Source organism: Paraburkholderia sp. TE9906 (assembly GCF_056279605.1).
Map to the genome: position 1 here is coordinate 627,070 of NZ_JBWCCT010000003.1, position 57,671 is coordinate 684,740.

The following is a 57,671-nucleotide window of genomic DNA, read 5'->3' on the forward strand; positions in this document are numbered from 1 at the left end:
AGCCGCACACCGTGTTCAAGCCCTGGCTCACGAACTGCCAGCTGCCGTAGAACCCGCGCGTTTTGTCGCTGCCGTATTCGAGCAGCAGCGAGGTCGACGCGCCGATCTCGCCGCCCAGCGCGAAACCCTGAATCAGCCGCGCGAGAATCACCAGCAGCGGCGCGGCGAGACCGATCGCCGCATAGGTCGGCGCAAACGCGATCAGCGCGGAGCCGAGCGTCATCAGCCACAGCGTCAGACTCATTGCCGCCTTGCGGCCCGCGCGATCGGCATAGCCGCCGAGCACCACGCCGCCCACCGGCCGCATGATGAAACCGACGCCGAACGTGCCGACCGCCAGCATCAGTTGCGCGAGCTGCCCTTCCACCGGGAAATACAGCTTGCCGATGATCGTCGCGAAGAAGCTGTAGATCGTGAAGTCGAAAAATTCGAGACCGTTACCGAGCGTGATCGCGGCAATCGCTTTCGCGTGATGCATGCGCTCGGCCGGCGCTATGGTCTTTCCTGCGGCCGACGCGTTCTGTCTGCCGGGCGCATCGGCGCCTGCGGGTTGCGGTGTGGCGGAATAGTCCATCTGTCTCTCCGTGATGTGCTTGCTGCTGACGCAGCGCATCGCGCTAGCGTCCGCATGGCCTGCTATGGCATACCGTGCCCGCGTCAAACCAGAAACGTCTGCGCGAGTCGCACCCAGTAGGCCGCCCCGGTGGCGAGGCAAGCGTCGTTGAAGTCGTAGCCCGGGTTGTGGACCATGCAGCCGCCCTCGCCATCGCCATTGCCGATGATCAGGTAGCTGCCCGCACAGCGTTCGAGCAGGAATGCGAAATCCTCGCTGCCGGTGAGCGGCTGCATATCGGCGATCAAGCCGTCTTCGCCGAGCCAGTCGAGCGCGACCTGGCGCGCGAGGCCGGTCATCTGCACGTCGTTGACGAGCACCGGATAGCGGCGCTGATAATCCACCTCGGCACGCGCGCCGAACACGGCGGCCTGCGCGGTGGCCACCGCCGTGATGCGCTCCTGCAGGTAGTCGCGCACCTCGGGTTTGAGCGCGCGCACCGACAGGCGCATCTCGGCGGTCTCCGGGATCACGTTGGGCGCTTCGCCCGCGTGAATCGCACCGACGGTGATGATCGCCATGTCGAGCGGCGCGATGTTGCGCGAGACGATCGACTGCAAGGCGAGCACGATCTGCGCGCACACCACGACCGGATCGACGGCCTTGTGCGGCACCGCGCCGTGGCCGCCGCGCCCCGTCACCGTGATGATCACCGTGTCCGAGGAGGCCATGAACGAGCCCGGCAGGAAGCCGAATTTGCCGGTGGGAAAGCCCGGCATGTTGTGCATCGCGAACACCGCGTCGCAGGGAAACTGCTCGAACAGGCCGTCTTCGAGCATCTTTTTCGCGCCGGCCAGGCCTTCTTCGGCGGGCTGGAAAATCAGGTTCAACGTGCCGTCGAAGCCCTTTTCCTGCGCGAGATGTTTGGCGGCGGCCAGCAGCATCGCGGTGTGTCCGTCGTGGCCGCACGCGTGCATCTTGCCGGGCACCGTGCTCGCGTACGGCAAGCCGGTGGTTTCGTGAATCGGCAGCGCATCCATGTCGGCGCGCAGACCCAGCCTGCGCGTGCCGTTGCCGACCTTCAACTGCCCGACCACGCCCGTCTGACCCAATCCGCGATGCACCGTGTAGCCCCACTCCCGCAGGCGTTCGGCCACGAGGTCGCCGGTGGCGAATTCCTCGTAAGCCAGCTCCGGCTGAGCGTGAATGCGGCGGCGCAGCGCGATCATTTCGTCTTCGAGTTCGGCGATGCCCGCCGGGATGGCCATGGTGTTCACGTGTCGTCTCCGTTGATGAAAGCGTGAACCCAGCATAGCGACGCCGATTTTCCGGCGGCAGGCGTAGAATCGTTGCGGCAGCAACTCCTGGTTGCCACCCTCATCGCACCTTCTTTAGATGAAACTGCATCAACTCAGTACCTTGGCGGCCATTGCGGATACCGGAAGTATCCGGGCGGCGGCACGCGCGCTGGGCCTTTCGCCGGCCGCCGTGACCAAGGCGATGCGCGAACTGGAAGCCGATCTGCACGCCCCGCTGCTCGTGCGCAGCGCGAGCGGCGTCGCCTTCACCGAGTTCGGCCGCGCGCTGGTCGTGCATGCGCGCCTCGTGCTCGGGCAATTGCAGCGCGCGCAGGCGGAGATCGAAGCGCTGCGCGGCGCGGCCGCCGGCAAGCTGTCGATCGGCGTCACGCCATGGGTTGCGCTGACCTTTCTGCCGCCCGCCGTGCAGCGGTTCCGGCAACGCATGCCGGAAGTTCAGCTGGAGTTTTTCGAAGGCCTGCTCGCGGTGGTGCAGCCGCGCCTGCGCGACGGCAGCCTCGATTTTTCGATCGGCCGGCCGCCGCCCGCGTCGCCGCAATCGGAGTTTCACAACGTGCCGCTCTTCTCGACGCATTCGGCGGTGGTCGCGCGGCGTGATCATCCGCTGGCCGGTTGCCGCACGCTGCTCGAACTCGAAGACGCGGAGTGGGTGCTGAACTGGGATCCCGCAAGCCGCGAGTCGATCGCGGACAACCTGTTCCGCCAGCGCGGCATGCGCGTGCCGCACACCATTCATCTCGCGCATTCACTGTCGATCGTGCTGGGGCTGCTCGCGCACACGGACATGCTCAGCATCTTTCCGTGGCCGCTCGTCGAAGTGACGCTCGCGAAAGAGAACCTGTGGGCGCTGCCCTTGCGCGAGACGGTCGATGAAACCATCGTCAGCATCACCTCACGGCGCGGCGCGCCGACCAGTCCGGCGGCTCAGTGCTTTCTCGACTGCCTGCGCGAAGTGATCGACGCAGGGGCGAGCTCGCAGGACCCGGAGCAGCGCCGGCTGTTTCATTCGATCGAGTTGCTGCTTTGAGGGTGGCGGGCGCGGTTCGGCGCGACGCGCCCGGTCGGTCAATCGAGAAACTCCGCCGCCCGCTTGCGCAACACCACGCCGAAGTCGTCGAGCCAGCCGATCGACAGGCGCCAGCTCTGCCAGTACAGATCGACGTCGATGTGCTTGCCCGGCGCCATCTCCATCAGTTCGCCGCTCGCCAGATGCGCGGCGATCATCCGCTCCGGACACATGCCCCAGCCGAGGCCCGTCACGCAGGCCCGCAAAAAGCCGGCGACGTGGGGAATCCAGTGCAACGGCGGATCGAGCTCCGCGCGCGTGATGCGGCGCATGAAGCGCTTTTGCAACTGATCCTTCGGATTGAAATCGACGCACGGCGTGCCGCGCAAACTGTCACGCGTGACGCCGTCGGCGAAATAGCGCGCGAAAAACGCCGGCGAACAGACCGCCATATAACGCATCCGTCCGAGCCGCGTGGAGCGGCAGCCTTGCACCGGTTCGGCCTGGGTCGTGACCGCGCCTTGCACGCTGCCGTCGCGAATCCGCTCCGCCGTGTGATCCTGATCGTCGATCACCAGATCGAGCAGCATCTCGCGCTCCGAGCAGAACGGCGCCACCGCGTCGATGAACCAGGTGCCGACGCTGTCGTCGTTGACCGCCACGCGCAACGCCGGCCACGGCTCGACCAGCGCGCCGGGCAGCGCCGGCAGGCGGCCGGTCAACTCCGCTTCGAGCAATTGCACGCGTTCGGTGTGCCGGCACAACAGCGCGCCGGAGGTGGTCGCGACGCACGGCTGGCCGCGCTTGACCAGCACGCTGCCCACCCGCTCCTCCAGCAGCTTGACCCGCTGCGACACCGCCGACGGCGTGACATTCAGTTCGCTGGCCGCGCGATCGAACGAACCGTGGCGCACCACGGCGGCCAGCGCGTCGAGCAACGCATAGTCGAGCATTAGCGTTCCTTAATCGGCATTAAGTAAATTAGCTTCTCTTATGAGATGCAAAACCGCAGACTAGCCCCGTTGGCTTCTTCCGTCTACTGGATTCGTTTTTATGAACTGGCTATCCTTTTCTCACGGCGCCGCCCTGTGCGCATCGCTGATCGTGACCATCGGCGCGCAAAATGCGTTCGTGCTGCGTCAAGGCATCCTGCGCTCGCATGTCGGCAAGATCGTCGTGCTGTGCGCGCTGTCGGACTTCATTCTGATCGGCGCGGGCGTGGGCGGCGCCTCGGTGCTGGTGGAACGCTACCCGGTGTTCGTCCATGCGATGCTGTACGTCGGGCTCGCCTATCTCGCGTGGTTCGGCATCAACGCGCTGCGCCGCGCCGTGCGCCCCGGGCATGCGGTGCTCGACGCCCAGGCGAACGGCGCGCCGCCCGCGCAACGCGCCATGCCGATCATCCTGATGACGCTCGCGCTCACCTGGCTCAATCCGCACGTGTATCTCGACACCTTCCTGCTGATCGGCACGGCCGGCGCGCGCGAGCCGCAAGACGCTCGGCTCGCGTTTGCGCTCGGCGCGATGGCGGTGAGCGGGATCTGGTTCGTCGGTCTCGGCTACGGAGCGCGCGCACTGGCGCCGCTGTTTCGCCGGGCGACCGCATGGCGCGTGCTGGACGGTGCGATCGGCAGCATGGTGTTGCTGCTTGCGGTGACCCAGTTGCGGTAATCGCGATCCGTTGCGGCGAAGGCGTGGTTCAGCGCGCCGCCTTGCGCCGCATGCGCAAACGCCCACGAAGCGCCGTTATTCCACCGCCACTTTCTGCGCCGGGTCATGCCCGGCGAGCGCGTCTGCTTCCTCGGCCGGCACGAGCTTCATGAGCCGCGCGAGCACCGGCCACCGCATCAAAGACTGCTGAAACGCCTCCTTCGCCTGCCCGTCGAAGTAACGGGCCGGATCGACTTCGGGCAAGCGGCGCGCGAGGCCGGTGATATCGTCCACCGGCCAGCCGCCGCCATTTTCAGCGGCATGCCCGACGGCTTTCCCTGCGGTCTTCACCGCCGCCGTCGAAGCCGTCTTGCCGTCATCCTTCGTAGTCGCCGCCGTCATTTGCCATCCACCCATACGCCGTCCGGCGTCTTCACGACATAGCCCGATGCCGTCTTCATCGTCACCGTCCCTTCGTTTTCGCCGACCATCTGCGTTTGCGGCAGATTCATCGCGTACTGCGACAAGGTCACGCCCGGCTTGAACGGGCTGTTCGACACGAGATTCGACAGCAGTTGCGCGAGCGCGAGAAAACTCGACGGATTGTCGATCACCGTCGTCGGTCCATGGTTGCCCTGGAAGCCGACCAGCCGCACACCCGCCGGACCATGGATGACGCGCGGCGTCGGAATTTCGCGCAGGCCGGCCACCTGGTTCGCGTCGCCGCGCAAGGCCGCGCCGTGTTCAGGCACGAACACGATCACCGCGCGCCGGCCCGATGCCGCGATCAGATCCGCGAACCGGTCGAAGTCGCTCATCAGCTTGTTCACGCGCTGCGGGTACGAATCGAGGCTCGACAGACTGCTGTTCGGCAGACGGTTGCCGTCGTGCAGACTGATCGTGTTGTAGTACAGCGCGACCGGTCCCGGTGTGCTGGCGCGCTGCGCGTACCAGTTGGCGAGCGTCGCGTAATCGTCGCGAATCGCGGACCCGTCGAACGCGTGCATCGCGACGGGCACGCTGGTGTTCGAAATCATCGGCACGTTCGGCACGCCGGCGTTGTCGTGCACCAGTTGCAGGAAGTTGTCGAAGTGGCCGTCGTGGTTCAGCATCGTCTGCGGCGTGTAACCCGCCTGGGCGAGATCGGCCAGCAGGTGGCACTGTTGCGGCGCGTCCTTGTAAAGGTCCGCGTGCGCCTCCTGCCCGCAGCTCGCCCGCAGCACGCGAATCGCGGCCGGTCCGCTATAGCTCGCCGCCGTGCTGAAGTTCGTGAACAGATAGTCGAAATGGCTCAGCATCGGGTGATTGCGCGCCTTCACGGCATCGAGGTCGTCCCACGACAGCGAGCAGATGTGCAGCACGATCACGTCGAACTGCGTGTTCGGATCGGCGCCGAGATGGCCGAAAGTGACCTGCCGCTGCGACTCCTGCGTACGGAATGCGGCGAGCGCCGCGTTATGGTCGAGCGGCTGCGCGGCGAGCGCATTGCCCGATGCTGCCGCCACGGGCGCGCTGCGCCATTGCGCCAGCACCGTGCTGCCCTCCTGCCACATCGGAATCGCGACCAGCGCGATCAGCACGAAGGTCGCGACGCGCAGCCAGCGGTTCACGATCAGATAGGCGACCAGACCACCGAGCGCGCCGAGCAGCAGCATCGGCGGCAGGAAACGCTGCGCGAGCTCCACCCAGTAGCCGAAGCTGAAGGTGGTGAGGTTGCCGAATTCTTCGGTCAGACGCGCGAACGGCGGCACGTTCGCTTCGTGGTACATCAGCGGTATGCCGATCGCGAGGCCGAGCAGGTTGCGCAACACGCGCAGGCCGCGATGCCTGAGCGTCGCGCTCGCGGCCAGCAGCAACGCGAAGCCGAGGTTGACGAGCCACAGCGGTTGCAGATGGCCGCCCGCGAACAGGTACAGCTTGACGATGAAGTACAGGTTCCACAAAGTCATGAACAGAGTTCTCACATTGGCCGGGCGCGCACGCCAGCGGCATTAATAGCGTGTGCGGTCCAGCGCGAGCAGCGACTGGCACACGCGCAGCACGCCGGTCAGCAGCCTCGAATAGCCCTCGATGCCCATCGTCAGCACGTCCTTCAGGCCGCGCAGCGGGGTGTCCTCGACGGTTTGCTCGTCCCAGTCGAGCCATGCGTCGGCGCGGCCGAACGTGCATTGCACCATCTGCCGTTCCTGTTCGAGCGTCAGGCCGTCGAAGCGCACGCCCAGATGCTTGCCGACGAAACGGCTCACGTAGACGGGAAAATGAAATTGCCGGTCGCCTCGGCTCAGGCAGACGCCGAGGCTGTCGCCGGGCGCGAGCCGCAATGCCGGATCGACTTCGAGACCGAGTCCGCCGGTCGAGTAATCGCTGGTGGTGCACGCGAGCGTCGTGCCGTCCGCGAGCAGCAGCGTGGCCGCCGCGCGCATCGCGATACGATGGGTCACGCGCACCTGCTTCGCCTCACGCGCCACGCTCGCCGCCGCGCCGAGCATCACGAGGTTGTAGAGCGTCCAGAACACGTTCATCAGGATCGTCGCGGTCTCGTCGCCCTGGCCGAACATCAGCCGGTACACGCCCGCCGCCAGCGCGCACACGTTCAGTCCGAGCAGCACCAGATACGGCTTCGACACGGCCCAGTCGAAATAACCTTCGTCGATGCGGCCGCCCTTGTCGGTCACGTTGAACTGGCCGTGCTTCGGACTGAAGAAGGCGATGGTGGTCGGCAGCGCGATATACCAGGCGAGCACCGATTCGTACACTTCGGCCCAGAACGAGTGGCGGAATTTACCCTGCATCCGCGAGTTCGCGATGTTGGCGAGCACGATGTACGGCAGCACGAATCCGGCGATGGTGGTCGCCGACGCGTTGATGAAATACATCTGGAAAAACAGATACGCCATCGGCATGGTCAGGAAGATGAGCCGCGGGATACCGTAGAAAAAATGCAGCATCGCGTTGCCGTAACAGAGCCGCTGGAAGAAGCTCAGGCCGCGGCCGAAAAACGGATTGTCGATGCGGAAAATCTGCGCCATGCCGCGCGCCCAGCGCGTGCGCTGCTTGATGTGGCTCGCGAGACTTTCGGTGGCGAGACCGGCGGCCTGCACGGTCGGCAGATAAGCGGTCGTATAGCCGCGCCGATGCAGTTTGAGCGCGGTATGCGCGTCTTCCGTGACCGTCTCCACCGCGACGCCGCCCACTTCTTCGAGCGCCGTGCGCTTGATCACCGCGCACGAGCCGCAGAAGAACGACGCGTTCCACAGATCGTTGCCGGATTGCACGAGCCCGTAAAACAGGTTGCCTTCGTTGGGCACGCGGCGGAACGTGCCGAGGTTGCGCTCGAACGGGTCGGGCGAGAAGAAGTGATGCGGCGTCTGCACCATCGCGCAACGGGCGTCGCGCAGGAACGTGCCCATCGTGGTTTGCAGGAACGAGCGCGTCGGCACGTGATCGCAATCGAAGATCGCGATGTACTCGCCGTGGGTCTTCTCCAGGGCGCGGTTGATGTTGCCGGCCTTCGCGTGCCGGTTGTCGTCGCGGGTCAGGTAGCCGATGCCGCTGTCGTGCGCGAACTGTCTGAATTCTTCGCGGTGGCCGTCGTCGAGCAGATACACGCGCAGCCGGTCCGCCGGCCAGTCGATGCCCTGGGCGGCGAACACGGTCGGCCGCACCACCGACAGCGGCTCGTTATAGGTCGGAATATAAATGTCGACGCTCGGCCAGTTCGCGGTATCGGCGGGCAGTTCGGCGACCGCGCGGTTCAGCGGCCACGCGGTCTGCACGAAGCCGAGCAGCAGAATGACCCACGTATACGCTTCGGCGCCGAACAGCAGATAGCCGAGAATCGCCTCGCCCGGTGTCTGGAACGACAGCGTCTGCGTGATGCGCCACCAGACATAGCGCGCCATCGCGAGCAACGCGAGTGTCGTCAGGATCAGCACCGGCATGCGGCCAGGGAAGCGGCGCAAGATCAGTGCGACGGCCACCAGCACTGCGAAGAATTCGAACTGACCATCCGAGGACAACGGCGAGGTGCCGATCATCGTCCACAGGACTGCGCCCGCCAGCACGATGAGCGGCAGCAGCCAGCGAATGTGGCCGACGCGCTGCGTGCCGCTTTCGAGTTGCGCGCCCCAGCGCTGCCACGGCAGGCGCGGCAGCATCGCTTCGATACGGCGGCGCAGGCGGCGCCAGCGCAATAGCACCGGCACCAGCCAGCGGTCGATCCACGCGAGCACGGCGCGCACCTGCGCGGCGGCGCTTCGCTCGGACAGGCGCGGCGCGCGGATGAAAGCGCGCCACAGCCAGGCGCGCGGGCGGTGGGGTTCGAGCACACCCCATTGCAGCGCGAGATGCAGCACGACGGCTCTGATCCAACGGCGCGGGTAGTCGGGCTTGCCCGGTGAAGGCGGCTGGAACATCAGGCGGACGAACCAGTCGAGCGGTGTGCGGTTGACGGGGACGCCGAGGTTGCGGGCGAGCCAGTCGACGGTGCGCTGACGTCGGGTGCGGGCGGTGGCGCCGGTGGGGGTTGGGGTGGCGTGGGGCGCCAGGCCGGACTCCTCGCCCCGCTCGCCCGTGTCGCCGTTCATCGGCCGGTTCATGCCGCCTCGCCTGCGCGGCGCGCGAGCGTCGCCGATGTCCCGCCGACCCACGCGTCGAGCCAGTTGGCAAGGCCATGCAGATCGTGCGATGCCTGCGAATGCGGCGCATCGTCGAAGAGCCACGTACCGCGCGCGAACGACTCCGGCATCGCCACATCGAGATGCACGCGCTGCGCGAGCGGCAGACCATCGCCGAGCGCCGCCGCGAGCATCGCGAGCACGTCGCGCTGCATGTCGCGCGCCGGGTTCAGGCGGTTCACGATGATCCTCAGAGTCGCGCCGTCGCGCCGCAAGTCATCGAGCCGCGCGACGAGCGTCGCGCAGGCGGCCGGTTCGGGCGGCGTCACGCACAGCACCAGGTCGGCGCAGCGCAGCGCCTGCGCGGCCTGCTGCGAGGGATATCGGGCGGTGTCGATCAGCACGACGCCATCGCGCGGCAAATCGAGTTGCGCGAGCGCGCTCGCGAGCCATCGCGGCTCGGCGGCAAGCCGCGCATCGCAGCGCGCGCTGTGTGCGAGCGAGACCTCGCCGTACGGCACGAACAGCACGCCCTCGGCATTGCGCCACGTATGCGCGTGCCACGCATGGGTCTCGTCGAGCAGCGCTTGCGCGAGCCCGGCGGGCGCGAGGCCGTCGATCCCGAGATGCACGCCGAGCATGTTCTGCGGATCGAAGTCGAGTGCGACCACCTGAGCGCCGCGCCGCGCGAGCAATACCGCGAGCGCGGCGCTCAGCGTCGTGCGGCCCGTGCCGCCGGCGGTGGAAACGACGGCGATCGTTTTCATCGTGTGGCCTCGTCGACGCGCTGCGCGTCGGGCAGCAGCCGGGCGCGCAGCGCGACCGGTTCGATATCGCAGCGCACCGCGTCGCGCGGATCGAAGCCGCGCATCGCCGCGAGCCCGCGACGCGCGCCGCCGCGCTGCCAGACGATCCATACCGGCACCGCGATGACCACGCCCGCGGCGAAACAGGTCAGTAGAAATTCCATCACTCGTGCTCCTTGTTTCGCAGCGGCATCGCGTAAGGTTCGGCGTGGCGGCGCGGTGGTGTCGCGCGGGGCGTGGTTGGGCGCGATGCGCTCGAGGCCTGGCTTTTCTGTGGCAACGCGCCTGGGAGCGCTGCGTTGCGTTGCGTCGCTTCGGCGGTCTGCGCGCGCTCGGCGATCGCGGCGTTCGCGGCGTTCGCAGTCTTCGCCGCGCCGTTGTCCGCAAACGCAGCCGCACCCTCCGCCGCCTCATCACGTGCCCACGTCAGCGCCTTTTCCACCGTCGCGAGTTGCTCCGCTGCCGCCAGCTCGGCCGCGCCCAACGCCCTCTGTTCGACCCGCAAACTCTGCCTCAGTCCCTCGGCGCCGCTCGCGCGCACCGGTGCCGCGAACAGATCGCTGTAGTCAGCAATCCGCGCGCGCCGGTTCGCCGCGTCCAGCGCAGCCAGCTCATCGCCGATGCTCTGCTCCGCCAGATGCACGAGCGCATCCGCAATCCGCTCGACCGGCACATCGAAGATGCGCGCCAGCGCGGCATCCGCATCGGCCAGCCGGCACGCGAACAGGAACACGTACAGATGCGACGCGTCGGCGGTAAACACATCGCCCTCGCGGCGCGGCACGCAATGCCGCAACGCGTCGACATGCGCGCACTGCGGCAGCAGCGTCAACTTGACGAGCACATGCGGCAACTGCAGCACCGCGCTGCGTTCGAGCACGGTGCGCACGCGCTCGCAGAACGCGCCGGCGGGCAAATAGCCGAGCACGGCGTCGCTCAACGCGGCGCTGAGCGCGGCGCGATAGTCGGCGGCGACCGGCCGCGCATGAAGCTGCCCTTGCAGCGATTGCAGCAGCGACTGCATGCGCGAGAACGGCAGATCGCGCCCCAGCACGAGGTTGGCGCCGAGCGTCAGCACCAGCAGCTCGTATTGATGACGCAGCACCTCCCCGCGTTCGACAATCACGATCTTCAGCGCGCGCCCCGCCTGCCGGCGCAGCGCATGGACCGCCGCGCACAGCGCGTCGAGCTGCGCGCCGCCCGCGTAGTCGAGCACCACGGTCGCCGCCTGGGCATCGGCGCAGGCGGCCAGCACCGCCGCCTGATCGGCCAGCACTTCCCAGTGCGGCGGCACCCACGCCTCATGGCCGCGCACGACCGCGCGGCTCACCACGACCCGCTGTTCGTCGCGCGCAAGCAACCCGTCGCCGAGTGCGATCACGCCGCCCGGCGCATCGGCCGCCACGCCCAGGCGGCCGCTCTCGGCGAACCGCAGCGCACGGACCTCGCCGGTCACGAGCGTGCGATCGGAGCGCCAGAAGTCGACCTGCCACAACAACTCGCCGTGCGTGTGCTCCATGTGCGCGACCCCGGCGCACGCGGCGTGAAATTCGTTGCGGTCATACTGCGCGGCCGCGTTGTCCGCCGCTGTGCGCGTCGCGAGCCAATCGGTGTCGTCGAGGTCGGCCTCGCCCGACGGCGCGCCGAGCAGCAGCACGAGCGTGATGTTGCGCGCCGCGCACCAGTTGGCCAGCATGCGGCCCTCGCGGGCGAGCGCGCGGGCGTCGTCCCAGCTGAACCAGCGCTCGGCACCTTCGATGAAATACAGCGAGCGCGAGCGGAATCCGAAGCGCTTGAGCGCGCGCAGACCGCCGAACACCCTGGCGAGTTCGACGGGTGCGGCGCGCGGCGCGCTCGCTTGGGTGGCATCGACCGCATCGACCGCCTCGACCGCCTCGCCGACGGCCTGCGGCATCGCCAGCACGCTCAGATGACGCGGCCAGCCCGAAGCCGGTGCGTTCGCGCTAAAGCCGAGTTCGCGCAGACGCTGCGCTACGTCGGCGCGCTCGCGTGCGAGCACGACCGTGACATCGCGCGTTTGCGCAGCGCGTGCGCTCTGCCAGATCAGCGCATCGGCGCCGGGCGTACGCGGCGCCGCATAGAGCGCGTAGAGCTTGCCCGCTTCGAGCGAGGCCCATTCGTCGGGCAACGCGTCGAGCGCGAGGCGTCCGAGCTTGCGCGCAGCCGCTCGCGAGCCCGCGCGGCCGAAGGCTTGCAGCCAGCCGCGCACGAAGGCGCCGGGCGCCGCAGGCTTGAGTGGATTCGAAACGGTGCTCACGCGTGGATTCCCTGATCTGGTTGCATCGCCGGTCAATAGCTGGAGTAAAGACGCGCGGGGCGCGGCGACAGACTGTTGTCCTGCTTGCGCGCGTCGAACGTATAGCGCAGATAGACCAGCGCGGAACTCGGTGCGTAGTCGTGCGAACGATCGATGCTCAGTTGCGCGCCCGCCAGCAGATGCTGATTGAAGCGGTATTGCACGATGCCCGCGAGCCCATACGAAAACGCGACGCCGCGCGTCGAGCTCGCGGCATTCACCAGCGTGCCGAGGCCGGGCGCCGCACCGAGCCCGGCCGGCAAACCGTTCGGGTAGTACGGCGAATTTTTCTCGTACGAGTTGGACACGCCGAGCGTCGCGGTCAGATCCCAGTTCAGCGCGTCATGCCGGCCGGCCCATTCGATCGGCACGCCGAGCGACAGATAGCGCTGCGGACTGTAGTAGCCGCCCTGGCCGAACGAATAGAAGCGCAGGTTGTTCGTGTAGTGCCACACGTTGCCGATCAGACCGGTGCTCACGAGCGTGTCGATGCGCCGATAGACCGGCACCGTGAATCCCGTGCGCAACGTGACCTCCTGATTGCTCGCGACGTTGCGGCCGGTCAGCATGCCCAGGCCGAGATCGGCGAACAGACTCGTCACGCCGACATCGACGGACGAATGCAGATCGATGCCGTCTCGGCGCACACCACCCCATACCGTGCCGGTCACCGGGTCGTGCATGCCGGCGTACGAAAGCTGGCTGCCTGTTTCGGGACGCCGCGAGCCGCTGACCGAGAAGCTCGCCGGTCCGGCATCGAACGCATAGCGCGCGCCGCCGACCAGGTAATGCACCGGGAACCCGAGCGGCGTCGTGCCGATGTCGAAGCGCCAGGCATCGGACGTATAGCCCGCGCCGAGCGCCACGCCGGTCACCGATTGATGCAGATACGGCGAGCTCGCGAGCAGCGCGGCGCGGGTCTGCGCCGCAATGCCGAGCGAGGCCGCGAGGTTGTCGGCCGCGCCGATGGTGCCGAACGTGTCGCGCGTGAATGCGTTGCCTTCGCTCACGTCGAGCGTGCCGGCATCCAGGTGCACGGTGTCGATATGCGCGAAAAAATGGCCGTCGTAGCGATACGGAATCTGCAGGTACAGCGGCGCCTGCCAGGCGCGCAGCTGCGAAATGCCGGCATCGCCCGATTTATACGCGGGCAGCCAGCCGGTCTCGATCTCCGGATTGCGGCGCTGTTCGAGATCGGCGAGCGCCGCTTGCGCGGGGGTGCCGTCGGGACCGGCGCTCACGCCCGCCGCGCGCTCCTGCGCGAACGACAGGCGGTACAGCGAAGCGGCCTCCTCGTATTGCCCGAGGTCCTGCGCGACGCGGCCGCTTTGCACCGTCACGTCCGGGCGAGCCGGATACGCGACGCGCAACGCCGACGTCACCCGCTGCGCCTCCTGCGGCTCACGCAGCGCGGCGAGCCGGCGCGCCGCCGAGAGCCGCGTGTCGACATCGTCGGGCGCGGCATCGTCGAGCACGCTGCGCACCAGATCGAGCGCGCTGCGGCGCTCGCCGCTCTGCTCCAGCACGCGGGCAAGCGCCAGCTGCACATCCGGGTCGTTGGGCGTGGCGGCCAGCACCGGACCCAGCGCGGCGCGCGCGGCCGCGTAGTGCCCTTGCAGGCGTTCGAGATCCGCGACTTCGAGTGCGTAGCGTTTGTCGCGCCGGCCCGCCGGGCTCACCTGGGCGAGCAACTGCCGCGCGCGTTGGTAGTCCTGACGATCGAGCGCCTCGTCGGTTTCGCGCAGCACAAGACGCAGCGCCTGGTCTTCGAGACGCGTGCTTTGCGCAGCGCTCAGCTTGACTTGCGGATCGTCGCGCAAGCGGGTCAGCCACGCGTCGAGTTCGGCGTTGCCGATCTTCGCGCTGGCGCTGCCGAGCAGATCGCCATAGCGCAGGCGCACGTCGGCATCGGTCTGCTGCGGGTGAGTGTCCATCCAGTTTTGCAGCAGCGCGAGGCCGCGCTGCGCTTCGCCCTGCTCGATCCACATCGCGCCGACCGCCGCGAGCAGATTCGGGTCGGCGGCGGCCAGGGCGCGGGCTTCGTCGAGCGCCTGGGTGGCGCCCGCGCGATCGTCGAGCGCAAACGCGGCGCGCGCCTTGACGAGCCACTGCTGCGCCTGCAGATTGCGCGCGAGCGCGCGCATGCCGTCGGTACGGTCGCGCTCGGCGATCGGCGCGAGCACGGCCTGCGCGCCGCCGATGTCGTCGAGCGAGTTGCGGTACAGCGCGCTCGCGTAGCGCATTTCGGGCGAGGCGGAGATCGCGAGGCCGTCGTCCATCACGACGCGGCCGAGTTGCGGCAAGCCCAGATCGCGATACAGACGCGCAAGCGCAAAGCGCGTCCATGGCGCGTCAGGCGCGGCGCGCAAGGACGCTTCGTAGCGCGCCGCTGCGGGCCCCCGCTGACCCGCGGCCAGCAGCGTGTCGGCCTGGTTCGCGAGCAGATCGGCGCGCAGTTGCGCGAGGCTCTGGCGATCGTCGGCGGCGGTGAAGCGGCTTTGCAAGGCGTCCAGCAAGGGCTCGACCTGCGCCGCGCGGCCGGTGTTCTCGAACAGCGTCTGCGTGCTGCGCAGCGCCGCGATGCTCGGCTCGCGCGCGGCCAGCAGGTCGCGCAGCAGGGGTTCGGCCGCGCCCCAGTCGTGCTGTGCGAGCAGCGCATCGGCCAGCATCAGCTTCGCGTCCGGGCTGCCGGGCTCCATCGCGAGCGCGGCGCGCGCGAACCGCTCGGCGTCTTGCGGCTGGCCGGCCGCCGCCGCGTCGCGGCTGTGCGCGAGCGTCCCCCAGAACTGCGCGGCGCGCGCGAGGCTCTCCCACTTCGCGCGATTGTCCGGCGCGAGCGCGGCTGCACGCAGAAACAGCGCGTGCGCTTCATCGCGCCGCCCGGCCCGCATGCGTACGAGACCCAGTCCGCCGAGCGCTTCGGCATCGTCCGGACGCGCCTGCGCGGCGCGCGCGAGCAGCGCTTCCGCGCTCGTCAGATCGTCGCGCGCGAGCGCCTGCAGGCCGCGTTGCTGCGCGATGTAATCGGGATTGCGTTCGAGTTGCCGCTGCGCGTCGAGTTGCGCTTCGATCGCGGCGACCCGCTCCTTGAATTCGGTGTCGTCTGGAACGAGTTGCAGATAGGCGCGCAGCGCGTCGACGTACGCCGGGTCCGCGCCCGCCGATTGCAGCACGTGTCGCCACGCGTCGAGCGAGGCCGAGCGATCCGAGTCAGGCCGCGTCGCCAGATTCCATGCGATGCGGTTGGCCTCGGCACGCGTCTCGCCGCGCGCGTTGAGCAGGTTCGCGAGCACCAGCGCCGAATCGACGTCGGACGGATCGGCGGCGACCCGCTGCCGCAACGCGCCGATGGCCTGCGTGCGGCCCTCGGGCGTGCCGGCGATGATCTGGTAGTACTCGGCGCCGAGCGAGCCGGACGGTGCGCCGTGCGGAAACAGCGCGAGCAGGCGGCGCGTCGCCTCGGCGGACTGGCCGCTGCGCGCGAGCAGACGCACGGTCGCGAGTTCCTGGCGGCCGTTGGTGGCGACGCGGAACTCGTCTTCGATCTGCTGCGTCGCGGCTGTACCCGGTGCGGTGGAGCGCAGCCGCGTGAGCGTGGCCTGCGCGGCTTGCGCCTCGCCGAGGCGCAACTGGATGCGCACCTGCTCGGCGAGCAACGACGGATCGTCGGGGGCGATCAGCAGCGCTTTCTGGATCGCCTGCGACGCGAGGTCGTCGCGATGTTTCGTCGACCACATGCGGGCGGTGGCGAAGAGGCGTTGGGTGGCGGCGTACTGCGGGGCCGACGCGCCGGGCTTCGCATCGATCATCGCGGCGGAAGCCGCGTGCGGTGCCACGGCACGCGCCATCGCCGCTTGCGCGACATGCGCCCACACGCTGCCCGCCATACCCATCCACGCGAGCACGGCCAGCCGCGTCGTGCGCTTCACTGAGCCGAGGCGCGACATGGCGAACTCCATCGTGGATCGAGGGTGCCGTCGGCGGCGAAACGGTAATGGCCGTCGCGCCAGCCCAGCGCGAACAGGCTCAGCACGCTGCTGTAATAACCAGCGGGCGTCTCACGGTCGAGTTGCGCCGCGCGCGCGATCTGCGCATCGGCGAGCGCGTGCTCGCCGCGCGCGTCGAGAAATGGCGCGGCGGCCGCCGAGAAGCCTGCGTTGCCCATGTTCGCGCCGACGGCGCCGGTCGTCGTATCGACTCTTTCCGGCGGCGCGCCATGCGCGGCGATGAAGTCCGCGAACGGCGCGAAGCGGGCGAGCAAAGCCGGCGCGAGCGGATCGCGCGGGTCGAGCATGCCGGCCCACAGATACACGCGGATCGCGTTATACGCGCTCTCGGCCTGGGTCTGCGGGTCCGGTGCGAAACCCTGCTTCGCGCGATACAGCGCCCAGTCGGGCGCGAAGCCGCGCGGCGCGGTGTCGGTCAACACACGGCGGCTGCTCGCGAGAAGACGCGTCCAGCGCGCGTCGTCCGGCAGCCGCGTGGCGATGCCGCGAAGCACCTGGGGCGGCGAATAGCTCGGATTGACGCGCCATACGTCAGCCGCCGGATGAAAGCCGACCGGCCCCGGCAGCAGCGTCAGGCCGAGTCCCGCGATGCTGGCGGCTTCCTCGTCGAGCACGCGCTTCGCGAGCACCGCGCCGCGCGCCGTGTAGCTGCGCTCGTGCCACGCGTGACCGGCTTCGAGCAGCGCATACGCGATCCACAGGTCCGCATCCGACGATGCGTTCGCGTCGAGCACCTTCCACTGCCCATCGTCCGCGCGGCCCCACAGCCAGGCCGGCAGATGCGCGGTCAGGTCGCCTTGCGCGAGATGCTGTTCGGTCCATTGCAGGATCGTGTCGAAGGCCGCGCGATCGTTCTCGACCAGCGCAAGGAAAAGCGCGTACGACTGGCCTTCGGAGACGGTGCGCGAATCGTTCGAGCCGACGTCGATCACGCGGCCGTCGGCGGAGATGAAATCGCGCTTGAATTGTTGCCAGCGTGGCCAGGGGGAGCGTGGGCAGTTTGCGGGGGGCGTGGCAGTCGCGTTTGACGGGCTGGTTGTGCTGGTTGTGCTGGTTGTGCTGGTTGTGCTGGTTGTGCTGGTTGCGTCGGTTGTGCCAGTCGCCAGAACGGCGTGAGCGGCGTGAGCACTCGATGCAATAGCCGCATTCGCCCCCTCGCCCCATTGCGTGATCTCGCCCGCAACCGCCTGCTGCGCGCCCATCCCCATCACGATCGACGCACCCGCCAGGGCCATCGCCACGCCAACGGCCCGCACGACAACCACAGCGACCTTCAGGCCCAAACCCCGACCCGCATCCCCTCGTACATCGCCCCGCCCCCGTCCCGACGGCGCCTTGCCCCTCACCGGCGTCATCGTTCAGACTCCCCGGCGGCGCGCGGCCAGTTCCTGCAACGCGGTGAACGCGCCGATCGCCAGCAGCAGCCCGGCCAGCGCGCCGAGCACGCCGAGCAGGACCGGGTGCTCGATCGCACGGCTCCACAACTTCGCATACCACGGCACATAGCCGACCACATACGCGTCGCCGACGCGCATGCTGTCCACTTCGCCGCCGCGCAGCAACGCGACGTCGCCCTGCAACTGCGCGACGCGGTCGGGCTTCTCGAGCATGTCGAGCAACTGCGACAACTGCTGCTGATCGGTGGCCGTCAACGCGACCACGCTGCGTCCCTTGCTGCCCGGCAGCTCGAAACCCATCAGCGCGGCGAGCGCGCCGTCGCGGTCGATACGCGCGCTGCCATCCGGCAGATGCGCGCCGTTGCGCCACTGCTCCTTCACCGAAAACGATGCGCGCGTAATCGGACCGTCGGAAGCGCCGTCGTTCGATGCCGCGCCGATGCTCAGCGGCAACGCGTCGCGCCAACGTGCAAGCAGCGGCGCCGAGCCGTTGCCGCCGATCACGAGCAGATCCTTGCCGCTCAGGAGCGCAAGCTCGCGAGGCCGCGCGATCTGCACGCGCAGCGCCGGATAGCCGGTCCACTGCCCCATGTGGCCGAGCATCGTCAGCATGCCTTCGATTTCCTGCGGCGCAGGATGCTCGGGAATCACCACGGCTGTCTGCGAGAGATCGGCGTAGCGCGTGAACGGGAAGCCGCTGTTCGCGAAGTACGCGAGGTTCGGCATCTGCGCGTAGTGGACGAAGCCCGAGAAGTCGATCGTCGAATCGGGGTCGACCGCGGCCTGCACCGGATTCGAGGCCACCGACTGGCACAGCCCGGTCTTCTGCGAATCCAGATTGAAGCGCAACTGCAACTGGTTCGAGCTGCCGACGCGGAATGCGGGAATGTCGAGCGCGCTGCTCGAGCGGTTGCCGCCGTTCGACAGCACCGGCAGTTGCAGACGGCCTTGCGCGTCGTCGGCGCTGGCCGGCGCGAGCCGGTACGACTTGACGAGCTGGTCGTTGATCTGCACCGCGAGCGCCGAGTTGTTCTGCACCGTCGGCGCGGTGTAGCGGTATTTCAGGTTCAGCGGCACGCCCGCGCCGTTCCACGAGAACAGATCGGCGGGCACGCGCAGATTCAGGCGGATTGCGTCCGGCGCGCTGCCCTGCACCTGCAGCTGGTTCGGCGTGTCGATCAGTTCCTTGAACGCGACCGGGCGATCCACCGGTACCCAGCGCGGCGCATCGTACGGTTTGCGCGGCGCGCCGATGTCGATCTGCCCGATGCGCACGGCGGGCCCCGCCATCGCCGTCTTGCCGAGCACGAGCGCGGCGCTGGCCTGGTCGACTTCCTGCGCCGTGCGGCCCGTCACGATCAGCAGCTTCTTGCCCGGCGCGGCGGGATTGTCGGCGACGATGAGCATCGGGCCGCTCACCGTCGGCAACTTCAGACCGGCGGGCAACTGCGCGCTGCGCGCGACCACCACCGCGTGCGCATCGGACGGCAACGCGGACACAGCCGGAAAGCGCGCCTGCCGGTAATCGGCCTGAGCGCCGAACCACGAGGCGAGCACGCCTGCGCTGCGCAGCGTCGCGTTGTCGGCGCCGGCCGGCAGCACGAACGGCAGCATCAGCCGGCTCACGTCGCGCCGGTCGAAAAACGGCGCGGGCAATAGCGCCAGATCGTCGGGCAAGCGGATCGGCGCGCTGTCGAGAATCAGCTCGCTCGTCGGACTGACGTCGGCCCATAGCGCCGAGTTGTCCGGGTCCTCGCAATGGTCGAGCGTGTAATGCGCGATCAGCCGCAGATCGAGCTGGTTGTAATCGGTAAGAAAGCGCGGGTCGAGCGCGATCTCCTGCGTGACGATCTGCCCGGCGTGTTCGCGATCGAACGGCACGGTCGCGACCACTTCGTTGTTGATCGACACCTTCAGATGCGAGAGCGGAAAGACCAGCGCCGGCGAATACGTATAGCGCAGGCGCAGCCGCGCCGCGGTGACCACGCGATCGAGCCGCACGCCGACGTTGACGGTGCGCGCGTCGTCGAGTCCGCGCAGGTTCAGCGGTTGATACGCGCCTAACGCGGCGAACGACAGGTGGGTGGTGGAGTTGGCCGCGTCGGCAGCAGCGCCGGCCTTGCCGGATGCAGTCGCCGCGTTAGTCGCAGGCGTTCCGTTCGCGGCGTTGGCAGCCAGGAGGCCGGCTATCGCCGCATTCGACGCCGGCGCGACAACCGCAACCGATGACGCCGGACGCGCAACCGATGCAATCGATCCAGCGGGCACGGACGGCGCAGCGGCCGATACGGCGGCATAGAGAGCGCCGAATGCGGCGGTCAGCGACAGGCACAACGATACGACAGGTTTCATGACAGATCAGCTTGTTGGACCTCGGCCGTCCGCCCTTGACTGCATTGGGCACTGTGCGAATTCGGTCTGCCGCACGCGCGCGCGGAAATGGAAACGGATTGCGACTCGACCGCGATGCGGTCCTCTACCCCTGTATTACGGAAGATCTGGCGAAACCTTGAATGACCGGCAGGACGACGGGCGTGGCCACACATTGGAGCGGGTGCGGCACGGCGTGCCGGAAGCTCGTTCTTGTATTCCGTCGTCAGTCGGCTGCGGCAGCCCCGCGCCGAAGGGCGGCGCAAAGATAGCACAAAGTTGTGACAATTTGTGACATTTAAGGCATGCTGCCGCCTTTGAACGCAGTGCCGATCATGAGCAATCCGACCGAATCCCCCGCGCCCTGTGCGCCCGCAAAACGTAGTGGTCCTCTGCGTGCGCTATTCGCGCTGCGGCACTCGTGCGATGGCATCGTCGCGGCATTGCGCGAGGAGAGCGCGTTTCGCCAGGAGGCCGCGCTCGCGGCGATTCTGGTGCCGGGGGCGTTGCTGATGCCGGTGAGCGCGATCGAGCGCGTGCTGCTGATCGTGTCGGTATTGCTGGTGCTGCTGGTGGAGTTGCTCAATTCGAGCATCGAGGCTGCGATCGACCGGATTTCGCTCGAACGCCACGAGTTATCGAAGCGCGCGAAAGATTGCGGCAGTGCGGCCGTGACGATCGCGCTGCTGATTTGCGCGGTGACGTGGGGCGTGTTGTGCGGGCCGATTGTCTATCACTGGATACGCGGATAGCGCGGCAAGGTTTTTACGCTGCGCGCTCCATTTCGCGCTTTGCGTGAACGATGCGCAGGCTCGCAAACGTTAGCGGATGAATCAATGGTGCCGCTTTGCCTTGGGTGGTTCGACTGCCGCGGATGGGTCGTTCGGGTCGAGCGCCGAATCGAGCGCAATCACCGCGGCCAGTTCGGCGATCTGCGATTGCGCGAAAACGCGAATGCCGTGCTGTCGCAACAGCGTCGCGGTGACGCCCGCGCCAGCGTGCGTGGCGCCGCTGAATTCGCCGTCGTGGATGAACGTGCTGCCGCACGAGGGACTGCCGTCGGCCAGCAACGCGTAGCGGCAGTTTTCCGCTTGCGCGCGCCGCAACGCATGCTCGGCACCGGCAATGAATAGCGCGGTGACGTCTGCGCCTGTGTTCTCGATGATCGACGCTGCGTGGTTCAGCACGTCGGCGCCGCTGCGGCGCAACTGGATTTCCGCAGGCGGCCGCGGAGTCGGCAATCCCGCGGCCACTTCCGGGCACAAGAGCACGAGACGGCCTTCGTCGCGCCAGCGCGCGAACCACGCATCGTGGGCAGTTTTGGCGGCACCGTCGTAGCGGACCGGGTGGCCGGCCAGACACGCGCTGACCAGAATCTTCAACATGACGATGAATGCGCCTTCGCGGGCGGCCGGCTTTGGGCAGAAGATTGTAATGGGAATGGCCCGTTGCGCCGCTATCCAGTACGACAAGACGCCAGGCGCTCATCGCCTCGCCGCCCTTTCATCGCGCAAAACCAACCCCGCTTCGATGATCCGCCACGCACCTCGCGCGCGTGCGCATCCGTGGGCACACCTATTGCTCCATTCCGCTCACCGGCAAATCACCCGTCGAAGCATGCCATGCCCGCGACGGGTCGCCGTTTGTTACTTCAATCCAGCAATCCATCGGTGGGAGGTCCCATGCTTCGATACGCTGTAATTTTCTTCATTATCGCCATCATCGCCGCTGTGTTCGGCTTTGGCGGCATCGCCGCAGGCGCGACGGAAATCGCCAAGGTCCTGTTCTTCATCTTCGTGGTGATCTTCCTCGTCACCCTGCTGATGGGCGTGATGCGACGCTGAGCGCCGCCTCGGCAGATAGCTGGAAACAGACCCTGCCCCGATGCGAGCAGCTGGGCGTCGATGCAATACTTGCCACACGGTATTGCAATAGTTGCTGCCCGCGTCGGGGCTTCATTCGTGCCATACGCGCCCTCGCGCGCGTGCTACTCACTTGTCATCGACACAATGCCCTGCAGCAGCGCTGCGCCAGCACGCATGCTTCGCGGCACCCATTCACGCCGCGCACGCAATCGGCTGCGCCACGCTCAGACGATGCGACCAGTTGGCGAGCGTGCGCGTCGCCACGGGTGGCTTGCTCAGAATCGCGCTGTCATAGCGTTTGCCTTCCACATGCATGAAGTCGACGATGCGAAACCCCTGGCCGCGATAGAACGCAATCTGCTGCGCAGCCGGTTGCGGCGTGTCGAGCGCAAGCTCCGCATAACCGCGCGTCGCAGCCCAATGCTCGGCAAACGCGATCAGCAGCGTGCCGATGCCGCGTCCCTGCCACTGAGGCTCCACGGCGAACTGCCGCAAGCTCGCGATATCGTCGTGCCGGTAGAGTTCGCACGACGAGCCGTGGTCCGGCGCGTACAGCGTCATCGTGCCGACCGTGCGTCCTTCGCAGACCGCCACGTAGCAATCGCCGCGCGTCGCGCGCGAGCGCGTGGTCTCGACGCTCTGATCCACACACGTGCAGTTCAGCCCCATTGCGCCGAGCGGCGCGAAGGCCCGATGCAGCATGGCCGTCAACGCGACGAATGAATCGCGCGCCGCGTCGAAGCGGCGCAATTCGACATGGCCGATGCCATGACACACGTAGTCGATACGAACGCTTTGTTTGGTCGTACGTCGCTTCACGTTGAGCACCTCGAACAATCAGGATGCTCGAAGTGTAGAGTTCGCCTGGGAGCGTCTCAAGAAAAAATGTCGTAAAAACTCACAGGGAAATCAGGCGATGTTTTCCGCTTCATAGAGACGCCGGCCCGCTGCATCCTTCGCGCCAAGGATGGGCTCGAAGTCGATCGGCCATTCGATGCCGATGTCGGGATCGCACCACAGGAGGCAGCGCTCGAGTTCCGGAAACCAGTACTCGGTGGTTTTCCAGATGCACTCGGCGACGTCGGACAGCACCACGAAGCCATGCGCGAAGCCCGGCGGAACCCAGATTTGCCGTTGATTGGCCGCGCTCAGATATTCGCCGCACCACTTGCCGAAGTTCGGCGAATTGAGCCGCACGTCCACGACGACGTCGAACACCTCGCCCTGCACGATCCGTATCAGCCGGCCCTGTGGACGTTGGACCTGATAGTGCAATCCGCGCAGCACGCCGCGCACCGCGCGCAAATGCCGGTCCTGCACGAAATCGAAACCTTTCGAGACGTCATCGGCAAACTCGTCCGCGCTAAAGCTCTCGAAGCAGAAGCCGAGGTCGTCCCAAAACACCTCAGGCTCGATGAGTTTCACATCCGGCAATGCCGTCGCCATTACCTTGTTGCCCATTGCCACTCTGCTCGTAAGAAGGCTGGCCGGCGAGAATACGGCCGCCGCTGTGGCCGCATTCAACAGTGATGAGGCGCACCCGTCGGCACGGGCGCCTTCCTGACATCCTACGCCTCGTTCGCCACCCTGCTGCGCGCGCGATATTCCGTGGGCGAAAGCGCCATGCGCTTGCGGAAGATCTTCGCGAGACGATCGCCGTTGCCGGTGCCGCTGCGCCGCGCGATCTTGTCGACCGGCAATTCGGTCTCGGTGAGGAAGTTGCACGCAATGCGCAGCCGCACCTGCAGCAGATAGTCCGATGGCGTGACCTGCATCTCGTGCTTGAAGCGGCGCAGGAAATTGCGCTCGCTCATTGCGGCCACCTGCGCCGCGTCGGCCACCGACACCGGACGATCGCAGTTCGCCTCCATCCAGCGCGCCGCGGCGCGGATTTTTTCAGCGACGCTCAGCGTGCCCCCTTCGGCGGGCAGCGGCACCCAGGTCGCCGCCATCCCGGGCATAACGCGATCGGCGACGCTGCGCGCGAGTTCGGCGCCCAGGTCGCGCTTGATGAACATCAGCGCGGCGCGCGCGCAATCGTGACGGTCGTTGGACGCGCTCAGCGCGGCCTCGCTCGATGCACCGCCGGGATAGCGATTCATCTGCAGGCCGTCATGGTCGGTGGGACCGGCGGCTTCCAGTACGAGCCGGCCCTCGCCGATCGTTTCGATCGCCCGCGTACGCGCCTGCACCGCACGCAGCCAGATGAGCAGCCGCTCGTCGCGTGCGGCCGCCAGCGCGCCGTGGCCGCCGGCGATGAACAGCACGTCGAAACCGCTGCCGAAGCGCGCATCGATGCGATCGGTCCAGATGCGCGCCGACGAGGAACTGGAGACGCTGCCGCCCTCCATCGACAGAAACTGCACTTCGTAGGGCGGCTCTTCGCCGGCTCGCGAACCCGACAGTTCATTGGCACTCTGGAACATCTCGACCACCGTACCAGGCCCCAGCAGCCAGAAACCGTCGAACAGCAATATTCCAATTCGCCGCGCTGCGGTACGGACGTTCAAAGTCGGCGTGTGAAGCCACGTAATTCTCGCGGTATCAAGATGCATTTGCGGCATGATCTTCCCCAAACGGTCATACGTTGTGGACCCCGATGCCCCGTTAGCCGTCCGAGACGGACGAATGAATTATTACGACTGGAATTGCCGACAAGGCCGCTTAACGGATTAAGCGTGATGTTAGCGGAATGAACCGCCCGAGTAAATTTGAAAAACAAATTGACATCAGAAAATAGAATGTATGAAGAAAACGATTATCCGCCGTTTCATATGACAACCCGGCAAACCACGCCGGCACGGCGCACAGCGGGGAGCCCTCAGCGTCAGCAGGCCGCCGGGCCATATCCGGCCTTACTTTCCGGCGAATCGCGGCCAGACTTTCCGATGCTGCGAAGAAACGATTTGCGAACCCGTCCGTCACCGCACGAGTTCAAAGTGTTTCAAACATGAACTCGCAATCGCCCGGATAATGGCGCTCAATACCTGATTTATTCGCAAATCGCAAATTTATCGACTTGAACTCCAGCCTGTTCGCCGATATCCTTAATTCAACGGAATTAATATCTAAAAGCACATTTCCGCGGGTGTCTGGAAATGTTTCTATATTGAAACATCGGGCGCCTTGCGCATGAGCGGATACGTCCCTTCAATGCGCAGATCGTTTATTACGTCAGATGAATAAACGCGTTGCAGCAATCGGGCACACATTTTCCTTAAACAAAGTTTCATCCGCGGATCGCGATCTTTAAGGAAAGGCCCGCTGAGGCCGCCCGATAATTTGCGCAATGTGATCGTCGTAAGGAGCTGAACCATGTCGCGCCCAATGAACATCGAGAGAGTCAACGAGTATGGACGCAACGCGGTCCGTATCGCCATCGACGGCAGCGCGGTGCTGCTCGAGGCGGCCGATCTGGACGCGCTGATCGAGCACCTCGCCGTGTTGCGCGCCACGATGCGCCCGGAAGTGCCCACGGCGCCGGTGCGCTCGCATCGGTATGTGATCGAGGTCGACCCTTGCTGGCACACGGAAAAGCCTGCGCTGAACGACGGCGCGGTCATGTTCCTGAGACATTCCGGTCTAGGCTGGGCGGGCTTCGCGCTGCCCGCCGAAAGTCTCGCCAAACTGCATCACGCGCTCACGCAGCATCTGGAAGCATCGTTCGAAATACACGGCATGCTCAACTGAAATGCCGCCGAACGGCGGCTGTTGCGTGTCGCGCGGCACGGCGCGGCACGGCGCTTCAGGTTGCGGGCGCAATGCGCGGCACAAGCCGCCTATCCTTCATTTGCCGCGTCACCGCGGCTAGTTTCATTCAAGCTTCTGTCCCCGGCGCGGCTTTGTCCGCGCTCTTTTTTGCCAATTACTTAGTTATCTTGATGATCTCATGAGAAGCCACGGTACGCGGCGCTTCCGCACAGTTCATGAACATTGCACAAAGTTAAAAAAGACTTAATCCACCTAGTGGCGCGGATTTATCCGCGCTCACGGAAGATGCGTCCATCGCCCTTCTCTACTGTTCCCCCATGAACCAGCTACAAGCGATGCGAGTCTTCACACGGGTAGTCGATCTCGCGAGCTTCAACCTCGCGGCGCGACAGTTAGGCATGTCCGCCGCCGCGGTGACGCGCAGCGTCGGCACCTTGGAGGCACATCTGAACATGCGCCTGCTCAATCGCACCACGCGCAGTCTTTCGCTAACCGACGTGGGCCGCGAGTATCTCGACGGTTGCCGCGCGATCATCGAAAAGCTCGACGAAATGGAATCCAGTCTGCTGGAAACCACGCGCGATCCGCAAGGCACGTTGCGTATCGCGACCCCGATGACGTTCGCCACCGCCGGCCTCGGCGCGTTGCTGGCCGCCTATCGAACGCGGCATCCCAGAGTGGACTTCGACGTCACCACGTTCGACACGCCCATCGACCTCGTGGAAGGCGGTTTCGACGTGTGCTTCTGCGACGACCGGCGCCTGTCCAACTCCTCGCTGGTCAGCCGCACGCTCACCAGCGTCGACGACATGACGGTGGCGTCGCCCGTTTATCTCGCCCGCAACGGCATGCCGCGCGACCCAGCCGCCTTGAACCGCCACGGCCTGCTGACGGTGTCCGACGGCACGTCGCGCGCGTGGGAATTCGCGGATGCCGACGGCGTCTACCGCGTCAACACCGGCAGCGCGCTCACCGCGAGCAGCAGCGCGATGGTGCGCGTGGCCGCCCTCAACCATATGGGCATCGCGCTGCTGCCGCAGCCGATCATCGCCGACGACCTCGCGCGCGGCGCCCTCGTGCCGGTGCTCGAACAGTTCGAGGTCAACGGCGGCCCGCGCCAGATATCGATCCTCTACTCCGGCCGCAACTATCTGTCGATGCGCGTGCGCAGCTTCATCGACTTCGCGGTCGGCCAGTACCGGGCGCCGGACCGGTCCGTTGCGCTGCGCGCGGTCGCCTGACACGGGCGCGCGCATCATGCCGAGAATCCTGACGATCGAAGACGACGAGCTGATCGCGCACGACATCGTGCGCACGCTCAGCGCCAGCGGCTTTTCCGTCGACGTGGCGCGCACCGGCCGCGAAGGGATGGCCAAAGCGATGGCCGGCGACTACGACGTCGTCACGCTCGACCGGATGCTGCCCGATCTCGACGGCCTGACGATCGTCGCGACGATGCGCGGCGTCGGCATGGAAACGCCCGTGCTGGTGATGAGCGCGATGTCCGACGTCGATCAGCGCATTCAGGGGCTGCGCGCCGGCGGCGACGACTATCTGACCAAACCGTTCTCGCCCGAAGAGATGTTCGCTCGCATCGAAGTGCTGCTGCGGCGCCGTCCGCGCCACACCAAGGCCGAAACGCTGCTGCGCAGCGGCGCGCTCGAACTCGATCTGGTGCGCCGCAAAGTCACCTACCGGCAGCGCGAACTCGATCTGCAACCCACCGAGTTTCGCGTGCTCGAATTCATGATGCGCCACAGCGGCCAGGTGCTCACGCGCACGATGATTTTCGAAGCCGTGTGGGGCTGCCGCTTCGACCCCGGCACCAATCTGATCGACGTGCATGTGGGACGTTTGCGCAAGAAAGTCGAGACGCCCGGCGAGCGCCCGTTGATTCGCACGATTCGCGGCGCGGGCTATCTGTTCGGCTGACACGCACACGCGCCTTGACGTCCCACACAAGACGAGCGCTGGCATTCATTGCATGAATCGCCAGAGTCCGTTTTTTTCCGCACATCCACGGCGCCTACTCGCGCACCACTCGCGCACCCCTCACGACACACCACGCATCCGGCGCACCGCTTCCTAAAACTTGTTTCATCTGTTGAGTCGGTGCGTGTTAGGACTCGCTCCCCAGAATGCCGTTACGGGAGCGCGCCGCGCGAATCCCGCTCACCACACGCCAGCGCAGATTCAATCGCGCCTCTGAACGGAGCAGCCTTCGATGTTGAAAATAGTCCGGTTAGCTTTGACCCGGCCCTACACGTTCATCGTGCTTGCGTTGCTGATCCTGCTGATCGGCCCGCTTGCCGCATTGCGCACGCCAACGGATATCTTTCCCGACATCCGCATTCCCGTCATCAGCGTGGTGTGGAACTACGCCGGCCTGCAACCGGACGATATGTCCGGGCGCATCGTCACCTACTATGAGCGCACGCTCGGCACGACCGTCAACGACGTCGCGCATATCGAGTCGCAATCGTTTCGCGGCTACGGCATCGTCAAGATCTTCTTTCAACCGAGCGTGGACATCCGCACCGCCACCGCGCAGGTGACCTCCGTTTCGCAGACGGTGCTCAAACAGATGCCACCCGGCACCACGCCGCCGCAGATCCTGAACTACAACGCGTCGACGGTGCCGGTGCTGCAACTCGCCCTGACAAGCAACACGCTCGACGAACAGAAGCTCGCCGACTACGCGACCAACTTCATTCGTCCGCAATTGCTGAGCGTGCCGGGCGTCGCGATTCCGACGCCGTACGGCGGCAAGACGCGCGAAGTGCAGATCGATCTCGACCCGCAAGCGTTGCAGGCCAAAAAGCTCTCCGCCAACGACGTCGCCACCGCGCTCGCGCAGCAGAACCAGATCATTCCGGCGGGCACCGAGAAGATCGGCCGCTTCGAATACAACATCAAACTGAACAACAGCCCGCTCGCGCTCGACGAACTGAACGCGCTGCCGATCAAGACCATCGACGGCGCGACCCTCTATATCCGCGACGTCGCGCACGTGCGCGACGGCTATCCGCCGCAAGGCAACGTGGTGCGCGTGGACGGTCATCGCGCGGTGCTGATGAGTATTCTGAAGAACGGTTCGGCCTCGACGCTCGACATCATCGCGGGCGTCAAGGCGCAACTGCCGCGTATCGAAGCGACGCTGCCGCCGGGGCTCAAGCTCGTCACGATGGGCGATCAATCGACCTTCGTGAAGGGCGCGGTCAGCGGTGTCGCGCGCGAGGGCATCATCGCCGCGGCGCTCACGTCGTTGATGATCCTGCTGTTTCTCGGCAGCTGGCGCTCCACGCTGATCATCGCGGCATCGATTCCGCTCGCCGTGCTCGCCGCGATCGCCGGCCTCGCGGCGATGGGCGAAACGCTCAACGTGATGACGCTCGGCGGCCTCGCACTGGCCGTCGGGATTCTGGTCGACGACGCCACCGTCACGATCGAAAACATCAACTGGCATCTGGAACAAGGCAAGGACGTGAAGCGCGCGATTCTCGACGGCGCCGCGCAGATCGTCGGGCCCGCCTTCGTGTCGCTGCTGTGTATCTGCATCGTGTTCGTGCCGATGCTGCTGCTCGACGGCATCGCACGCTTCCTGTTCGTGCCGATGGCCGAAGCGGTGATCTTCGCAATGATCGCGTCGTTCATCCTGTCGCGCACCTTCGTGCCGATGCTCGCGCAATACCTGTTGCGCCCGCACGCGTCCGGCGGCCATGCATCCGGCGAGCTGGCCGCGGTGATGGACCCGCATGGCGACCACGCGCACGCGGCGCCGTCGCGCAATCCGCTGGTGCGTTTCCAGCGCGCTTTCGAGCAGCGCTTCGAGCGCGTGCGCGGCGTGTACCGGATCGTGCTCGGCCTCGCGCTCACGCATCGCAAGCGCTTCGTGGCGGGTTTCCTGATCGTGGTCGGCGCGTCGTTCCTGCTCGCGCCGTGGCTCGGCCGCAATTTCTTTCCGGACATCGACTCCGGTGAAATCGCGCTTCACGTGCGTGCGCCGATCGGCACGCGCATCGAAGATACCGCCGCGCAATTCGATCTGATCGAGAACGCAGTGCGCCGTGCCATTCCGCCGGATCAGTTGCGCAGCATCGTCGACAACATCGGCCTGCCCAATAGCGGGATCAACCTGACGTACAACAACAGCGGCACGATCGGTCCGCAAGACGGCGATATCCTGATCTCGCTGAACGAAAAGCACCAGCCGACCGCGGACTTCGTGCGCACGTTGCGCGCAAGCCTGCCGCGCGAATTTCCCGGCACCACGTTCGCATTCCTGCCCGCCGATATCGTCAGCCAGATCCTCAATTTCGGCGCACCCGCGCCGATCGATCTGCAGGTGGCCGGCCCGAACCAGGCGGCCAATCATCGCTACGCGAACGAACTGATGCGACGCATGCGCATGATCCCCGGCATTGCCGACACGCGCATGCAGCAGGCCGCGACCTACCCGCAATTCACCGTGTCGGTGGACCGCTCGCGCGCCGATCAGCTCGGCATCACCGAGCAGGACGTCACGAACTCCGTGGTGGCGAGCCTGTCCGGCACGAGCCAGGTGTCGCCCACCTACTGGCTCAATCCGCAGAACGGCGTGTCGTATCCGATCGTCGCGCAGACGCCGCAATACCGGATGACGTCGCTGTCGAATCTGAACAACCTGCCCGTGACCGGCAAGAGCGGTGACGCGCAGCTACTCGGCGGCATTGCGACGATCACGCGCGGCGTGGGCAATGCGGTGGTCTCGCACTACAACATCGAGCCACTCTACGACGTGTTCGCGACGACCCAGGGCCAGGATCTCGGCGCGGTGGCGGCGCAAATCCAGCACATCGTGCGGGCCACCGCGAAAGACGCGCCGAAGGGTTCGATCGTCACGTTGCGCGGCCAGGTGCAGACCATGAACAGCGCGTTCCTCGGACTATCGCTCGGTCTCGTCGGCGCGATTGCGCTGATCTATCTGCTGATCGTCGTGAACTTCCATTCGTGGAGCGATGCGTTCGTGATCGTCACCGCGTTGCCGGCGGCGTTGGCCGGCATCGTGTGGATGCTGTTCACCACGCATACGCCGCTTTCGGTGCCCGCATTGACCGGCGCGATTCTCTGCATGGGCGTGGCGACCGCCAACAGCATTCTGGTGGTGAGCTTCGCGCGCGAACGGCTCGCCATGACCGGCAATGCGCTGGTCGCCGCGATGGAAGCCGGCTTCACGCGCTTTCGTCCGGTGCTGATGACGGCGCTCGCGATGATCATCGGCATGGCGCCGATGGCGCTCGGCCTCGGCGACGGCGGCGAACAGAACGCGCCGCTCGGCCGCGCCGTGATCGGCGGGCTGATTTGCGCGACCTTCGCGACCTTGCTGTTCGTGCCCGTCGTGTTCAGCATCGTGCACCGGCGCGACACCGCGCATGCGCCTTCCGACGACCATTCCTCATCCGAACCCGGAGTCCAACATGTCCACTGAGATCGAGATCAATTCGCCGAAGCGGCTGCGCCATCTGAAGCTCATCGGGCTCGCCGCGCTGCTCGCGGCGGCCGGCGTCGTCACGAGCGGCATCGTCAGCCGCGTGCAGGCGAAGCAGGAACTGACCACGTGGTCCGCCCAGCAGGCGATGCCCACGGTGGTCGCCTACACGCCGAAACACGACTCCGCCACGCAGGCGCTGGTGCTGCCGGGCCATCTGTCGGCCTTCGTCAACGCGCCGATCTACGCGCGCGTGTCGGGTTATCTGCATGCGTGGTACGCGGACATCGGCACGCAGGTCAAGGCCGGACAGCTGCTCGGCGTGATCGACACGCCGGACCTCGATCAGCAATTGCAGCAGGCGCGCGCGGATCTGCAGAACTCGCAGGCCAACGAGAAACTCGCGGCCTCCACGGCGCGCCGCTGGACCCAGATGCTGCAGCAGGATTCCGTCTCGCAGCAGGACGCCGACGAAAAGACCAGCGACCTCGTCGCGAAACAGGCCACGGTCGCGGCGAACCAGGCCAACGTGCGGCGGCTCGAAGCGCTCGAGTCGTTCAAGCGCATCACCGCGCCGTTCGATGGCGTGGTCACCGCGCGCACCACCGACATCGGCGCGCTGATCAACGCGGGCGGCGGCAATGGCCCGGAACTGTTCTCGGTGTCCGATGCGCACCGGCTGCGCGTCTACGTGAGCGTGCCGCAGGACGAAGCGGCCGCCATCCAGCCAGGCATGGTCGCGACGCTCACCGTGCCCGAGCGGCCGGGCATGAAGTTCGACGCCCGGCTCGTCGATACCGACGATGCGATCACGCCATCCTCCGGCACGCTGCTGGTTCAACTCGTGGTCGACAATCACGACGGCCTGCTGATTCCCGGCGAATACACCGAGGTGCACTTCGCGCTGCCAGGCAACGCGCATGCGCTGTCGATTCCGGCAAGCTCGCTGATCTTCCGGCAGAACGGCCTGCAGGTCGCCGTGGTCGGTCACGACAACCGCGCGGTGCTCAAGCCGGTGTCGATCGCGACCGATCTCGGCACGCATGTCGAGATCGCCTCGGGTTTGAACGCGACGGACCGCGTGATCGACAATCCGCCCGACTCGCTCGCTTCCGGCGATCAGGTGCGGCTGCAAGGCAAGCCTCCTGTCACTCGTGAGGCGAACGGCGCTGCTTTGGTGGAACGGCGCGCGGCGGAGAGCGCACATGGATAAACGGCGTCTGTGCATTACTCTCGTGGCGGCCGCGTTGCTGAGCGGCTGTTCGTTCGCGCCGCCCTATCACGCGCCCGTCACCCCCCTGCCCACCATGTTCAAGGAAGGCGGCGCGTGGCAGCTCGCGCGTCCGGCCGACCGCGTCCCGCGCGACGCATGGTGGAGCGTGTATCGCGATCCCGTGCTGGCGCGCCTCGAAGCGCAGGTGGCGGCGGCCAATCCGGACGTGGCTGCCGCGGTCGCACGCCATGACGAGGCCAGTGCCGATCTGGCGCAAGCGCGCTCGGGCCTGTTCCCGACGATCGGCGCGCAAGCATCGGCGGAGCGCCAGCGGCAATCGGACAACCGGCCGCTGCGCGGCACGGATCAACCCTCCGTGTACGGCGCGAATACGGTCGACGTCGGCATCAGCTACGATCTCGACCTGTGGGGCAAGGTCCGCAACGAGGTGTCCGCGGGCCGCGCGGCGGTGCAGGCGAGCGAAGCCGATCTCGCATCCGTGCGGCTGAGTTTGCAGGCAAGCCTCGCCGATGCCTACTTCAATCTGCGCGGGCTCGACGCACAACAGCAACTGCTCGACGACACGATCGACACCTATCGGCGCGCGCTCACGCTCACGCTGAGCCGCCACGCCGGCGGCATCGCCTCGGAGCTCGACGTGTCGCGCGCCCAGACACAACTCGACATCGCGCGCGCTTCCGCCGACGATATCGCCGCGCGCCGCGCGCTCTACGAACACGCGATCGCCAGCCTGACCGGCACGCCCGCATCGGACTTCTCGCTCGGCGCCGCGACCGATGCAGCCTATTTGCCGTCGATTCCCACCGGCGTTCCGGCCGCACTGCTGCAACGGCGCCCGGACATCGCCGCCGCCGAGCGCCGCGTCGCGCGGGCGAACGCGCAGATCGGCGTCGCCAGGGCGGCGTTCTTCCCGGACGTCTCGCTCGGCCTCGACGGCGGCTATCAAAGCGACACGCTGTCGCCGTGGCTGATGGCGCCGAACGAAATGTGGTCGGTCGGGCCGAGTCTCGTGTTCACGCTGTTCGACGGCGGCCGCCGCGCCGCGCTGACGCAGCACGCGCGCGCGATGCTCGCGGAGAACGGCGCGAAGTACAAAGCGGCCGTGCTGCTCGCGTTCCAGCAGGTCGAGGACAATCTCGCGCAACTGCATCATCTCGGCGACGAAGCCACGCGGCAGGACGAAGCGCTGAACGCCGCGCAACGCACGCTGACGCTGTCGATGTCGCGCTATCGCGACGGCGTGGTGAGTTATCTGGACGTGGTCACCGCGCAGACCACCGAGCTCGACACGCAGATTGCCGCGCTGAACCTCAATACGCGGCGTCTGCTGGCTTCGGTGGGGTTGATCGAGGCACTGGGCGGCGGATGGTCGGCGAGCGGCGCCACGGCCGCGCCTGAGGTGCAGGCCGCGCAAGCGTCGTCCGTGCAGCCGCGCGTCGTCGCGTCCCACGGTTGAGGGGCACCCCGTTCGGGAAGCGGCGCTTTTCGACGATAAACGTTTGCTCGTGAGAAGTCGCCGGCCCATTACCGGCGACTACGTCTTCATGCCCCCCGCTCAGAACCGATGCCGCACGCCTACCGCGACGACAGCCTGCCGGTTGTTCGACGACGCCGTCAGCGAATAGATCGACGCGTTACCGAGCACCGCGATGCCGTCCGCGCCCGACACGTTTTGATACACACCTTGCAGATACAGATCGGTGCGGCGCGATAACGCGTAATCCGCCTGCAGCATGAACTGATTCCATTTCGGCGCGATGCTCCGGCCGTCGTCGCTGAAATACCCGTCGGTGAACGTGTATGAACCGCCCAGCGTGAGGGCTGGCGTCAGCGCATAGCGCGCATTGAGTTCGTAGTTGTTGAAGGTCAGCAGATCGCCGCCGAGCGTCGAATACGAGCCGCCTTGCATGATCTGGTCGGGCTCGTTGAGGATCGTGCGCGTGAACACCACGCCCACCGTCGCCGCGCCGTACGTATAGCGCCCCGCCGCGCCGAGAATGCGCTGCCGCGCGGCGGTGAACGTCGCATCGCCGTCGCTGCTGCTCACGGCGCCGCCCGTGTTCGCGGGTTGATCGACGCCGCCCGGGCGATTCACCTGCAGATACGCGACGGCCAGGTTGAACGGACCGCCGGCCCATTGCGCGCCGAGGCTGTATGCGCTGTTGTTGCTGAAGCCGCCCGCCGCGTTGCTGAACGCATACGCACCGCCGAACGTCAGACCGTCGTAGGTCGCACTGCGGAATTTCAGCGCGTTGTTCAGGCGCAGATCGTTGTTGAGGTTGTCGTTGTCGAACGGATGATCGGCGAGGTTGCCGCCGAAGCCCGAGCCGGTCGCCGACAACGGTGCGACGAAATCCACGAGGAAATCGTACTGCCGTCCCAGCGTCACCGTGCCCCCTTGCCTGCTCGCGAGACCCACCCATGCCTGCCGGCCGAATTCGTCGCCGCCATTGGAGAACTTGCCGTTGTCGAGATTGAAGCCGTTCTCCAGGTCGAACACCGCGCTCAGGCCACCGCCGAGATCCTCGTTGCCGCGCAAGCCCCAGCGGTTGGTGCTGAGGTTGCCGCTTGCCAGCATCCAGTTGCTTTTGCCGCCCGAGGCCGTCTTCTGATTGCTGATGTAGTCGAGACCGGTGTCGAGCGTGCCGTACAACGTGACGCTGCTTTGTGCGTACGCCGCTGTGCCGAACGTGCCGGCCAGCGCGACGAGCGTGGTTGCCATTGCTTTTTTCATGTTTGATTCCGGGTAAGAGAAAGCGCCGGCCCGCGCATTCACGGACCGATCCCGCACACCGTGCGGGTAGCCGCAATGTAGATAGACGCGGTGACACACCCATGATCAAAACAGGCCGCTTCATGAAACGTTTTTTATCTTCACGACATGCGTGCGATGAACGCCTGTGCGCCCCGTAAAAACGCTGCATCGATGGATAAATATCTTTTCATGCATACATCGCCGATCCGCTAACGCCCACTGACTATCCTGTTCATCAGCCGGTCCGCGAATGCATTGCGGTTCGCGCATCGGCCTCACCCAAATTGATTGATAAGGATGACGAACATGAAATCCCTGACGCTTGCCATCGCCTTGATCGGCGCCACCGCAACGGCTTCCGCTTTCGCCCAGACGTCCACGGCGCCCACGCAACAGAACGCGGCGCCGTCGATGCAGGTCGCCTCGAACTCCATGTCCGCGGTCAATGCCGCCGGCTCGTGGGTGTCGCCATACGGCCAGGCGACCGGAGAGAAAACGCGCGCGCAGGTCTACCAGGAACTGGTGCACGCGGAGAAGGACGGTCAGCTCGCGTATCTCAACTCGACGCTTTACGCGCATTGAGTGGCGCATTCCGAAGCACCTGCCGATGCGTGCGAGCGTCGCACTGCCGCTCGCATCCGGCGTCGCGGCTGCGGCCCTTGCGGCCGTCGCAGCCGTCGCGGCGCCGTTGGCGTGCGGCGCGTTGAACCGCGCTCCTTTGCTTGCCGCCCCTGGTTAGCGGCGCTCGTCGAAGGCGACGAATGCATCCCCTTCCCTCGCCGCACGCCCCGCACCGCGGTTTTTCCCACGACACTATCGATCACTCTGCGATGACCCTCCGCACCGCCCTCAACCGCTCCGCCCGTTTCGCCGTCGCCGCCATTGCCGCCGGACTGCTGTTATCCGGCTGCGCAACGACGACATCGAACAGCGCCGACAGCTGTGTCGGCCCACCCAGCTACTGCAATGTCTATTTCGGCTCCTGAGGCAATGAGCGCGTAGCCCGTCGGGCAACGCGCTTTTCCGTCTGGAGCCGATGCGTCAGAACGAATGTCGAATGCCGACCCGGCCGACAACCTGCTCGCCATCGGATGAAGGATCGAAGCCGGCGATCTGCGCGAGCGCGCCGCCACTCGCTCTTTGCAGCACGGCCAGCGCATACACCGCGGTGCGCTTCGACACCTCGTACTCCGCGCTCAGATTGAGCTGCTGATACTTCGGCTCCTGGCCGGTCGCATGATTGCGGCCGTCCGTATAGGTATAGCCCGCCGCGAGATTCAGCTGACTCGTCGCCTGAAACGTGCCCGCGATTTCGTAGTTCTGGAACTTGACGTCCTGACCGTCATCGCCCTGCTGGAAATTGACGTTGGTGAAGTTGCCCATCACCTTGAACTTGCCAAGCGACCAGGAAGCACCCGCGGCAAAGGTGTTCTGGCTGCGCGCGTTTGCCAGATAGTTGCCGTACACCGCATTGGTGAAGCCCGAGCCGTTCTGATAGCTCTGGATCGACTCCTGCGGATCGTTGACGCGCAAATAGCCCGCGCCAATCGAGAACGGCCCGTTCGAATACGATGCCGCCGCGCTATAGGCCGCGTTGTTCGAGAACTGTCCGGCCTGCCCGCCGAACGAATAGAGCGCCTCACCCGTGAAGCCGCCGATGTTGGGACTCGTGTACTTCACCGCATTGCTGATCGCAAAGCCGTTATCGAGGTTATCCATATCGTTGGGGTGCGAAAAATACCAGCCACCGTAACTGTCGTTCAGCGAGAACGGCTCGATCAGGTCGACGACCGGGTCCCACTGCCGCCCGAGTGTCACCGTGCCCATCGGCTGACTGGCGATTCCCACATAGGCGTTGCGCGAAAACGCAAGGCCGCTGCCCAGACCGCCGTTGCTCGAATTGAAGCCGCTTTCGAGGTCGAAGATCGCGGCGAGACCGCCGCCGAGATCTTCCTTGCCCCTGAGCCCCCAACGACTTCCCGCGCTCACGCCGCTGGCCATCTGATAGAGATGGCTGCCGTCGACATTGCTGGCGAAATCGATCCCCGTATCGAGCACACCGTAGAGCGTGACGCTGCTTTGCGCGTGCGCAACGGATGCCATACCGGCACATAGGAGCGCGCCGACCAGATGCGTCAGCTTCATCTTCTGATTCATGAATATCCTTTTGTTTAATTGAGGATGCCTGAAGGCCATGGAGACACCGCAATGCCTGTCACCACGCAACGAATATATCGAGGCCAGAAAGCACCGCCTTTGCAAGACAGTCTTTCAATCAATACGTTGGATTTTCATGAACCGTTCATTGACTCGATGCGAGTCAATGCTCTGAATTGCCGCGAAGAAGCGGACAACAAAAAACCCGCATCACTTGCAGCAGACGCGGGCTTGAAGAGTTGAAAAAATGACTGCGCAGGCAGAGAGCATCAGGAAGAAACCGAGACCTGGTAGCCGAACCGGCTCACCGTCTCGATCTTCACTTGCGGCACGTCAGCGACCAGCTTTCTTCTCAACCGGGAGACAACCAGATTGACGCTGGACGGATCGACATCGTCTTTTTCTGGCCACGCGTAGCGAATCAGCTGATCGCGTGCGACCGGCGCATTCAACTGTCTCAACAGGCATTCGAGCAGAAGAAATTCGCGGCGTGTCACCGCCACCCGGCGCATGCCGCAAACCAGTTCCCGGGTCGCGACATCGAGAGACGGCGCGTTGAACGCTATCGCGGCAGAAAAAGTGGCGGTTGAAGAGAAAACGGCCGCCGCCGAGCGCGTCCCGCCTGTGCGCTGCAACGCCTGCAAACGTTCATGCATTTCTATGAACGAATAGGGCTGGCAGAAGCAGGCATCCGCCCCCGCCCGCAACGCTCTCGTGCGATCCTGGGCGGTGGCGGCACCCAGCACGGCAACGATCGCCGCGCCGCTTGCGGCCAGCGTGAATTCCGCGAGCATCGCCTGAAACGCCGGATAGAGCGCAACGTCGAGCACCATCAACACGATCGCATCAAAGGGCTCCTGCGTCGCGAGGAAAACGCCGTCGCGCAGATCGTCGGCCCGCTGCAAACTATGAGCACTCTCCTGAAGCGCCTTGAACAGCCACGCGGCTTCAGGATGAGAAGGCCCCACGAACAGCACGCGCATTCAACACCTTGCCAGAACGGAAAAAGAAACGAAGCTCACGCGAGCGTCCTCGACCAGCATTCGATGGAGATGCGCGCGCCCGGTTGCGCATTGCCGATCTTCATCGAGAAGTCGTGCACGCGCATCACCGCGGACACGATGCTCAGGCCCAGTCCGGAGCCGGCGAGATGCCGCGTGCTATCGCCACGATAGAACCGCTGCAGCACGGCGTCGCGCTCGTCGGCGGCAATGCCGGGGCCGTTGTCGACAATGTCCACTTGCGGCCCCGCGAGAGTCTGGCGCAATTCCATCCGTACCTCGCCGCCTTCGGGGGTGAACTTGATCGCATTGTCCACGAGGTTGCTCAGCGCTTCGAAGAGCAAGGCGCGGTCGCCGTGAATCGTATCGACTGGCTGCGTATACACCGAGAACCGGATCGAACGGATCTCGGCGAGCGGCTCGTAAAGCTCGCCGACTTCCTCGACCAAGATCTGCAACTGCATCTCGCTGAATCCGCCGCGCCGCTGCAAGGTGCCGATCTCGGAGATGCGCAGCATCGCGCGAAAGCGGTTGAGCAGCGCGTCGGTCTCGGTGCGCGCGCGCTCCATCAAGTCCGATAGCTCGGCGTCGTCGAGCGCGGCGGTGCGCTCCGCCGCGTGCGCGAGCAAGGTGCGCACATGCGCGAGCGGCGTGCGCAGATCGTGCGCGATGCCGTCGCACGCGCCCTTCACCTCGTTCATCAGACGCTCGACCTCGGCGAGCATATGGTTGACGAGATGCGCGAGCATATCCACTTCATCGCGTCCGCCAATCGGCAGACGTTGGGCAAGATCACCCTGCGCGATGCGCTGCGTGACGCGCCGGATCGCTTTGAGGCGACGCATCTGCCGCACGCTCAGCGCGAGGCCGCCAGCCGTGCCGGCGAGCAGACAGAGTATGCCGCCGCCCACCAGCGCCCTGATGATGGTCTCGCGAATCCGCAGGATATGCGTGAGATCGCGCGCGACCACGAGCGTCGAGCCGTCCTGGCGCCGCTCGGCCATGGCGCGGACCACCGGCGCCTGTTCGTCGCGGTCCATCGACAGGGCGAGATCGAGTGTCTTGCCGGTGCGGTCGGTCGGCAGTTGCTGCGGAAGCACGAGCACGTCGCCGGCCAGCTGACGGCCGTCCGCCGCAAACAGGCCGTAGTAGTTGGTATGCATGTGCTCGTGCTCGATGCGCCGGTAAATCGCCGTCGCGAGTTCCGAATCGGGCAGCGAATCGAAGTAGATCAGTTGCCAGTCCATCACCACGTCGGTCTCGCGCTCCATGTCGCCGGTCACCGCCCAGCCGATGAAGCCGAGCAGCAGCATCACGGAGAGCGAAAAGATGACCGCGTAGATCGCGAGCAGACGGAAGGTGGTCGAATGCCAGCGCCGCGCGAGCGCAGATTGAGCGGGAAAGGTTGTGTCCATCAGGATGGCTCGCTCATGCGAGGATGTAACCCGAACCCCGTACGGTCTGGATCATCGGCTCCACGCCGGGCGGGTCGATCTTTTTGCGCAGCCGGCCCATGTGCACGTCGATGAGGTTCGTACCGGGATCGAAGTGATAACCCCACACCGCCTCGAACAGCATCGTGCGCGTGATGGTCTGCCCCGCATGACGCATCATGAATTCGAGCACGCGATACTCGGTAGGCAACAGCGCGATTTCCTCGCCGTCGCGCTGCACCTTGCGTGAAATCAGATCGAGTTCGAGCGGGCCGACCCGCAAATGCGTGTCGAGTTGGGCGGCCGGCGTCTGATTGCGCCGCAGCAGCACTTCGAGCCGGGCGGTCATTTCTTCGGGATCGAACGGCTTGGTCAGATAGTCGTCGCCGCCGGCGCGCAGGCCGCGCACGCGTTCGTCGACATCGCCGAGCGCGCTCAACATCAGCACCGGCGTCTGAATGCCGATGCTGCGCATGGTGGTGAGAATCGTGAGGCCGTCGAGACCAGGCAGCATGCGGTCGAGCGTGATCACGTCGTAGTCTTCGCTGATCGCGCGCGCCATGCCGTCGCGACCGTTGGCCACCCAATCCACAGTGAAGCCGCGGCTTTTCAGCTCACCGACAATTTCATTCGCGGTAATTTCATCGTCTTCGATCGTCAATACACGCGACATGATCATTGCATGCGCCACCGCCAGCTCTACCGATGCAAGAGGCGGGCGCGACCGGTTATCAGTAGAAGGACATGATGCCATATTCGGCTTGCGCGTTCAGTGCACAGGCGTGCGGTTCGACGGCTGTCGACGCTTCGCCCCGGTGCCTGCGTGCAGGCTACGCGAGCGCTGCTAGCGGCTGCGTATCCGTTTCATGAAGAAAATTTTAAGTTGGCGGCGAGATCGTCAAAAGCATGCGCGAACGACGCTAAAACAAATTTCATTCTGCCGACGCCGCTTCGGTAAACCGCCTCCACTAGCCTACGGTCATCCCGCTGCTTTACTCGCGGTCCGACTCGACCCTTCTCGTGGATGGTATGAAAATGAAGCTCGCAACGAAAACTTTGATCACTACGCTTCTGCTGACCGGGAGCGCATCGGCGATGGCCGCGCCCGGTCTCTCGCCGCAACAGTGCCATGACTATCCGTTCACCCAGGTAAAAGGCGAGGTGACGCATAAGCAGCTGATGCGTGAACTCGGCGAGCTTGAGGCGGTTGGCTACAGCCCCGGCAATGGCGACGACAACGACTATCCGGATGATCTGCAGCAGGCAGAGCAAAAATTGCAGGCGGAGTATCGCGCGGACTGCGTAGGCGCCGCGCCGCAAGTGTCGGCGAGTGTCGCCGGGCACTGATGCCGCGAAGCGGCGCAAACACGTTTCGCGCCGCTTCGCTTCCTCACCCGTTCGTCCCCTCGCCCGCCACCACGGCCGCCGTCCCCTGCTGCGTTCGCGCGAGCACAGGCCGCAACGCCGCACCCGTATGGCTGGCCGCGACACGCGCGAGACCTTCGGGGTCCGTCGCCGCGACAATCGTCCCGCCGCCCACGCCGCCCTCCGGACCGAGATCGATGATCCAGTCCGCCTCGGCAATCACGTCGAGATCGTGCTCGATGACGACGACGCTATGGCCGCCATCCGCGAGACGATGCAGCACGCGAATCAGCTTCGCGACGTCCGCCATATGCAGCCCGACCGTCGGCTCGTCCAGCACATACAGTGTGTGCGGCGGTTTCTGACCGCGCCGTGTGATGTCGTCGCGCACCTTGCTCAATTCGGTCACGAGCTTGATCCGCTGCGCTTCGCCGCCCGACAACGTGGGCGACGGCTGGCCGAGGGTGAGATAGCCGAGCCCGACGTCCTTCATCAATTGCAACGGATGCCCGATGTTCGTGATGGACGAGAAAAACTCGACAGCCTCGTCGATTTCCATGGTCAGCACGTCGCCGATGTTCTTGCCGCGCCATGTGACCGCCAGCGTCTCGGGATTGAAGCGCTGCCCGTGGCACACATCGCAAGGCACTTTCACGTCCGGCAGGAAGCTCATGCCGATCGTGCGCACGCCCTGCCCCTCGCACGCCGGACAACGGCCGTCACCGGTGTTGAACGAGAAGCGCGAGGCCGTATAGCCGCGCGCGCGCGCTTCGAGCGTGCCCGCGAACAGCTTGCGGATCGCATCCCACACGCCGATGTAAGTGGCGGGACACGAACGCGGCGTCTTGCCGATCGGCGTCTGATCGACTTCGAGCACGCGGTCGATACTCTCCCAGCCGGTGATCGAATCGCACCCTTGCCACGCATGCGTGACGTTCAGCGGCGCGCGCGGCGCCGAGCGCGCCAGCACGCTGGAGCGCCGGTTCGCGGCGGGCTTCTCCTCGGCCGCGGCGCGCGCACGCCGCGTGGCCGGCGACGACAGCACCGAGCGCCCGACCGCATCCAGCAGATTGGCCATCAGCACGTCGCGCGCGAGCGTGGACTTGCCGGAACCGCTGACACCGGTCACCGCGACCAGCCGCGACAGCGGAATGCCCACCGTGACATTGCGCAGGTTGTGCAGCTTGCCGCCATGCACGCTCAGCCAGTTCTCCGGCACCGCGGCCGCGCGCTTGCCCGGTGCGACTACCGCGCGGCGCGGCTGCAACGGATGCACGATCGGATTCGCGAGAAACTGCCCGGTGAGCGAATCGGGCTGCGCCGACAGATCGGCCACACTGCCCTGCGCGATCAACGTACCGCCGCGCTTGCCCGCCCCCGGCCCGATATCGATGATGTGATCCGCGCGCCGGATCGTGTCCTCGTCATGCTCGACGACCACCAGCGTATTGCCCTTCTCGCCGAGCTTGCGCAACGCGTTCAGCAAAATCTGGTTGTCGCGCGGATGCAGGCCGATGGTGGGCTCGTCGAGCACGTAGCACACGCCCTGCAGATTGCTGCCGAGTTGCGCGGCGAGCCGGATGCGCTGCGCTTCGCCGCCCGACAGACTCGGCGCCGCCCGATCGAGGCTCAGATAGCCGAGCCCGACCTCTTCCAGAAACTGCAGACGGCTGCCGATTTCGCTGATCACGTCGCGCGCGATTTCCGCGTCGCGGCCGGTCATCTCGACGCTGTCGATCCACGCGCGCGTGTCGGACACGGTCCACTGCGCGACGTCGACGATCGCCTGCGCGTCGAACGTGACCGCGCGTGCGGTCGGGTTCAGACGCGTGCCCGAGCAATCCGGACACGGTTCGTCGACGAGGCCTTCGGGTTCCTGCTCCTCCGACGGCAAGCTCTGCTCGCGGCCGCGATTGTCGTCGACGACGATCGTGTCGTCGTACGCGGCGCGTTGCTCACGCGTGAGCGACAGGCCCGTGCCGACGCAGGTCGTGCACCAGCCATGCTTGCTGTTGTACGAGAACATGCGCGGATCGAGTTCGGGATAGCTGGTGCCGCACACCGGACACGCGCGCTTCGTGGACAGCACCTTCACCGTGCCGAGCGGCGCGGTGGGATGGCCCCCGCTGATCGCGTCGTGCAGACCGTCGAGCGGCGCGAGCAGATGCATCACGCCCTTGCCGACTTCCAGCGTCCGGTCGAGCGCCTCGCGCAATTCGGCTTCATGGTCCGCCGACACGACGAGGTCGGCGACCGGCAATTCGATCGTATGTTCGCGGAAGCGATCGAGCTTCGGCCACGGGTCCACCGGCACGAACTCGCCATCGACACGCAGATGCGTATTGCCGCGCGCCTTTGCCCATTTCGCCAGGTCCGTATAGACGCCCTTGCGGTTCACGACGAGCGGCGCAAGGAAGCCGACATGCTGCCCCTTGTGATCGCGCAGCAATTGCGCCGCGATCGATTCGACGCTTTGCGACGTGACGGGCGTACCGTCGTGAATGCAGTGCTGCAAACCGAGTTTCACGTACAGCAGCCGCAGGAAGTGCCACACCTCCGACGTGGTCGCCACCGTGCTCTTGCGGCCGCCGCGCGAGAGGCGCTGCTCGATCGCGACGGTCGGCGGGATGCCGTACACCGCGTCGACCTCGGGCCGCCCGGCCGGCTGCACGATGGAGCGCGCGTACGCGTTCAGCGATTCGAGATAGCGGCGCTGCCCTTCGTGGAACAGAATGTCGAACGCGAGCGTGGACTTGCCCGAACCGGACACGCCGGTAATCACGTTGAACTTGCCGTGCGGAATGTCCACGTCGAGCGCTTTGAGGTTGTGCTCGCGCGCATTGACGATGCGCACCACGTCCTCGCCTTCGATCGCCCGGCGCGCGCGCGCCGCGCTCAGCGCCTTCTGCAGCGGAATGCCTTGCGACGCCGGTTCGGCCGCCGCGCCCATCGCGCGGTCGTACTGCAGCAGCGCCTTGCCGGTATGCGATTCCGCGCATTGCTTGACGTCTTCCGGCGTGCCCGCGCACAGCACGCGGCCGCCGCCGTCGCCGCCTTCGGGACCGAGGTCGATCAGCCAGTCGGCCGCGCGAATCACGTCGAGATTGTGTTCGATCACGATCAGCGAGTGACCGCTCGCGAGCAGCTTGCCGAACGCCTGCATCAGCTTGGCGATGTCGTCGAAATGCAGGCCGGTGGTCGGTTCGTCGAACATGAAGAGGCGCTTTGCGACCGGCTGCTTCGCGCTGCGCGCACCGCGCGCCTGCGCCGATTCCGCGAGAAAGCCCGCGAGCTTGAGACGCTGCGCTTCGCCGCCGGACAGCGTGGGCACCGGCTGGCCGAGCTTCACGTATTCCAGACCGACGTCGACGATGGGCTGCAGCACGCGCAATACTTCGGCATCCTTTGCGAAATAGGCTGTAGCCTCGCTGACCGTCAGCTCCAGCACGTCGGCAATGCTCAGCGCGCGCGCCGGCTCGCCGCGCTCGATCTTCACTTCGAGCAGTTCCGCGCGATAACGGCGGCCATCGCAATCCGGACAACGCAGATACACGTCGCTCAGGAACTGCATCTCGATGTGCTCGAACCCCGAGCCGCCGCAGGTCGGGCAGCGGCCGTCGCCCGAGTTGAAGCTGAACATGCCGGGGCCGTAGCCGCGTTGCTGCGCGAGCGGCGCCTTGGCGAACAGCTTGCGGATTTCGTCGAACGCGCCGACGTAACTGGCCGGATTCGAACGCGCGGTCTTGCCGATCGGCGACTGGTCGACGAACACGACGTCCGTGACCTGATCGGCGCCGGTGAGGCTTCTGAACGCGCCCGGCGATTCCGTGGCGAGCCCGAAGTGCCGCGCCATCGCCGGATAGAGCACGTCCTGCAGCAGCGTGGATTTGCCGGAGCCCGACACGCCCGTCACGCAGACGAGCCGCTGCAGCGGAATCTCGACCGTCACGTCACGCAGATTGTGTTGCGTCGCGCCTTCGAGCACGATGCGCGGCGTGCCGGCATCGACGGCGCGCTGCGACCAGTGCGCCGCGTCGGCGACATGGCGGCGGCCGCCGAGGTACTCGCCGGTCAGCGTGCCGGACGAGCGGATCGCCTCGGGCGCGCCGTCGAAAATGATCGAGCCGCCGCGCTCGCCCGGCCCGGGCCCCATGTCGATCAGACGATCCGCCGCGAGCATCACCGACGGGTCGTGTTCGACCACCACCAGCGTGTTGCCCGCGTCACGCAGCCGATGCATTGCCTCGACAATCCGGTTCAGGTCGCGCGGATGCAAGCCGATGCTCGGCTCGTCGAGCACGAACAGCGTCTTGGTGAGCGACGTGCCGAGCGCCGTGGTCAGGTTGATCCGCTGCACCTCGCCGCCCGACAGCGTGCGGCTTTGCCGGTCGAGCGTCAGATAACCGAGCCCGACGTCGCAGAGATATTTGAGACGCGTGCGCACTTCGGCGAGCAGCAGTTTCAGCGCGTCGTCGAGCAACGCGCTCGGCAGGCTGATCTCGTCGAAGAAGCGGCGGATGCGCTCGATCGGCATCAGCATCAGGTCGTGCACGGTCAGACCCGGCAGCGCTTCGAGCTGCGCGCGGGTCCACCGCACGCCGCGCGGCATGAAGCGCTTAGCGGGCGGGAGCACGTCGTCCGCATTCGCCTTGCTGCCCAGGCGCCACAGCAGCGATTCCGTTTTCAGACGCGCGCCGCCGCAGGTTTCGCACGGCGTATAGCTGCGGTACTTCGACAGCAGCACGCGAATATGCATCTTGTACGCTTTGGATTCGAGGTACTCGAAAAAGCGTTTGACGCCGTACCAATGGCTCTGCCACTTGCCGTTCCAGTCCGGCGAACCGTTGATGACCCAGTCGCGCTCGGCGTCGGTCAGTTCACCCCACGGCGTGCCGCGGCGGATGTCGGCCTTCGCCGCGTAGCGCATCAGGTCGTCCTGGCACTCCTTCCAGGCGGGCGTTTGCATCGGCTTGATCGCGCCCTCGCGCAGCGTCTTGCGCGCATCGGGAATCACGAGGCCCAGGTCGACGCCGATCACGCGGCCGAAACCGCGGCAGACTTCGCACGCGCCATAGGCCGAGTTGAACGAGAACAGCGCGGGTTGCGGGTCGGCGTAGCGCAGATCGCTTTCCGGGCTGTGCAAACCGGTGGAGAAACGCCAGATTTGCGGTTCGGCTTCCTGACTTACCGGCCCCTCCGACGCAGCGGGCAGCACGTAGATATTGACGCGCCCGCCGCCGCGCTTGAGCGACGCCTCGATCGACTCGACCACCCGTTGTTTATCGACCGAACGCAGCCGGAAACGGTCGGCCACCACGTCAAGCAGCTTGCGCTTGCCGGTGGGCGAATCGACTTCGCGCTGCGCCTGCACGCGCGTGTAGCCGCTCGCCGACAGCCACTGCTCCACTTCCTGCTCGGAGGCCGAGTCCGGCAATTCGACCGGGAACGTGACGACCAGCCGCGGCTCGTTCTGCGCGGTGCGCTCGAGCAGCTCGGCGTAGATCGTTTCGGGCGTGTCGTGACGCACCTGCTGCGCGGTCTGGCGGTCGAACAGTTCGGCCGCGCGCGCGTAGAGCAGCTTCAGGTGGTCGTTGAGTTCCGTCATGGTGCCGACGGTGGAGCGCGAACTGCGCACCGGGTTGGTCTGGTCGATCGCGATGGCGGGCGGCACGCCGTCCACCCGGTCGACTTGCGGCCGGTCCATGCGATCCAGAAACTGCCGGGCATACGCGCTGAAGGTTTCGACGTAGCGGCGCTGGCCTTCCGCATACAGCGTGTCGAACACGAGACTCGACTTGCCGGAGCCCGACGGCCCGGTGACGACCGTCATTTCGCCGGTTCGCACGTCGAGGTCGACGTTCTTGAGGTTGTGCTGGCGCGCGCCGCGAATCTTGATAGTGCCGTTAGATGACAATTTTTCCGACCGTCTGAATGTCTGAATGAGTGGGCCACCTCTCACGGACGCCTCGCGACCGCGCAAGTTCGGTGCAGCCGGGAACGGCGGCACGCACACGCGACGAGCGCCGCGCGCGCATTGAAGCCCTCAGGTTGCAGCGGGATACTATACTGTATATCTATACAGTTTTCCATGACGCGCGCAGGATGCGCTGTCGAACCGCGTCCTGGCTTGAGGAGCGGCGAAGCACGCGCGCTGCCGGACCCGTCAGCAAGCGTTGTGCCGATCTGGGCAGGAAGATTCGAGGGCCGCGAGGGGCGGCAATCCGGGGGTCGGGTGAGCGTGCCTCGCCGCCCTAACCGTACGCGCTTTCCACGCTAACCGGCCCCGCCGCCGATGCCACGGCTTGCGCTCGCGCACCGCCCTCGCCAAGCGCATACGCCACGCACCGCCTCGCCAGCACCTCGGTCGGATCGACGAGACGTACCACCCGACCGCCCGGGCACGCGAGCACCGGGTCGCGCAGCAGCAGCGGCAACTCGGTGCAGGCCAGCACGATGACCTGCACGCCTTGCGCGACGAGGTCGTCGACCGCCGCCGCGAGGTCGTCCCCGCACTCGCCCGACGTGTAGCCCGCCTTGGCGCCGCGCGGTCCGTAGATGGCGTTCATCAGCCGTCCCTGCGCGGGCGCGTCCGGCGCAATCTGCGCGAAGCCGCGCGCTGCGAGCGCCTGTTCGTAGACACGGCTCGCCAGCGTGCCCGACGTCGCCAGCACGCCGACTTCGCGCAGGCCCGGAAAGGTCTCGCGCAGATAATCGGCGGTACAGGTCAGCATATTCACGATCGGCACGCCCAGCGCCGGCTGGATCTGCTCGATGAACGCGTGCGCGGTATTGCACGGAATCGCGATCAGATCCGCGCCGCCTTCTTCGAGCGTCTTGCATGCCGCGTACAGCGCGAGTGTCGGATCGTCGCCGCCGCCGACGAGCGCCTCGGTGCGGTCCGGAATCTGCGGATTCTGTTCGACCATCACCTTGATGTGATCCTGGTCGCGCGCGGCCGGCGTGTTGCGCACCAGTTTGGCCATGAAATCGACGGTCGCCGCGGGGCCGACGCCGCCCACCACGCCCAGCTTGAAGCGCCGCGCCGGCCGCGCATAGCGGGCCGCCGCGACATGGCGCGCATAGACCTGATTGGTGTCGACGAGCGGCACGTCGAGCGGCTCGAGCGCGCGCAGGACGAGGCCGATTTCGGCCAGCCCCGGCAGGATGATCTCGGCCCCCTGCGCGACCAGGTCGGCGCAAGCCGCGCGCAGCAATTCCACCGGCCGGCCATGCAGACGGCCGGTGCGGATGCCCTCGTCGCCATACACGGCGCTCGTCACGCAATCGGCGCCCGTGCCGTGACGCGGATGCAGCACGTCGAACCGCGCGGCATCGAAATAGCGTTCAAAAAGCCCGTTTTCGCGGATGACCCCGCTGGTTAGCACGCCGATCCGCCGCACCGACGGAAACGTCCGCCGCACGTGGGTGGTGAGCGCCGTCATGATGTTGGCGACCGGTACGGCGAGGTTCGCCGAGAGTTCGTCGATGAAGGTATGGCTGAGGAAGCACGGCAGCACGATCGCATCGACGCCGCGCTTTTCCAGCTCGCGCATCGTGTCGAACATGTGGATCTTGAACTGGACGTTCGCTGTGTCCGGCGCGCTCGCGCCTTGCCAGCAGCGCGGCTCGAACACCAGATCGACGGCCCCCGCCGCGCCGGGCCGGCGCGCGGCGGTGCCGATTCTGCTCAGGATGTCGGCGCCGGCGAGCTGGGCCGCGCCCGCCGCCACGCCCAGCGAACGAAAGCGATGCATGATGACTTCCCCCGTCATTGTCCATCCGCCTTGATGGTAGGCGGCTTTTGCGCTTGAGGATGACATTATGTCGGCCGCGCATGACGTGGGGTTAACCACGAAAATCCGGTTTTCTTGGCCTTAATTCGCGGCCCGCCTGCCGGGCCGCGTATCGGGAAACCGCCTAGGCCGCTTCGGCGACGCCGTGCGCCGCGCCCCGCTTGCGGCGTTCGAGCGTGCCGATGCAGACCAATGAAACGCCCGCGAGACAGCTATAAAACACCGCAAGCGGCCACCATGCACCCGGATAGTGATGCGCGAGCACGGTACCGATCAACGGCGTCAAGCCGCCGGCCAGCGCGGCGCACATCTGGTACGACAGCGAGATGGCCGAATAGCGCACGCGCACCGGGAACGCGGTCGACATGAAACCGGCCATCACCGCGTACGAACTCGACATGCACATCACCGCCAGCGCGATGCCGGTCACGATCGCCACCGGCCGCCCGGTCGAGACCAGCGCGAACATCGGATACGGCGACAGCATCGCCAGCGCCGCCGCGCCCTTCAGGAAGCGTCCGGTGCCGATGCGTTGCGCGAACCAGCCCGAACCCAGCTGCGTGAACAGCTGGATGAACGCGACCACGAACAGGGCATCGAGAATCAGCGAACGATCGAGGCCGAGCGTCTGGGTCGTGTAATTGAGCATGAACGTGTTGACGAACCACGCGCCCGCCACGCCGATCACGTTTGCACCGAGACACAGCAGCACGGTGCGCCACGCGTCGCGCACTACTTCGGCGACAGGCAGCGCGGCCACGCGCCGCTGCGCCTTGAGCGCGTCGAATTCCGGCGATTCGCCGACGCCCGAGCGGATCAGCAGCCCGACCACCAGCAGCACCGCGCTCGCGAGAAACGGCAGGCGCCAGCCCCAGCCGAGAAACGCGTCCTTGTCCATCGACGCCACCGCGCGAAACGCCAGCAGCGACAGGATCAGACCCGCCGGACTGCCGAGTTGCGCGAAGGACGCGAAGAACGTGCGCTTGCCCTTGGGCGCATGCTCGCTCGCCATCAGGACCGCGCCGCCCCACTCGCCGCCGATCGCAATGCCCTGCGCGACGCGCAGCAGCACCAGCAGCACCGGCGCCCAGATGCCGGCGCTCGCGTAGGTGGGCAGCAAGCCGATGCCGACCGTGCCGACGCCCATGATCGCGAGCGTCGCGACCAGCGCCTTCTTGCGTCCGATGCGGTCGCCCAGATGGCCGAACACCAGCCCGCCGAACGGCCGCGCGAAGAAGCCCACCGCGAAGGTGCCGAACGACGCGAGTGTCGCGAAGAACGGGTCGCTGCCGGGAAAGAACAGCTTGCCGAATATCAGCGCGGACGCGGTGGCGTAGATGTAGAAGTCGTACCACTCGATGGTGGTGCCGACGAACGCGGCGGCCGCCGCGCGCCTGGGTTGACGGGTTGCTGCGTGATCGTCTGGCTCGCGATGCATGTCTGTGTCTCCGAGATCGTTCTTGTGTCAAAAGCGCGGCTTCTGCGTGCCGTCGCCGGAAAACGTGCGCGTCAGCTTTCGACCCTGCCGGCCTTCAGTACGCCCGCTTCGAACAGACGCTGCTGGGTCGCCGCGTCGATACCCAATGCGTCGAGCACGTCGCGCGTATCGGCGCCGAGCGACGGCGGCGCGTTGCGATAGGTCGCCGGTGTGCGCGACAGCTTGATCGGCGACGCGGTGCCGCGGTACTCGCCCATCTCGATCACCATGCCGCGATGCAACGTATGCGGATGCCTCGCGACGACCTCGACGGTTTGCACGGGGCCGCACGGCACGCCCGCGTTGATCAGCGCCTGCGCGAGCGGTTCGCAGTCGTGCGTGGCGAGCAGGCTTTCGAGCGCCGCCTTCAATGGCTCGCGATGCGCGCAGCGGCTGCGGTTGTCGGCGTAGCGCGGATCGTCGGCGAGTTCGGGCGCGCCGAGATGCGCGCACAGCTTCGCGAACTGCCGGTCGTTGCCGACCGCGAGAAAGATCGGCGCAGTTGCGGTGCAGTAGCTGTCATACGGCGTGATGTTCGGATGCGCGTTGCCGCTTCTCTGCGGCGTGCGGCCCGAGCCAAAATAGTTCGGCAGATGCGGATGCAGCAGCGACACGCCGCAGTCGTAGAGCGCGATGTCGATCGACTGGCCGCGCCCGCTCTTCGCACGCTCGGCGAGCGCGAGCAGAATGCCGGCGAGCGCGTTCAGACCCGTGACCATGTCGACGACCGGCAGGCCGACACGCGTGGCCGGTCCGTCACGCTCGCCGTTCACGCTCATCAGGCCGGTCATCGCCTGGATCGCGGCGTCGTAGCCGGGCAAGCCGCCGAGCGGGCCGTCCGGACCGAAGCCCGATACGGCGCAATGAATCAGTGTCGGAAAGCGTTCGCGCAAGTCGCGTTCGTAGTCCATGCCCCAGCGCGCGAGCGTGCCCGGCTTGAAGTTTTCGACCAGCACGTCGGCGTCTTCGAGCAGCTTCCACAGGATCGCGCGGCCTTCGTCGCGCGACAGATCGACCGCGATGCCCTGCTTGTTGCGGTTCACACCGGCGAAGTACCACGCGGTGTCGCCGTAGAACGGCGGACCCCAGCCGCGCGTCTCGTCGCCGTCGGGCGGTTCGAGCTTGATCACCTGGGCGCCGTGATCCGCGAGTGCTTGCGTGCAGTAAGGGCCGCCGAGCACGCGGCTCAGGTCGATGACCTTGATGCCTTGCAGTGCGCCCTGGGTGGCTTGGGTGGCTTGGGTGGCTTGGGTGGCTTGGGTGGCTTGGGTGGCTTGGGTGGCTTGGGTCGCTTGGGTCGCTTGGGTCGCTTGGGTGGCTTGGGTCGCTTGGGTCGCTTGGGTCGCTTGGGCGGTTTGCGCCGCATGGTTCAGGAATCCGGTCATTGCGCGCCTCCGGCCGGCAGCAGTTGCAGGGCCTGATCGAGCGTCACGTCGCGGCCGTCGACCAGCGCGTCGATCACTTCGCTGTCGTCCGTCGCACGGCGAACGTCGAGCGGATCGGACGGCAAGAGCTTGTGCCGCACCACCAGATGCGCGAGCGCCAGACGCCGGTAGTCCGGCGCGAGGCGCGCGCCTTCGCACGCCATCAGCACCGCCGTGCTCGCGTGATACAGCGCCGAGCCGGCCTGCCGCACCCATTCGTCGCGGCCCGATTCGGCAACGCTCGCCAGCGCGTCGCAAGCGCGCGTCAGGATCGAGCGCAGCAGCGCCAGGCTGGCCGCAGGCAAGCCCGCCGCGCCAAGCAGGTCTTGCAGATAAGCACGCAACGGTTCGAGCGCGCCGTCGCGCTTCGCGGCCCGCGCGATGTCGAGCGCGACGATGTTGCTGGTGCCTTCCCAGATCGAGCCGAGATGCGCATCGCGCACGAGCCGCGCGTCGCTCCATTCCTCGATGTAGCCGGTGCCGCCGCGCACTTCCATCGCGTCGCCGGTGACGCGGCGCGCGTCGCGGCAAGCGCGGAACTTGATCAGCGGCGTGAGGATGCGCACGCACTTCGCCGCCGCGCGATCGCCCGCATCGGCCTGCGGCAGCAGCAGCGCGATGCGCATGAACATCGAACGCGCCTGTTCGGCGGGCAGCATCATCTTCATCAGTTGCCGCTGCATCAACGGCATGTCGATCAGCTTGCGGCCGAACGCCTCACGATTGCGCGCGATGTGCAGCGCCTCGGTCAGCGCACGGCGCATCAGCCCCGCCGCGCGCACGCCGTTCGACAGCCGCGACATGTTGATCATGTCGGCCATCTGATGAAAGCCGCGCCCCACTTCGCCGATCAGATACGCGTGCGCGCCTTCCAGCACGATCTCGCCGCTCGCCATCGAACGGCTGCCGAGCTTGTCTTTCAGACGCACGATCCGGTAGCGGTTGCGCGAGCCGTCGGGCAGCGTCTTCGGCAGCAGGAACAGGCCGAGGCCGGTGATGCCGGACGGCGCATTGTCGGGACGCGCGAGCACCATCGCCAGATCGGCATCGGCATTCGAGCAGAACCATTTGTCGCCGTACAGACGCCACGCCGCGTCGCCGTTCGCATCGGTTTCGAGTGCCGCACGCGTGGCGATGCGCGCGACGTCGGAGCCGGCCGCCTGCTCGGTCATGAACATCGCGCCTTGAAACAGCGTGTCGAAATCGCGCGAGGCCAGCATCGGCAGAAAGCGCGCGACCAGTTCGGGCGCGCCGAATTTGCGCAGCGTGCGCGTGAGCGAATCGGTCATGCTGACGGGGCAGCACAGGCCGAATTCCGCCTGCACGAACAGGAACGTCAGTGCGTATTTGACGAGGGGCGGCGGTGGTGTCTTGCCGTCGCGGGTGTCGTGGCTCAGCGACGCGAGCCCCAGCTCGGAATACGCGACGCGTTCCAGCGCGACGTAATCGGGGTGCTTGTCGATGCTCTGCAGCGCTTCGCCGCGGCGCGTGCGATGGCGCAATTGCGGCGGGTTCCGGTCGGCGGAAAGCGCCCATACGTCGAGTTCGTCGGATGCGCGCTGGCCCAGCTCAACGAGCTGGCTTTCGAGTTCACGGTATAGCTCGTCGCCGAGATGCAGCCTGATGAGGCGCGCGAAATCCGGATCGCTCGTGAAGAAGTTGATGCCCCGGCTATCGGGAATGTTGGACGAGCCGTGCACCGGCTGCGCGATGATTTCGCTCATGCTTGTCTCCTGTCTTGTGGGAAGAGCATAGAAGCGGCTTCGATAATCGTCTAATACAACTTATATCCGGTACGATAGACACAGCTTATCGATAACAACGGAGACCGCCGTGGACCTGAAGCAATTGCGCTATTTCGTGGCGGTCGCCGAGGAACTGCATTTCGGCCGCGCGGCCAAGCGGCTGTTCATCTCGCAACCGGCGCTGAGCTTCGACATCCGCAAGTTCGAAGAGCAACTCGGCGTGCAACTGCTCGCGCGCACCAACAAGTCGGTCGCGCTGACCAACGCCGGGCAGGTGCTGCTCGGTGAAGCGCGCCGCCTGCTATTGCAGGCGGGCGAAGCCGAACGCATCACGGTGCGCTCGGCGCACGGCCTCGCCGGCCGTCTGCGGATCGGCTTCGTGAATTCGATGTTGTACCGGGGCATGCCGCAGGCAGTGAGCCGTTTCGAAGCCGACTATCCGGGCGTCGAAATCGTATTGAAAGAGATGAACACCAGCGAGCAGGTGCATGCGATCCAGCGGATGCAGATCGACATGGGTTGCGCGCATTGGGGCAACTTCCCGTCCGACGTCACGTCCACCCCGGTGTTTTCCGAGCCGTTCCTGTGCTGCCTGCCGGTCGATCATCCGCTCGCGCGCAAGCGCCGGGTCGATCTGCGCGCGCTCGCGCAGGAGCCGTTCATTCTGTTTCCGCGCACCGTGTCGCCGCATTATCACGATCTGATCATCGCGCAGTGCGTGAGTGCGGGGTTCAGTCCGTTGATTCGCCATGAGGCCCGGCTGTGGCAGACCGTCGTCACGATGGTCGGCTTCGGCATGGGGGTCGCGCTGGTGCCGTACACGTTGCGGCAGGTGCAGGACCCGCGCGTGTGCTTTTTGCCGCTGCACGGCGAGACGCTGCTATCGCAAGTGCTGCTGTTGCGCAGGAGCGGCGATGCGGAGCCGGTCGCCGACCGCTTCGTCGAGTACCTCGACGACGCCGCCGGCAAGTCCGCGAAACCGCCTCATTCGCCGCCGTCGAGGCGCCCGGCGTAGGCGCTCAGCACCTTGTGGGCGATCATGTCCACGGCCGGTTTGACGAGGCCGTTCTTGTCGGTCCAGACCTTGGGCGTCAAGGTGCCGCTCAGGGCGACGCTGTCGGCGTCGCTCAAGGCGAGCAGCGCGGTTTGCACGTCGTCGTCGAATGCAATCACGTTGACGAAGATCGTGTCGCCGTCGTTGGTGGCCGCGCGCACCTTGCAGGTGACGAAGCGCCTGCCGTTCTGCCCCGTGCGGATCTGAGCCTCGCCGTATAAACGTCCGCCCACCAGTCCTTCTATCATTGTGTCGCTCCAGTTATTGCGTGTCCCCAGGGAGTTTTGCTTTGGATGCGTTCCGAGGGTACTTCATTCGGGCGCACTTCCGGGGCACATCCTTGCGGTATATCGTGCGAAAGGCCCGTCGGCCAGCGCGGTGCGTATGATCCCATGAGAAGCCGCTCGGCTCGCAGAGAAAAACAGGTGCGTGCAGGTCGGCGGGATAGCGCCTGGCTGGCCCGCGCTCGCCGTGGATCTCTCCTCGCCCGTCACGCTATATGCCGCTTGCCGGTCAGTGACTCGTCATTCGGCCGTCGCGCGTCGCCAATCGTGGGGAGGTCGATTACAAGTTTCCTCACCTCGTCGCGAGTCACGTAGCTTGCACCGCGCAACGCTGCAAGACGCCGGCCCCAGATCGGACCGGGACCCATTGAAGGTAACCCCGAAAATCGAAATTCACCCTTGCGAACAATGCGCTTAATTATCTACGACCGCGCTTCTAAACTTGGCACCACCTGCTATGGATTCGATCCCGTGCTGTCGGCGCATGGTATGCCGTCAATACAGTGCAATACCGGCCTGAGAAGGCTTATTGTGCGTCGCGCGAGCTGATCGGGACATAGAGGGCATCGTGGGCCTGAACGAGGTGCCGGTCACGCAGGTCGGCTTTACACCGCGATGGAGAAATACGAATGGATCGTTGAGTCGAAATCCAGTCCAATCAAGGAGGAGCAGATTATGAACAAGCCAACCAGCGCATTCATCGCGGCCGTCGCTGCGCTCACGCTGTCGGCCGGCGCGTATGCACAGAGTAACAACACGCTGGCGACCCCGAGCACCGTGTCGCCGGTCCATACAACGAACACGACGAGCGGCTACGGCACGCCTGGCGTCACCAACTCGGACAGCGGTATGGGCGCCGGGTCACCGAACTCGGGCCTGCCGGGTAGCACGAACAATAGCTCGACGTCCCTCACCAACGCTCCCGGCAGTCACAATACGCTGGCGACGCCGACCACCGTGTCGCCGGCTGCCCAATAACCGCAATTCAGGACGACAACCAGCCGCAGCCGCAAACAAGCGCCAGGCGACTGCGCGCTTCAATCGCGTAGGGCGCAGTTGTAATTGTGAACGGTGCCCCGTTTCGCGACTAGCGGGAGCTGGTTAGTACGATCGACCTGCACGGCTCCATGCTGTCGAGCGTCACGACAGCCGATGGGCGCGCGAACAGTTCAAGCCTCGGCAGAGCGACGCATCAAGACGCTTAGCGTGTGTCGTAACGGATTATCCTCACGAAATCCGTAAATCTGAAATTCGGGTTCCTCATTCGCCACCTGTCGCAAGAAAGACCGCTGTCCTGACAGACAGCGGTCTTTGTTTCTCCCCGACTTCTCCCCGACTTCTCCCCGGCCTCTTCCTGGCAGCGGCTTGCGTCACACCGACGGCTTGCACGCCCGTAGGGTGACGAATAACAGCGACCGGCGACACGTTTAAGCGACGGTGGAAACAGGTTAATGCAACTGGCCCGACCTGCCATCACGCGCCGGATGGCCGAATTCGCCCCAGCGTTGAATGACCGCTTCGTGGAAAATCGGGGAACCGAAATGGGTCAAGCAGAGACGCTCGCTGTTACGCGGCCCCCTTCGCACCGACGAGGTCGTGCAACGTCAAGTGAACCAGAACGCAGACAGCTCGCCACTCAAACGAAACGCCGGCTCAACGTTAAACGACCAACGCGGCCACGGAGCGCCCGCAACGACAACGCCACCACGTCCACTTCAACGCTGAACGCCTCCCGACCCAGGCGTCATATCCACACCGCGCACGAGCCGCTTCGCCAGCCGCGGTTGCCGCAACTGTTCGAGCCACCATTGCAACGCGCGCCCTTCGTGATCGCCGCGCCACGCGACGTACAACACGTTCGGCTCGCGCGGATCGGCGGTCGTCTTCTCGACCAGTTCGCCCTGCTTCAATAGCGACGCCACCCGCTGACGCGGCAGCCACCCGACTCCCAAACCGTCGCGCTGCGCGAGAATCTTTGCCCGCATGCTCGGCAGCGCCAGCGACGCCTGCCCGCCCATCACGCCATAAGCCCGCCCCGCCGTGGTGCGCGACGAATCGGCGACCACCACCGCGCGATGTTCGAGGATCCGTTCGCGGCCGAGCGGCCCTTCGACAGCCGCCAGCGGATGACGCGGCGACACCGCGAACACCCAGTCCATTACCCCGAGTTCGAACCAGCGCAGGCCGGGAATCGCCGGCGGCTCATTGGTCGCGCCGACGATCAGATCCGCGCGGCCGTCGCGCAACGCTTCCCAGGTGCCGCTCAGCACTTCGTGCGTGAAGCGCAACTTGACGCCCGAGTTCAGCGCATCGAACGCACGCACTACCGGCATCAGCAGCTCGAATTCGAGGATCTCATCCGTGACCACCCACAGCCGGTCCTCCCAGCCGCTCGCGATCTGCTTCACGCGCTGCGTCATGCGCGCCATGTCGAGCATCAGGCGCGCGGCTTCGTCGGCGAGAAGCTGGCCGGCGGGCGTCAGTTGCAGCCGGTAGCGGCGCCGGTCGAACAGCAGCGCGTCGAAGCGCGTTTCGAGTTGCCGCGCGGCATGCGACACCGTGGACGGCGCCTTACCGAGGCGCGCCGCCGCGCGCGACAGGCTGCCGGTTTCGCGAATCGCGTCGAGCAAGGCCAGTTCGTCTTCGGACAACATGTTCCATTCCTTCGAACGAGTTCGACGCAAAGATGGTACGGCAAAGCGATGAAGCGAGTCCACTATAGCGATATCGCGGCTGAAAAGAGGCCGAATAGATCGGGCGATGCGCCTTCAGAAATATCGCACGAGTGATCCGGAAGGCAATCTGATCCATATCTTTGGACCGCGTGAGGCAATGATGTAAGTGTGGGCGTGGGTCGCGCGGGTT

At 66.0% G+C, this 57,671-nt stretch carries 44 protein-coding genes (1 of these 44 running past the window's edge); 16 read left to right on the forward strand and 28 right to left on the reverse strand.

Features of this window, described 5'->3' with window-relative positions:
- Positions 1–574: the start of an MFS transporter gene (locus tag ACZ9H4_RS10585; RefSeq protein WP_476118989.1), read on the reverse strand. 806 nt of this gene lie to the left of the window's left edge; 574 of the gene's 1,380 nt are visible here — the first part of the coding sequence; its start codon is at positions 572–574; its stop codon lies beyond the left edge, outside the window.
- An 83-nt stretch (positions 575–657) separates the two neighbouring features.
- Complete coding sequence (locus tag ACZ9H4_RS10590) at positions 658–1,830, reverse strand: M20 aminoacylase family protein (RefSeq protein WP_408148838.1); 1,173 nt, start codon at positions 1,828–1,830, stop codon at positions 658–660.
- A gap of 118 nt (positions 1,831–1,948) precedes the next feature.
- On the opposite strand from ACZ9H4_RS10590, the gene ACZ9H4_RS10595 reads away from it, so the two are divergent.
- Entirely contained in the window at positions 1,949–2,899 is a 951-nt protein-coding gene (locus tag ACZ9H4_RS10595) for a LysR family transcriptional regulator (RefSeq protein ID WP_408327468.1), read from the forward strand.
- A gap of 38 nt (positions 2,900–2,937) precedes the next feature.
- Here ACZ9H4_RS10595 and ACZ9H4_RS10600 read toward each other — a convergent pair whose 3' ends face one another.
- Positions 2,938–3,831, reverse strand: coding sequence for a LysR family transcriptional regulator ArgP (locus tag ACZ9H4_RS10600; protein ID WP_408148842.1), 894 nt, complete (start codon positions 3,829–3,831; stop codon positions 2,938–2,940).
- A 100-nt stretch (positions 3,832–3,931) separates the two neighbouring features.
- Between ACZ9H4_RS10600 and ACZ9H4_RS10605 the strand changes: the two genes are divergently transcribed.
- Positions 3,932–4,549: a LysE/ArgO family amino acid transporter gene (locus ACZ9H4_RS10605; RefSeq protein ID WP_408148844.1), complete on the forward strand. Its 618-nt coding sequence runs from the start codon at positions 3,932–3,934 to the stop codon at positions 4,547–4,549.
- Between the two features lie 75 nt (positions 4,550–4,624).
- Here ACZ9H4_RS10605 and ACZ9H4_RS10610 read toward each other — a convergent pair whose 3' ends face one another.
- From ACZ9H4_RS10610 to bcsB, 9 genes are all read right to left on the reverse strand, one after another.
- Positions 4,625–4,930 (reverse strand): hypothetical protein, encoded by a 306-nt coding sequence (locus tag ACZ9H4_RS10610; protein WP_408327463.1) that lies wholly within the window; start codon positions 4,928–4,930, stop codon positions 4,625–4,627.
- Positions 4,927–6,477, reverse strand: a complete 1,551-nt coding sequence (gene bcsG / locus ACZ9H4_RS10615) for a cellulose biosynthesis protein BcsG (RefSeq protein ID WP_408327461.1) — start codon at positions 6,475–6,477, stop codon at positions 4,927–4,929. The genes ACZ9H4_RS10610 and bcsG overlap by 4 nt, the downstream gene beginning before the upstream one ends.
- A 42-nt stretch (positions 6,478–6,519) precedes the next feature.
- A complete protein-coding gene (gene bcsA, locus ACZ9H4_RS10620; RefSeq protein ID WP_476118990.1) occupies positions 6,520–9,126 on the reverse strand; it encodes a UDP-forming cellulose synthase catalytic subunit in 2,607 nt (868 codons plus the stop codon).
- Complete coding sequence (bcsQ, locus tag ACZ9H4_RS10625; protein WP_408327456.1) at positions 9,123–9,911, reverse strand: cellulose biosynthesis protein BcsQ; 789 nt, start codon at positions 9,909–9,911, stop codon at positions 9,123–9,125. Before bcsQ ends, bcsA begins: the two co-directional genes overlap by 4 nt.
- Positions 9,908–10,114, reverse strand: a complete 207-nt coding sequence (locus ACZ9H4_RS10630; RefSeq protein WP_476118992.1) for a hypothetical protein — start codon at positions 10,112–10,114, stop codon at positions 9,908–9,910. The genes bcsQ and ACZ9H4_RS10630 overlap by 4 nt, the downstream gene beginning before the upstream one ends.
- Positions 10,114–12,228, reverse strand: coding sequence for a cellulose biosynthesis protein BcsE (gene bcsE, locus ACZ9H4_RS10635; RefSeq protein WP_476118993.1), 2,115 nt, complete (start codon positions 12,226–12,228; stop codon positions 10,114–10,116). Before bcsE ends, ACZ9H4_RS10630 begins: the two co-directional genes overlap by 1 nt.
- 32 nt (positions 12,229–12,260) lie before the next feature.
- Positions 12,261–16,214, reverse strand: coding sequence for a cellulose synthase subunit BcsC-related outer membrane protein (locus ACZ9H4_RS10640; protein WP_476118994.1), 3,954 nt, complete (start codon positions 16,212–16,214; stop codon positions 12,261–12,263).
- Positions 16,193–17,509 carry a cellulose synthase complex periplasmic endoglucanase BcsZ gene (bcsZ, locus tag ACZ9H4_RS10645; protein WP_476118995.1) on the reverse strand — a complete coding sequence of 439 codons (1,317 nt, stop codon included), beginning with the start codon at positions 17,507–17,509 and terminating at the stop codon, positions 16,193–16,195. The genes ACZ9H4_RS10640 and bcsZ overlap by 22 nt, the downstream gene beginning before the upstream one ends.
- A gap of 123 nt (positions 17,510–17,632) precedes the next feature.
- The gene (gene bcsB / locus ACZ9H4_RS10650) at positions 17,633–20,023 is read right to left on the reverse strand and encodes a cellulose biosynthesis cyclic di-GMP-binding regulatory protein BcsB (protein WP_408145260.1); all 2,391 of its coding nucleotides are present in this window, start codon (positions 20,021–20,023) and stop codon (positions 17,633–17,635) included.
- A gap of 353 nt (positions 20,024–20,376) precedes the next feature.
- Here bcsB and ACZ9H4_RS10655 point away from each other — a divergent pair, with 353 nt between their 5' ends.
- The gene (locus ACZ9H4_RS10655; RefSeq protein WP_408145258.1) at positions 20,377–20,793 is read left to right on the forward strand and encodes a diacylglycerol kinase; all 417 of its coding nucleotides are present in this window, start codon (positions 20,377–20,379) and stop codon (positions 20,791–20,793) included.
- A gap of 81 nt (positions 20,794–20,874) precedes the next feature.
- Here the strand turns inward: ACZ9H4_RS10655 and ACZ9H4_RS10660 are convergent, their stop codons facing one another.
- Positions 20,875–21,426 (reverse strand): 2-thiouracil desulfurase family protein, encoded by a 552-nt coding sequence (locus ACZ9H4_RS10660; RefSeq protein ID WP_476118997.1) that lies wholly within the window; start codon positions 21,424–21,426, stop codon positions 20,875–20,877.
- 297 nt (positions 21,427–21,723) lie between these two features.
- On the opposite strand from ACZ9H4_RS10660, the gene ACZ9H4_RS10665 reads away from it, so the two are divergent.
- Positions 21,724–21,885, forward strand: a complete 162-nt coding sequence (locus ACZ9H4_RS10665; protein ID WP_035551387.1) for a DUF1328 domain-containing protein — start codon at positions 21,724–21,726, stop codon at positions 21,883–21,885.
- A 213-nt stretch (positions 21,886–22,098) separates the two neighbouring features.
- Here the strand turns inward: ACZ9H4_RS10665 and ACZ9H4_RS10670 are convergent, their stop codons facing one another.
- From ACZ9H4_RS10670 to ACZ9H4_RS10680, 3 genes are all read right to left on the reverse strand, one after another.
- The gene (locus ACZ9H4_RS10670) at positions 22,099–22,725 is read right to left on the reverse strand and encodes a GNAT family N-acetyltransferase (RefSeq protein WP_476118998.1); all 627 of its coding nucleotides are present in this window, start codon (positions 22,723–22,725) and stop codon (positions 22,099–22,101) included.
- A gap of 90 nt (positions 22,726–22,815) precedes the next feature.
- On the reverse strand, positions 22,816–23,367 hold the full coding sequence (rfbC, locus tag ACZ9H4_RS10675; RefSeq protein ID WP_408145251.1) for a dTDP-4-dehydrorhamnose 3,5-epimerase: 552 nt from the start codon (positions 23,365–23,367) through the stop codon (positions 22,816–22,818).
- Between the two features lie 107 nt (positions 23,368–23,474).
- A complete protein-coding gene (locus tag ACZ9H4_RS10680) occupies positions 23,475–24,470 on the reverse strand; it encodes a GlxA family transcriptional regulator (protein WP_408145250.1) in 996 nt (331 codons plus the stop codon).
- Positions 24,471–25,221: 751 nt separating this feature from the next.
- On the opposite strand from ACZ9H4_RS10680, the gene ACZ9H4_RS10685 reads away from it, so the two are divergent.
- The 6 genes from ACZ9H4_RS10685 to ACZ9H4_RS10710 all read left to right on the forward strand — a co-directional run bounded on the left by ACZ9H4_RS10685 (position 25,222) and on the right by ACZ9H4_RS10710 (position 33,774).
- Positions 25,222–25,596, forward strand: coding sequence for a hypothetical protein (locus ACZ9H4_RS10685; RefSeq protein ID WP_408145248.1), 375 nt, complete (start codon positions 25,222–25,224; stop codon positions 25,594–25,596).
- Positions 25,597–25,934: 338 nt separating this feature from the next.
- Positions 25,935–26,858, forward strand: coding sequence for a LysR family transcriptional regulator (locus tag ACZ9H4_RS10690; protein WP_476118999.1), 924 nt, complete (start codon positions 25,935–25,937; stop codon positions 26,856–26,858).
- A 16-nt stretch (positions 26,859–26,874) separates the two neighbouring features.
- Complete coding sequence (locus ACZ9H4_RS10695) at positions 26,875–27,549, forward strand: response regulator transcription factor (protein WP_476119000.1); 675 nt, start codon at positions 26,875–26,877, stop codon at positions 27,547–27,549.
- 292 nt (positions 27,550–27,841) lie between these two features.
- A complete protein-coding gene (locus tag ACZ9H4_RS10700) occupies positions 27,842–31,084 on the forward strand; it encodes an efflux RND transporter permease subunit (protein WP_476119001.1) in 3,243 nt (1,080 codons plus the stop codon).
- A complete protein-coding gene (locus tag ACZ9H4_RS10705; RefSeq protein ID WP_408156651.1) occupies positions 31,074–32,297 on the forward strand; it encodes an efflux RND transporter periplasmic adaptor subunit in 1,224 nt (407 codons plus the stop codon). Before ACZ9H4_RS10700 ends, ACZ9H4_RS10705 begins: the two co-directional genes overlap by 11 nt.
- A complete protein-coding gene (locus ACZ9H4_RS10710) occupies positions 32,290–33,774 on the forward strand; it encodes an efflux transporter outer membrane subunit (protein WP_476119002.1) in 1,485 nt (494 codons plus the stop codon). Before ACZ9H4_RS10705 ends, ACZ9H4_RS10710 begins: the two co-directional genes overlap by 8 nt.
- 99 nt (positions 33,775–33,873) lie before the next feature.
- Here the strand turns inward: ACZ9H4_RS10710 and ACZ9H4_RS10715 are convergent, their stop codons facing one another.
- Positions 33,874–35,052, reverse strand: coding sequence for a porin (locus ACZ9H4_RS10715; protein WP_476119003.1), 1,179 nt, complete (start codon positions 35,050–35,052; stop codon positions 33,874–33,876).
- A 327-nt stretch (positions 35,053–35,379) separates the two neighbouring features.
- On the opposite strand from ACZ9H4_RS10715, the gene ACZ9H4_RS10720 reads away from it, so the two are divergent.
- Together ACZ9H4_RS10720 and ACZ9H4_RS10725 are read left to right on the forward strand one after the other, a co-directional pair.
- Positions 35,380–35,655, forward strand: a complete 276-nt coding sequence (locus ACZ9H4_RS10720) for a DUF4148 domain-containing protein (protein ID WP_408156655.1) — start codon at positions 35,380–35,382, stop codon at positions 35,653–35,655.
- Positions 35,656–35,903: 248 nt separating this feature from the next.
- On the forward strand, positions 35,904–36,059 hold the full coding sequence (locus ACZ9H4_RS10725) for a hypothetical protein (protein WP_408145233.1): 156 nt from the start codon (positions 35,904–35,906) through the stop codon (positions 36,057–36,059).
- A 55-nt stretch (positions 36,060–36,114) separates the two neighbouring features.
- Here ACZ9H4_RS10725 and ACZ9H4_RS10730 read toward each other — a convergent pair whose 3' ends face one another.
- Positions 36,115–37,212 (reverse strand): porin, encoded by a 1,098-nt coding sequence (locus tag ACZ9H4_RS10730; RefSeq protein ID WP_476119039.1) that lies wholly within the window; start codon positions 37,210–37,212, stop codon positions 36,115–36,117.
- Positions 37,213–37,281: 69 nt separating this feature from the next.
- Here ACZ9H4_RS10730 and ACZ9H4_RS10735 point away from each other — a divergent pair, with 69 nt between their 5' ends.
- Positions 37,282–37,473 carry a hypothetical protein gene (locus tag ACZ9H4_RS10735; protein WP_408145231.1) on the forward strand — a complete coding sequence of 64 codons (192 nt, stop codon included), beginning with the start codon at positions 37,282–37,284 and terminating at the stop codon, positions 37,471–37,473.
- Between the two features lie 26 nt (positions 37,474–37,499).
- On the opposite strand, the gene ACZ9H4_RS10740 is transcribed toward ACZ9H4_RS10735, so the two are convergent.
- From ACZ9H4_RS10740 to ACZ9H4_RS10750, 3 genes are read right to left on the reverse strand one after another with little or no spacing between them, the layout of a single operon-like run.
- Positions 37,500–38,213 carry a response regulator transcription factor gene (locus ACZ9H4_RS10740; protein ID WP_408145229.1) on the reverse strand — a complete coding sequence of 238 codons (714 nt, stop codon included), beginning with the start codon at positions 38,211–38,213 and terminating at the stop codon, positions 37,500–37,502.
- Positions 38,214–38,248: 35 nt separating this feature from the next.
- Complete coding sequence (locus tag ACZ9H4_RS10745) at positions 38,249–39,646, reverse strand: sensor histidine kinase (RefSeq protein ID WP_476119004.1); 1,398 nt, start codon at positions 39,644–39,646, stop codon at positions 38,249–38,251.
- A 13-nt stretch (positions 39,647–39,659) separates the two neighbouring features.
- On the reverse strand, positions 39,660–40,337 hold the full coding sequence (locus ACZ9H4_RS10750) for a response regulator transcription factor (RefSeq protein ID WP_408156662.1): 678 nt from the start codon (positions 40,335–40,337) through the stop codon (positions 39,660–39,662).
- 356 nt (positions 40,338–40,693) lie between these two features.
- Between ACZ9H4_RS10750 and ACZ9H4_RS10755 the strand changes: the two genes are divergently transcribed.
- The gene (locus ACZ9H4_RS10755; protein WP_476119005.1) at positions 40,694–41,011 is read left to right on the forward strand and encodes a DUF4148 domain-containing protein; all 318 of its coding nucleotides are present in this window, start codon (positions 40,694–40,696) and stop codon (positions 41,009–41,011) included.
- A gap of 43 nt (positions 41,012–41,054) precedes the next feature.
- Here the strand turns inward: ACZ9H4_RS10755 and uvrA are convergent, their stop codons facing one another.
- The 5 genes from uvrA to ACZ9H4_RS10780 all read right to left on the reverse strand — a co-directional run bounded on the left by uvrA (position 41,055) and on the right by ACZ9H4_RS10780 (position 53,447).
- Complete coding sequence (gene uvrA, locus ACZ9H4_RS10760) at positions 41,055–46,943, reverse strand: excinuclease ABC subunit UvrA (RefSeq protein ID WP_476119006.1); 5,889 nt, start codon at positions 46,941–46,943, stop codon at positions 41,055–41,057.
- A 337-nt stretch (positions 46,944–47,280) separates the two neighbouring features.
- Positions 47,281–48,783 (reverse strand): cysteate racemase, encoded by a 1,503-nt coding sequence (gene cuyB / locus ACZ9H4_RS10765; protein WP_476119007.1) that lies wholly within the window; start codon positions 48,781–48,783, stop codon positions 47,281–47,283.
- Between the two features lie 163 nt (positions 48,784–48,946).
- The gene (locus tag ACZ9H4_RS10770; protein WP_408145219.1) at positions 48,947–50,260 is read right to left on the reverse strand and encodes an MFS transporter; all 1,314 of its coding nucleotides are present in this window, start codon (positions 50,258–50,260) and stop codon (positions 48,947–48,949) included.
- Between the two features lie 71 nt (positions 50,261–50,331).
- On the reverse strand, positions 50,332–51,684 hold the full coding sequence (locus ACZ9H4_RS10775; protein ID WP_476119009.1) for a CaiB/BaiF CoA transferase family protein: 1,353 nt from the start codon (positions 51,682–51,684) through the stop codon (positions 50,332–50,334).
- Positions 51,681–53,447, reverse strand: a complete 1,767-nt coding sequence (locus ACZ9H4_RS10780) for an acyl-CoA dehydrogenase family protein (RefSeq protein ID WP_476119010.1) — start codon at positions 53,445–53,447, stop codon at positions 51,681–51,683. The genes ACZ9H4_RS10775 and ACZ9H4_RS10780 overlap by 4 nt, the downstream gene beginning before the upstream one ends.
- A gap of 109 nt (positions 53,448–53,556) precedes the next feature.
- Here ACZ9H4_RS10780 and ACZ9H4_RS10785 point away from each other — a divergent pair, with 109 nt between their 5' ends.
- Positions 53,557–54,483 carry a LysR family transcriptional regulator gene (locus tag ACZ9H4_RS10785; RefSeq protein WP_476119012.1) on the forward strand — a complete coding sequence of 309 codons (927 nt, stop codon included), beginning with the start codon at positions 53,557–53,559 and terminating at the stop codon, positions 54,481–54,483.
- Here the strand turns inward: ACZ9H4_RS10785 and ACZ9H4_RS10790 are convergent.
- The gene (locus ACZ9H4_RS10790; RefSeq protein WP_408145211.1) at positions 54,453–54,770 is read right to left on the reverse strand and encodes a single-stranded DNA-binding protein; all 318 of its coding nucleotides are present in this window, start codon (positions 54,768–54,770) and stop codon (positions 54,453–54,455) included. The two genes, ACZ9H4_RS10785 and ACZ9H4_RS10790, sit on opposite strands and share 31 nt — an antisense overlap.
- 711 nt (positions 54,771–55,481) lie before the next feature.
- On the opposite strand from ACZ9H4_RS10790, the gene ACZ9H4_RS10795 reads away from it, so the two are divergent.
- On the forward strand, positions 55,482–55,784 hold the full coding sequence (locus ACZ9H4_RS10795; RefSeq protein WP_408145209.1) for a hypothetical protein: 303 nt from the start codon (positions 55,482–55,484) through the stop codon (positions 55,782–55,784).
- A gap of 737 nt (positions 55,785–56,521) precedes the next feature.
- On the opposite strand, the gene ACZ9H4_RS10800 is transcribed toward ACZ9H4_RS10795, so the two are convergent.
- A complete protein-coding gene (locus tag ACZ9H4_RS10800; protein ID WP_476119013.1) occupies positions 56,522–57,460 on the reverse strand; it encodes a LysR family transcriptional regulator in 939 nt (312 codons plus the stop codon).
- Between the last annotated feature and the right edge of the window lie 211 nt (positions 57,461–57,671).

What these genes read in the sequence shown, in the direction of transcription:
- ACZ9H4_RS10595 (WP_408327468.1), top strand. Translation starts at nt 1,949, where the DNA reads ATGAAACTGCATCAACTCAGTACCTTGGCGGCCATTGCGGATACCGGA.
- ACZ9H4_RS10600 (WP_408148842.1), bottom strand. Translation starts at nt 3,831, where the DNA reads ATGCTCGACTATGCGTTGCTCGACGCGCTGGCCGCCGTGGTGCGCCAC.
- ACZ9H4_RS10605 (WP_408148844.1), top strand. Translation starts at nt 3,932, where the DNA reads ATGAACTGGCTATCCTTTTCTCACGGCGCCGCCCTGTGCGCATCGCTG.
- ACZ9H4_RS10610 (WP_408327463.1), bottom strand. Translation starts at nt 4,930, where the DNA reads ATGACGGCGGCGACTACGAAGGATGACGGCAAGACGGCTTCGACGGCG.
- bcsG (WP_408327461.1), bottom strand. Translation starts at nt 6,477, where the DNA reads ATGACTTTGTGGAACCTGTACTTCATCGTCAAGCTGTACCTGTTCGCG.
- bcsA (WP_476118990.1), bottom strand. Translation starts at nt 9,126, where the DNA reads ATGAACCGGCCGATGAACGGCGACACGGGCGAGCGGGGCGAGGAGTCC.
- bcsQ (WP_408327456.1), bottom strand. Translation starts at nt 9,911, where the DNA reads ATGAAAACGATCGCCGTCGTTTCCACCGCCGGCGGCACGGGCCGCACG.
- ACZ9H4_RS10630 (WP_476118992.1), bottom strand. Translation starts at nt 10,114, where the DNA reads ATGGAATTTCTACTGACCTGTTTCGCCGCGGGCGTGGTCATCGCGGTG.
- ACZ9H4_RS10640 (WP_476118994.1), bottom strand. Translation starts at nt 16,214, where the DNA reads ATGTCGCGCCTCGGCTCAGTGAAGCGCACGACGCGGCTGGCCGTGCTC.
- bcsZ (WP_476118995.1), bottom strand. Translation starts at nt 17,509, where the DNA reads ATGGCCCTGGCGGGTGCGTCGATCGTGATGGGGATGGGCGCGCAGCAG.
- bcsB (WP_408145260.1), bottom strand. Translation starts at nt 20,023, where the DNA reads ATGAAACCTGTCGTATCGTTGTGCCTGTCGCTGACCGCCGCATTCGGC.
- ACZ9H4_RS10655 (WP_408145258.1), top strand. Translation starts at nt 20,377, where the DNA reads ATGAGCAATCCGACCGAATCCCCCGCGCCCTGTGCGCCCGCAAAACGT.
- ACZ9H4_RS10660 (WP_476118997.1), bottom strand. Translation starts at nt 21,426, where the DNA reads ATGTTGAAGATTCTGGTCAGCGCGTGTCTGGCCGGCCACCCGGTCCGC.
- ACZ9H4_RS10665 (WP_035551387.1), top strand. Translation starts at nt 21,724, where the DNA reads ATGCTTCGATACGCTGTAATTTTCTTCATTATCGCCATCATCGCCGCT.
- rfbC (WP_408145251.1), bottom strand. Translation starts at nt 23,367, where the DNA reads ATGGGCAACAAGGTAATGGCGACGGCATTGCCGGATGTGAAACTCATC.
- ACZ9H4_RS10680 (WP_408145250.1), bottom strand. Translation starts at nt 24,470, where the DNA reads ATGCCGCAAATGCATCTTGATACCGCGAGAATTACGTGGCTTCACACG.
- ACZ9H4_RS10685 (WP_408145248.1), top strand. Translation starts at nt 25,222, where the DNA reads ATGTCGCGCCCAATGAACATCGAGAGAGTCAACGAGTATGGACGCAAC.
- ACZ9H4_RS10690 (WP_476118999.1), top strand. Translation starts at nt 25,935, where the DNA reads ATGAACCAGCTACAAGCGATGCGAGTCTTCACACGGGTAGTCGATCTC.
- ACZ9H4_RS10695 (WP_476119000.1), top strand. Translation starts at nt 26,875, where the DNA reads ATGCCGAGAATCCTGACGATCGAAGACGACGAGCTGATCGCGCACGAC.
- ACZ9H4_RS10700 (WP_476119001.1), top strand. Translation starts at nt 27,842, where the DNA reads ATGTTGAAAATAGTCCGGTTAGCTTTGACCCGGCCCTACACGTTCATC.
- ACZ9H4_RS10705 (WP_408156651.1), top strand. Translation starts at nt 31,074, where the DNA reads ATGTCCACTGAGATCGAGATCAATTCGCCGAAGCGGCTGCGCCATCTG.
- ACZ9H4_RS10710 (WP_476119002.1), top strand. Translation starts at nt 32,290, where the DNA reads ATGGATAAACGGCGTCTGTGCATTACTCTCGTGGCGGCCGCGTTGCTG.
- ACZ9H4_RS10715 (WP_476119003.1), bottom strand. Translation starts at nt 35,052, where the DNA reads ATGAAAAAAGCAATGGCAACCACGCTCGTCGCGCTGGCCGGCACGTTC.
- ACZ9H4_RS10720 (WP_408156655.1), top strand. Translation starts at nt 35,380, where the DNA reads ATGAAATCCCTGACGCTTGCCATCGCCTTGATCGGCGCCACCGCAACG.
- ACZ9H4_RS10725 (WP_408145233.1), top strand. Translation starts at nt 35,904, where the DNA reads ATGACCCTCCGCACCGCCCTCAACCGCTCCGCCCGTTTCGCCGTCGCC.
- ACZ9H4_RS10735 (WP_408145231.1), top strand. Translation starts at nt 37,282, where the DNA reads ATGCCTGTCACCACGCAACGAATATATCGAGGCCAGAAAGCACCGCCT.
- ACZ9H4_RS10740 (WP_408145229.1), bottom strand. Translation starts at nt 38,213, where the DNA reads ATGCGCGTGCTGTTCGTGGGGCCTTCTCATCCTGAAGCCGCGTGGCTG.
- ACZ9H4_RS10745 (WP_476119004.1), bottom strand. Translation starts at nt 39,646, where the DNA reads ATGGACACAACCTTTCCCGCTCAATCTGCGCTCGCGCGGCGCTGGCAT.
- ACZ9H4_RS10750 (WP_408156662.1), bottom strand. Translation starts at nt 40,337, where the DNA reads ATGTCGCGTGTATTGACGATCGAAGACGATGAAATTACCGCGAATGAA.
- ACZ9H4_RS10755 (WP_476119005.1), top strand. Translation starts at nt 40,694, where the DNA reads ATGAAAATGAAGCTCGCAACGAAAACTTTGATCACTACGCTTCTGCTG.
- cuyB (WP_476119007.1), bottom strand. Translation starts at nt 48,783, where the DNA reads ATGCATCGCTTTCGTTCGCTGGGCGTGGCGGCGGGCGCGGCCCAGCTC.
- ACZ9H4_RS10770 (WP_408145219.1), bottom strand. Translation starts at nt 50,260, where the DNA reads ATGCATCGCGAGCCAGACGATCACGCAGCAACCCGTCAACCCAGGCGC.
- ACZ9H4_RS10775 (WP_476119009.1), bottom strand. Translation starts at nt 51,684, where the DNA reads ATGACCGGATTCCTGAACCATGCGGCGCAAACCGCCCAAGCGACCCAA.
- ACZ9H4_RS10780 (WP_476119010.1), bottom strand. Translation starts at nt 53,447, where the DNA reads ATGAGCGAAATCATCGCGCAGCCGGTGCACGGCTCGTCCAACATTCCC.
- ACZ9H4_RS10790 (WP_408145211.1), bottom strand. Translation starts at nt 54,770, where the DNA reads ATGATAGAAGGACTGGTGGGCGGACGTTTATACGGCGAGGCTCAGATC.
- ACZ9H4_RS10795 (WP_408145209.1), top strand. Translation starts at nt 55,482, where the DNA reads ATGAACAAGCCAACCAGCGCATTCATCGCGGCCGTCGCTGCGCTCACG.
- ACZ9H4_RS10800 (WP_476119013.1), bottom strand. Translation starts at nt 57,460, where the DNA reads ATGTTGTCCGAAGACGAACTGGCCTTGCTCGACGCGATTCGCGAAACC.